The organism is Sulfitobacter sp. PM12, assembly GCF_045586035.1.
Taxonomy (GTDB): Bacteria; Pseudomonadota; Alphaproteobacteria; order Rhodobacterales; family Rhodobacteraceae; genus Sulfitobacter; species Sulfitobacter pontiacus.
In genome coordinates, this window is sequence record NZ_CP151529.1 from 2698112 (window position 1) to 2752526 (window position 54415).

The 54415-nt window shown below is 59.9% G+C and carries 59 protein-coding genes (2 of these 59 cut by a window edge); 26 read left to right on the forward strand and 33 right to left on the reverse strand.

The window, feature by feature from the left end:
• The 3 genes from pgeF to AADW22_RS13195 form a co-directional block, all read left to right on the forward strand.
• Nucleotides 1-421: the 3' portion of a peptidoglycan editing factor PgeF gene (gene pgeF, locus AADW22_RS13185; protein ID WP_342579871.1), read on the forward strand. 335 nt of this gene lie to the left of the window's left edge; only the last 421 of its 756 coding nucleotides appear in the window; its start codon lies beyond the left edge, outside the window; its stop codon occupies nucleotides 419-421.
• 267 nt (nucleotides 422-688) lie between these two features.
• Nucleotides 689-832: a hypothetical protein gene (locus AADW22_RS13190; RefSeq protein ID WP_005849514.1), complete on the forward strand. Its 144-nt coding sequence runs from the start codon at nucleotides 689-691 to the stop codon at nucleotides 830-832.
• A 200-nt stretch (nucleotides 833-1032) separates the two neighbouring features.
• A complete protein-coding gene (locus AADW22_RS13195; RefSeq protein ID WP_407473881.1) occupies nucleotides 1033-1815 on the forward strand; it encodes a Hint domain-containing protein in 783 nt (260 codons plus the stop codon).
• Nucleotides 1816-1818: 3 nt separating this feature from the next.
• Here the strand turns inward: AADW22_RS13195 and AADW22_RS13200 are convergent, their stop codons facing one another.
• A complete protein-coding gene (locus tag AADW22_RS13200; RefSeq protein WP_005849518.1) occupies nucleotides 1819-2319 on the reverse strand; it encodes an Lrp/AsnC family transcriptional regulator in 501 nt (166 codons plus the stop codon).
• Nucleotides 2320-2538: 219 nt separating this feature from the next.
• Here AADW22_RS13200 and trxB point away from each other — a divergent pair, with 219 nt between their 5' ends.
• Both trxB and AADW22_RS13210 read left to right on the forward strand, forming a co-directional pair.
• On the forward strand, nucleotides 2539-3543 hold the full coding sequence (trxB, locus tag AADW22_RS13205) for a thioredoxin-disulfide reductase (RefSeq protein ID WP_407473882.1): 1005 nt from the start codon (nucleotides 2539-2541) through the stop codon (nucleotides 3541-3543).
• Nucleotides 3544-3710: 167 nt separating this feature from the next.
• Nucleotides 3711-5423, forward strand: coding sequence for a bifunctional sulfate adenylyltransferase/adenylylsulfate kinase (locus AADW22_RS13210; RefSeq protein WP_064217127.1), 1713 nt, complete (start codon nucleotides 3711-3713; stop codon nucleotides 5421-5423).
• A 132-nt stretch (nucleotides 5424-5555) separates the two neighbouring features.
• Here the strand turns inward: AADW22_RS13210 and AADW22_RS13215 are convergent, their stop codons facing one another.
• Nucleotides 5556-5774, reverse strand: coding sequence for a DUF1150 family protein (locus AADW22_RS13215; RefSeq protein WP_009825186.1), 219 nt, complete (start codon nucleotides 5772-5774; stop codon nucleotides 5556-5558).
• A gap of 1 nt (nucleotide 5775) precedes the next feature.
• Nucleotides 5776-6192, reverse strand: coding sequence for an Hsp20 family protein (locus AADW22_RS13220; protein ID WP_005849527.1), 417 nt, complete (start codon nucleotides 6190-6192; stop codon nucleotides 5776-5778).
• 161 nt (nucleotides 6193-6353) lie between these two features.
• On the opposite strand from AADW22_RS13220, the gene AADW22_RS13225 reads away from it, so the two are divergent.
• The 3 genes from AADW22_RS13225 to AADW22_RS13235 all read left to right on the forward strand — a co-directional run bounded on the left by AADW22_RS13225 (nucleotide 6354) and on the right by AADW22_RS13235 (nucleotide 8215).
• Nucleotides 6354-6578, forward strand: coding sequence for a YdcH family protein (locus AADW22_RS13225; RefSeq protein ID WP_005849528.1), 225 nt, complete (start codon nucleotides 6354-6356; stop codon nucleotides 6576-6578).
• Between the two features lie 82 nt (nucleotides 6579-6660).
• Nucleotides 6661-7149, forward strand: coding sequence for a 5-(carboxyamino)imidazole ribonucleotide mutase (gene purE, locus AADW22_RS13230; protein ID WP_180828016.1), 489 nt, complete (start codon nucleotides 6661-6663; stop codon nucleotides 7147-7149).
• Nucleotides 7142-8215: a 5-(carboxyamino)imidazole ribonucleotide synthase gene (locus tag AADW22_RS13235; protein WP_074634698.1), complete on the forward strand. Its 1074-nt coding sequence runs from the start codon at nucleotides 7142-7144 to the stop codon at nucleotides 8213-8215. The genes purE and AADW22_RS13235 overlap by 8 nt, the downstream gene beginning before the upstream one ends.
• An 18-nt stretch (nucleotides 8216-8233) precedes the next feature.
• Here AADW22_RS13235 and AADW22_RS13240 read toward each other — a convergent pair whose 3' ends face one another.
• Nucleotides 8234-9376, reverse strand: a complete 1143-nt coding sequence (locus AADW22_RS13240) for an alpha-D-ribose 1-methylphosphonate 5-triphosphate diphosphatase (RefSeq protein WP_407473883.1) — start codon at nucleotides 9374-9376, stop codon at nucleotides 8234-8236.
• A complete protein-coding gene (locus AADW22_RS13245) occupies nucleotides 9363-10172 on the reverse strand; it encodes an esterase/lipase family protein (protein ID WP_407473884.1) in 810 nt (269 codons plus the stop codon). The genes AADW22_RS13240 and AADW22_RS13245 overlap by 14 nt, the downstream gene beginning before the upstream one ends.
• 49 nt (nucleotides 10173-10221) lie before the next feature.
• Here AADW22_RS13245 and AADW22_RS13250 point away from each other — a divergent pair, with 49 nt between their 5' ends.
• The gene (locus tag AADW22_RS13250) at nucleotides 10222-10698 is read left to right on the forward strand and encodes an NUDIX domain-containing protein (protein WP_005849537.1); all 477 of its coding nucleotides are present in this window, start codon (nucleotides 10222-10224) and stop codon (nucleotides 10696-10698) included.
• Here the strand turns inward: AADW22_RS13250 and AADW22_RS13255 are convergent.
• The 4 genes from AADW22_RS13255 to AADW22_RS13270 form a co-directional block, all read right to left on the reverse strand.
• Nucleotides 10664-11512, reverse strand: a complete 849-nt coding sequence (locus AADW22_RS13255) for an EamA family transporter (RefSeq protein WP_340237809.1) — start codon at nucleotides 11510-11512, stop codon at nucleotides 10664-10666. The two genes, AADW22_RS13250 and AADW22_RS13255, sit on opposite strands and share 35 nt — an antisense overlap.
• Before the next feature lie 110 nt (nucleotides 11513-11622).
• Nucleotides 11623-13272, reverse strand: a complete 1650-nt coding sequence (gene groL / locus AADW22_RS13260) for a chaperonin GroEL (protein WP_005849541.1) — start codon at nucleotides 13270-13272, stop codon at nucleotides 11623-11625.
• Between the two features lie 73 nt (nucleotides 13273-13345).
• Complete coding sequence (locus AADW22_RS13265) at nucleotides 13346-13633, reverse strand: co-chaperone GroES (RefSeq protein WP_005849542.1); 288 nt, start codon at nucleotides 13631-13633, stop codon at nucleotides 13346-13348.
• Between the two features lie 178 nt (nucleotides 13634-13811).
• On the reverse strand, nucleotides 13812-14492 hold the full coding sequence (locus AADW22_RS13270) for a DUF2161 domain-containing phosphodiesterase (RefSeq protein WP_037944755.1): 681 nt from the start codon (nucleotides 14490-14492) through the stop codon (nucleotides 13812-13814).
• A gap of 132 nt (nucleotides 14493-14624) precedes the next feature.
• On the opposite strand from AADW22_RS13270, the gene AADW22_RS13275 reads away from it, so the two are divergent.
• Entirely contained in the window at nucleotides 14625-15545 is a 921-nt protein-coding gene (locus tag AADW22_RS13275) for a manganese-dependent inorganic pyrophosphatase (protein WP_407473885.1), read from the forward strand.
• A 104-nt stretch (nucleotides 15546-15649) separates the two neighbouring features.
• On the opposite strand, the gene AADW22_RS13280 is transcribed toward AADW22_RS13275, so the two are convergent.
• Complete coding sequence (locus tag AADW22_RS13280) at nucleotides 15650-16216, reverse strand: carboxymuconolactone decarboxylase family protein (protein WP_005849548.1); 567 nt, start codon at nucleotides 16214-16216, stop codon at nucleotides 15650-15652.
• A 99-nt stretch (nucleotides 16217-16315) separates the two neighbouring features.
• Between AADW22_RS13280 and AADW22_RS13285 the strand changes: the two genes are divergently transcribed.
• The 6 genes from AADW22_RS13285 (at nucleotide 16316) to AADW22_RS13310 (ending at nucleotide 20935) form a co-directional block, all read left to right on the forward strand.
• The gene (locus AADW22_RS13285; protein WP_064217134.1) at nucleotides 16316-16888 is read left to right on the forward strand and encodes a TetR/AcrR family transcriptional regulator; all 573 of its coding nucleotides are present in this window, start codon (nucleotides 16316-16318) and stop codon (nucleotides 16886-16888) included.
• 98 nt (nucleotides 16889-16986) lie between these two features.
• On the forward strand, nucleotides 16987-17859 hold the full coding sequence (locus AADW22_RS13290) for a TIGR01459 family HAD-type hydrolase (RefSeq protein ID WP_407473886.1): 873 nt from the start codon (nucleotides 16987-16989) through the stop codon (nucleotides 17857-17859).
• 90 nt (nucleotides 17860-17949) lie between these two features.
• Nucleotides 17950-18393: a MaoC family dehydratase gene (locus AADW22_RS13295; protein WP_005849555.1), complete on the forward strand. Its 444-nt coding sequence runs from the start codon at nucleotides 17950-17952 to the stop codon at nucleotides 18391-18393.
• 105 nt (nucleotides 18394-18498) lie between these two features.
• Nucleotides 18499-19431 carry a bifunctional riboflavin kinase/FAD synthetase gene (locus AADW22_RS13300; protein WP_407473887.1) on the forward strand — a complete coding sequence of 311 codons (933 nt, stop codon included), beginning with the start codon at nucleotides 18499-18501 and terminating at the stop codon, nucleotides 19429-19431.
• Nucleotides 19428-19898 (forward strand): YcgN family cysteine cluster protein, encoded by a 471-nt coding sequence (locus tag AADW22_RS13305; protein ID WP_037944761.1) that lies wholly within the window; start codon nucleotides 19428-19430, stop codon nucleotides 19896-19898. Before AADW22_RS13300 ends, AADW22_RS13305 begins: the two co-directional genes overlap by 4 nt.
• Complete coding sequence (locus AADW22_RS13310; protein WP_407473888.1) at nucleotides 19898-20935, forward strand: threonine aldolase family protein; 1038 nt, start codon at nucleotides 19898-19900, stop codon at nucleotides 20933-20935. Before AADW22_RS13305 ends, AADW22_RS13310 begins: the two co-directional genes overlap by 1 nt.
• A gap of 3 nt (nucleotides 20936-20938) precedes the next feature.
• On the opposite strand, the gene AADW22_RS13315 is transcribed toward AADW22_RS13310, so the two are convergent.
• A complete protein-coding gene (locus AADW22_RS13315; RefSeq protein WP_243250635.1) occupies nucleotides 20939-21727 on the reverse strand; it encodes an alpha/beta fold hydrolase in 789 nt (262 codons plus the stop codon).
• Entirely contained in the window at nucleotides 21724-22320 is a 597-nt protein-coding gene (locus tag AADW22_RS13320; protein ID WP_407473889.1) for a 2-hydroxychromene-2-carboxylate isomerase, read from the reverse strand. The genes AADW22_RS13315 and AADW22_RS13320 overlap by 4 nt, the downstream gene beginning before the upstream one ends.
• 108 nt (nucleotides 22321-22428) lie before the next feature.
• Here AADW22_RS13320 and AADW22_RS13325 point away from each other — a divergent pair, with 108 nt between their 5' ends.
• The gene (locus AADW22_RS13325; protein WP_005849565.1) at nucleotides 22429-23448 is read left to right on the forward strand and encodes a ribose-phosphate pyrophosphokinase; all 1020 of its coding nucleotides are present in this window, start codon (nucleotides 22429-22431) and stop codon (nucleotides 23446-23448) included.
• Between the two features lie 31 nt (nucleotides 23449-23479).
• Here the strand turns inward: AADW22_RS13325 and AADW22_RS13330 are convergent, their stop codons facing one another.
• The 7 genes from AADW22_RS13330 to AADW22_RS13360 form a co-directional block, all read right to left on the reverse strand.
• Nucleotides 23480-23818, reverse strand: coding sequence for an H-type lectin domain-containing protein (locus AADW22_RS13330; RefSeq protein ID WP_005849567.1), 339 nt, complete (start codon nucleotides 23816-23818; stop codon nucleotides 23480-23482).
• Between the two features lie 127 nt (nucleotides 23819-23945).
• The gene (locus tag AADW22_RS13335; protein ID WP_005849569.1) at nucleotides 23946-24383 is read right to left on the reverse strand and encodes a F0F1 ATP synthase subunit epsilon; all 438 of its coding nucleotides are present in this window, start codon (nucleotides 24381-24383) and stop codon (nucleotides 23946-23948) included.
• Nucleotides 24384-24395: 12 nt separating this feature from the next.
• Entirely contained in the window at nucleotides 24396-25820 is a 1425-nt protein-coding gene (atpD, locus tag AADW22_RS13340) for a F0F1 ATP synthase subunit beta (RefSeq protein ID WP_005849570.1), read from the reverse strand.
• Nucleotides 25821-25839: 19 nt separating this feature from the next.
• Nucleotides 25840-26718: a F0F1 ATP synthase subunit gamma gene (locus AADW22_RS13345; RefSeq protein ID WP_005849572.1), complete on the reverse strand. Its 879-nt coding sequence runs from the start codon at nucleotides 26716-26718 to the stop codon at nucleotides 25840-25842.
• 14 nt (nucleotides 26719-26732) lie between these two features.
• Entirely contained in the window at nucleotides 26733-28271 is a 1539-nt protein-coding gene (gene atpA, locus AADW22_RS13350) for a F0F1 ATP synthase subunit alpha (RefSeq protein ID WP_064217142.1), read from the reverse strand.
• Entirely contained in the window at nucleotides 28272-28832 is a 561-nt protein-coding gene (locus AADW22_RS13355; protein WP_174226613.1) for a F0F1 ATP synthase subunit delta, read from the reverse strand. It abuts the gene before it with no gap.
• Nucleotides 28833-29110: 278 nt separating this feature from the next.
• Entirely contained in the window at nucleotides 29111-29881 is a 771-nt protein-coding gene (locus AADW22_RS13360; protein ID WP_005849577.1) for a methyltransferase domain-containing protein, read from the reverse strand.
• 151 nt (nucleotides 29882-30032) lie between these two features.
• Here AADW22_RS13360 and gloB point away from each other — a divergent pair, with 151 nt between their 5' ends.
• The 3 genes from gloB to AADW22_RS13375 all read left to right on the forward strand — a co-directional run bounded on the left by gloB (nucleotide 30033) and on the right by AADW22_RS13375 (nucleotide 34262).
• A complete protein-coding gene (gene gloB, locus AADW22_RS13365) occupies nucleotides 30033-30800 on the forward strand; it encodes a hydroxyacylglutathione hydrolase (RefSeq protein ID WP_407473890.1) in 768 nt (255 codons plus the stop codon).
• Nucleotides 30801-30975: 175 nt separating this feature from the next.
• Nucleotides 30976-33297, forward strand: a complete 2322-nt coding sequence (gene clpA, locus AADW22_RS13370; protein WP_005849580.1) for an ATP-dependent Clp protease ATP-binding subunit ClpA — start codon at nucleotides 30976-30978, stop codon at nucleotides 33295-33297.
• A complete protein-coding gene (locus AADW22_RS13375) occupies nucleotides 33294-34262 on the forward strand; it encodes a M23 family metallopeptidase (protein ID WP_407473891.1) in 969 nt (322 codons plus the stop codon). The genes clpA and AADW22_RS13375 overlap by 4 nt, the downstream gene beginning before the upstream one ends.
• Before the next feature lie 2 nt (nucleotides 34263-34264).
• Here AADW22_RS13375 and AADW22_RS13380 read toward each other — a convergent pair whose 3' ends face one another.
• The 3 genes from AADW22_RS13380 to AADW22_RS13390 form a co-directional block, all read right to left on the reverse strand.
• The gene (locus tag AADW22_RS13380; RefSeq protein WP_407473892.1) at nucleotides 34265-36013 is read right to left on the reverse strand and encodes a peptidoglycan -binding protein; all 1749 of its coding nucleotides are present in this window, start codon (nucleotides 36011-36013) and stop codon (nucleotides 34265-34267) included.
• A gap of 2 nt (nucleotides 36014-36015) precedes the next feature.
• Nucleotides 36016-37218, reverse strand: coding sequence for a hypothetical protein (locus AADW22_RS13385; RefSeq protein WP_005849585.1), 1203 nt, complete (start codon nucleotides 37216-37218; stop codon nucleotides 36016-36018).
• A gap of 74 nt (nucleotides 37219-37292) precedes the next feature.
• Nucleotides 37293-37823, reverse strand: coding sequence for a gamma-glutamylcyclotransferase (locus AADW22_RS13390; RefSeq protein WP_407473893.1), 531 nt, complete (start codon nucleotides 37821-37823; stop codon nucleotides 37293-37295).
• A gap of 70 nt (nucleotides 37824-37893) precedes the next feature.
• On the opposite strand from AADW22_RS13390, the gene AADW22_RS13395 reads away from it, so the two are divergent.
• Entirely contained in the window at nucleotides 37894-38916 is a 1023-nt protein-coding gene (locus tag AADW22_RS13395; RefSeq protein ID WP_289081735.1) for a DUF2125 domain-containing protein, read from the forward strand.
• 11 nt (nucleotides 38917-38927) lie between these two features.
• Here AADW22_RS13395 and AADW22_RS13400 read toward each other — a convergent pair whose 3' ends face one another.
• From AADW22_RS13400 to rpsD, 4 genes are all read right to left on the reverse strand, one after another.
• Nucleotides 38928-39701 (reverse strand): extensin family protein, encoded by a 774-nt coding sequence (locus tag AADW22_RS13400; RefSeq protein WP_407473894.1) that lies wholly within the window; start codon nucleotides 39699-39701, stop codon nucleotides 38928-38930.
• On the reverse strand, nucleotides 39698-40618 hold the full coding sequence (locus AADW22_RS13405) for a prephenate/arogenate dehydrogenase family protein (RefSeq protein ID WP_005849593.1): 921 nt from the start codon (nucleotides 40616-40618) through the stop codon (nucleotides 39698-39700). The genes AADW22_RS13400 and AADW22_RS13405 overlap by 4 nt, the downstream gene beginning before the upstream one ends.
• A gap of 1 nt (nucleotide 40619) precedes the next feature.
• Nucleotides 40620-41702, reverse strand: a complete 1083-nt coding sequence (hisC, locus tag AADW22_RS13410; protein ID WP_407473895.1) for a histidinol-phosphate transaminase — start codon at nucleotides 41700-41702, stop codon at nucleotides 40620-40622.
• Nucleotides 41703-41869: 167 nt separating this feature from the next.
• On the reverse strand, nucleotides 41870-42490 hold the full coding sequence (rpsD, locus tag AADW22_RS13415; protein ID WP_005849596.1) for a 30S ribosomal protein S4: 621 nt from the start codon (nucleotides 42488-42490) through the stop codon (nucleotides 41870-41872).
• 486 nt (nucleotides 42491-42976) lie between these two features.
• On the opposite strand from rpsD, the gene AADW22_RS13420 reads away from it, so the two are divergent.
• Nucleotides 42977-43900 (forward strand): PleD family two-component system response regulator, encoded by a 924-nt coding sequence (locus tag AADW22_RS13420; RefSeq protein ID WP_407473896.1) that lies wholly within the window; start codon nucleotides 42977-42979, stop codon nucleotides 43898-43900.
• A gap of 15 nt (nucleotides 43901-43915) precedes the next feature.
• Here AADW22_RS13420 and AADW22_RS13425 read toward each other — a convergent pair whose 3' ends face one another.
• Complete coding sequence (locus AADW22_RS13425) at nucleotides 43916-44503, reverse strand: DNA-3-methyladenine glycosylase I (RefSeq protein ID WP_289083938.1); 588 nt, start codon at nucleotides 44501-44503, stop codon at nucleotides 43916-43918.
• Nucleotides 44504-44629: 126 nt separating this feature from the next.
• Between AADW22_RS13425 and AADW22_RS13430 the strand changes: the two genes are divergently transcribed.
• The 3 genes from AADW22_RS13430 to phbB all read left to right on the forward strand — a co-directional run bounded on the left by AADW22_RS13430 (nucleotide 44630) and on the right by phbB (nucleotide 47675).
• Nucleotides 44630-45472 carry an EAL domain-containing protein gene (locus AADW22_RS13430; protein WP_037966077.1) on the forward strand — a complete coding sequence of 281 codons (843 nt, stop codon included), beginning with the start codon at nucleotides 44630-44632 and terminating at the stop codon, nucleotides 45470-45472.
• A 121-nt stretch (nucleotides 45473-45593) separates the two neighbouring features.
• Nucleotides 45594-46769 carry an acetyl-CoA C-acetyltransferase gene (locus AADW22_RS13435; protein ID WP_005849602.1) on the forward strand — a complete coding sequence of 392 codons (1176 nt, stop codon included), beginning with the start codon at nucleotides 45594-45596 and terminating at the stop codon, nucleotides 46767-46769.
• 183 nt (nucleotides 46770-46952) lie between these two features.
• Nucleotides 46953-47675, forward strand: a complete 723-nt coding sequence (phbB, locus tag AADW22_RS13440) for an acetoacetyl-CoA reductase (protein ID WP_407473897.1) — start codon at nucleotides 46953-46955, stop codon at nucleotides 47673-47675.
• 92 nt (nucleotides 47676-47767) lie between these two features.
• On the opposite strand, the gene AADW22_RS13445 is transcribed toward phbB, so the two are convergent.
• The 3 genes from AADW22_RS13445 to AADW22_RS13455 form a co-directional block, all read right to left on the reverse strand.
• Entirely contained in the window at nucleotides 47768-47932 is a 165-nt protein-coding gene (locus tag AADW22_RS13445) for a YdcH family protein (RefSeq protein ID WP_005849604.1), read from the reverse strand.
• A gap of 112 nt (nucleotides 47933-48044) precedes the next feature.
• On the reverse strand, nucleotides 48045-48794 hold the full coding sequence (locus AADW22_RS13450; protein WP_407473898.1) for a tRNA1(Val) (adenine(37)-N6)-methyltransferase: 750 nt from the start codon (nucleotides 48792-48794) through the stop codon (nucleotides 48045-48047).
• Between the two features lie 5 nt (nucleotides 48795-48799).
• Nucleotides 48800-49021, reverse strand: coding sequence for a DUF2007 domain-containing protein (locus tag AADW22_RS13455; protein WP_009825221.1), 222 nt, complete (start codon nucleotides 49019-49021; stop codon nucleotides 48800-48802).
• A 59-nt stretch (nucleotides 49022-49080) separates the two neighbouring features.
• Here AADW22_RS13455 and AADW22_RS13460 point away from each other — a divergent pair, with 59 nt between their 5' ends.
• Nucleotides 49081-50079, forward strand: a complete 999-nt coding sequence (locus AADW22_RS13460; RefSeq protein WP_407473899.1) for a polyprenyl synthetase family protein — start codon at nucleotides 49081-49083, stop codon at nucleotides 50077-50079.
• Nucleotides 50080-50105: 26 nt separating this feature from the next.
• On the opposite strand, the gene AADW22_RS13465 is transcribed toward AADW22_RS13460, so the two are convergent.
• From AADW22_RS13465 to AADW22_RS13475, 3 genes are all read right to left on the reverse strand, one after another.
• Nucleotides 50106-50963 carry a 4-(cytidine 5'-diphospho)-2-C-methyl-D-erythritol kinase gene (locus tag AADW22_RS13465; protein ID WP_407473900.1) on the reverse strand — a complete coding sequence of 286 codons (858 nt, stop codon included), beginning with the start codon at nucleotides 50961-50963 and terminating at the stop codon, nucleotides 50106-50108.
• Complete coding sequence (locus AADW22_RS13470; RefSeq protein ID WP_407473901.1) at nucleotides 50960-52678, reverse strand: tetratricopeptide repeat protein; 1719 nt, start codon at nucleotides 52676-52678, stop codon at nucleotides 50960-50962. The genes AADW22_RS13465 and AADW22_RS13470 overlap by 4 nt, the downstream gene beginning before the upstream one ends.
• Before the next feature lie 243 nt (nucleotides 52679-52921).
• Nucleotides 52922-54415: the 3' portion of an electron transfer flavoprotein-ubiquinone oxidoreductase gene (locus tag AADW22_RS13475; protein WP_005849615.1), read on the reverse strand. 156 nt of this gene lie beyond the right edge of the window; 1494 of the gene's 1650 nt are visible here — the last part of the coding sequence; its start codon lies off the right edge, out of view; it ends in the stop codon at nucleotides 52922-52924.

Consider the following 54415-nt stretch of genomic DNA (forward strand, 5'->3'; position numbering starts at 1 on the left):
CCACGACGCCGAAGCCGGCGTGATCGGGGCGGCGCATGCCGGTTGGCGCGGCGCGCTCGACGGGGTGCTGACCGCCACAGTCGAGGCGATGGAAGACCTTGGGGCCACACGCGATAATATCACAGCAGTGATCGGCCCCTGCATCAGCCAGCGCGCCTATGAGGTCGGGCCAGAGTTCATCGATGCGTTCCTAGCAGAAGATCCGACATTCGCCCGCTATTTCGCAAATGGCACCGATGACCGGATGCAGTTCGACCTTGCGGGCTTTGGCCTGAACCGCCTGCGCGCGGCGGGTGTGGGCCATGCGGAATGGACGCGCCACTGCACATATAGCGATGCGGATCGTTTCTATAGCTACCGTCGCAGCACCCACGCGAAAGAGGCTGACTATGGCCGGCTGATCGCTGCGATTGTGCTATAGAAGCGTGAATTTAGGCAGCAATGCGACAGGCACCTGCCCAAATTTCGCCCCATAGCCGGCCAGCAGCCTGTTTGAATGGCGGCGCATTTTCTACCACAGGTCATAAATTCAAGGGTGTTTCGCGCTTTTGAGCGCGTGCCACAAACCGCGCCCAGGTCTGCTCGAATTATCTGTATTTTTTCGTGAAATGCCCAATCGGTGCCCGAAAGCATTTGCATAGTGATCCTCGACGAAAGGGCATTGCCCATAGACAATAGGATACAGAGCATGAAAACCAACGCACGCTTCATCAAATCGGTTATCGACGCTTCCAACAAGGAAGGCGTGAACCTGCCTTGGTCCCGTGGCACACGCCGCGCCGCGTTTATCGCGAAACGCGCTGCCCTGACGTCCCAGCAAAAAGCCGCCTGAACAGGGTCGGCTTATGGCCCGGGGGTTCTCGGGCCAGCCGGTGACCCTGCGCGCGACGGGCGGGTGCCTGTCCGAACAGATGGTTTGAGACCGATCACAAACATTCTATGCGCGCGGGCCTCTCTCGCGCGGATTAATCCGGATCGCAGGTGTTTCAGCGGGGGCTAGGCACGTGCGATCGACCATATAAAGGTCACATTATGACATTGCATACTGCCCCTGATTTTCCCCCCTCCCCTACACATACGACGCAATCAGCAGCCTCCCGTTCGGTTCTGCGGGAAGCGCGTGCCAGATCTACCGGACGCACCCGCGCGTATGAGATTGCGGTGCTGCGTCAGGACGGCTCCGTCTTTGTGACCGAAGGCTACGCCCCTGCCACACCGTTGTTCGAAGAACCGTTTTCCGCTTTCGCCCATGGCACGTTGATCCGCACGACCCAAGGGGAAATCCCGGTCGAAGACCTTTGCCCCGGTGACCGGATCGTACAGGCCGACGGGCTGCACACTCCGCTTCTTTGGGTTGGATCAAGCAAGTTCGTCCCTGCGGATATCGGCCATCGCACGCCGCTTGTACGGGTCATGGCGGACAGTCTGGGGCTGGCGCGCCCCTCTGGTTTCCTGACCTTCGGCCCCGCTGCGCGCATCCTGCATACGCCACAAAGTCTTCGCGGCGCAGAGCAGACGCGCAAGGTCTTTACCCTGATGCGCGATCTGGTGGACGGGGTAAATATCATCGAAATTCAGCCTCCGACGCCGGTACGGCTGTATCACTTGGGTCTTGCCCGTCATGCCGCGATCAGCGTCAGCGGTCTAGAGATGGAAACATTTCACCCCGGCCCGTCGACAATCGCAGCCCTGCCGCTGCATCAACGTGACGCGTTTTTATCAATGTTTCCGCATATCAGTAGTGCCAAGGATTTTGGCCCGCTGTGTCACCCCCGCGCGTCAGAACGGTCAGACCCGATCTACGCTGCGCAATAGCCTTTAGGGTTCGCTTTTCAGACGGCTTTCCAGCACATCAAAAGGTACGCCAGGTTCGTCTTTGGCCGGGCGGATCACAAGGCTGGTTTTGACGCTTTCCACATTGGGCGTCGTCAGCAATTGTCCGGTCAGAAAGCTCTGGAAGCTCGACAGATCGGGGGCGACGCATTTCAGCAGGAAATCCACCTCGCCGTTGAGCATGTGACATTCGCGGACCAGCGGCCAGTTGCGGCACTTCTCTTCAAAGGCGGTGAGGTCGGATTCAGCCTGGCTGGCCAGACCGACCATCGCAAAGACCTGTACCTCGAACCCCAGCTCGCGCGCGTTAACATTCGCGTGGTAGCCGCGGATATATCCGCTTTCCTCAAGGGTCCGGACCCGGCGCAGGCACGGCGGCGCAGAGATGCCTACACGTTTGGCCAACTCAACGTTGGTCATGCGCCCGTCCGCCTGCAATTCGGCTAAAATTTTCCGATCAATCGGATCAAGCCGCGTCCCTGCCATAATACCCCCATAGGATTTTCAATTGTTATAGCACCAACATCGTTGGACGCAATAATCTTTCGCCGGTGCGCAATGTTCTGAATTCAAGCAAAAATCAACCGCATTTTCGATGACGGCGATCTTTGCAGGGCGGATATGCAAACTTGGGGTTTAAGGCAACCCGAGGGGCGTCTATATCGGTTGGAACGCAACAAATTATACATTCTGGGGTTCTTTATCATGGCCGAAACTCGCGAAACCAAGCTTTTGATCATCGGCTCCGGCCCTGCCGGATATACTGCCGGTGTCTATGCCAGCCGCGCGATGCTGAACCCGATCCTTGTACAAGGCATCGAACCGGGCGGGCAGTTGACCACCACGACCGAGGTTGAAAACTGGCCCGGCGACAGCGAGGTCCAGGGCCCCGATCTGATGATCCGCATGCAGGACCACGCCAAGGCGATGGGGACCGAGATCATCGGCGACATCATCACCGATCTGGACCTGTCCAGCCGCCCCTTCCACGCCAAGGGCGACAGCGGCACGACCTATGTGGCCGACGCCGTGATCCTTGCAACAGGCGCACGGGCAAAATGGCTGGGGCTTGAGACCGAAGAGAAGTTCAAAGGCTTCGGCGTTTCGGCCTGTGCCACCTGCGATGGCTTCTTCTATCGCAATCAGGAAATCGTGGTCATCGGGGGTGGCAACACCGCCGTGGAAGAAGCGCTGTTCCTGACCAACTTCGCCTCCAAGGTCACCTTGATCCACCGCCGGGACGAGCTGCGCGCCGAGAAGATCCTGATCGACCGGCTGATGAAAAATCCAAAGATCGAACCGCTGTGGTTCCATCAACTGGATGAAGTCTATGGGACCGATGCGCCGCTTGGTGTCGAAGGGGTCAAGGTCAAGCACGTCGAATCCGGCGAGATCACCGATATTCCGTGCAAAGGTGTTTTCGTCGCCATCGGTCACGCGCCCGCGAATGAATTGGTCAAGGATACGCTGGAAACGCATATGGGCGGCTATGTCGTCACCAAGCCGGACAGCACCGAAACCTCTGTCCCCGGTGTATTCGCGGCGGGCGACCTGACCGACCACAAATACCGTCAGGCCGTGACCAGCGCCGGCATGGGCTGTATGGCCGCGCTAGAGGCTGAACGATTCCTTGCGGAAGTTGGCGATGACGAAGGCAAAGACACATCGCTGCCGCTTGGCTATGGAGCCGAGGTAAAAGACGACGCATAACGTTCGCCTAGGATGGCATTTGCTGGGATAAGATTGCCTTTTCCCAGCAAAAAACACGTCGCTGTCCGTAATTCGCCGCAAAGCGGCTACAAAGGTTGCCTAGCCCAATCGGTGCGGTCTATCAGCCCGAATATTCGAATTTGAACCTAAAAAATTGCGAGACGCCCATGCAAACGCCCAACCTTGCTCCGATCCCTGAACTCTATGTCTCTTACGACTCGGCGCAGAAGCTGAAGGTGGAAGCTGGCGATCTGGTCAGCCATGACCTGACGCCGCGCCAGATCTGCGATCTAGAGCTGCTGATGAACGGTGGCTTCAACCCTCTTAAGGGTTTCTTGACCGAAGAAGACTATGACGGTGTTGTCGAAAACATGCGTCTGGCGGATGGGTCGCTGTGGCCGATGCCGATCAACCTCGATGTGTCGGAAAAGTTTGCCGAAGGGCTCGAGATCGGGCAGGACATTGCGCTGCGCGATCAGGAAGGCGTGATTTTGGCGGTGATGACCGTCACCGACCGCTGGGTTCCAAACAAGGCTCGCGAGGCCGAGAAAGTCTTTGGCGCGGACGACAGCGCGCATCCGGCGGTGAACTATCTGCACAACACCGCGGGCAACGTCTATTTGGGCGGCCCTGTGACCGGCATCCAGCAGCCCGTCCACTATGATTTCAAGGCGCGTCGCGACACGCCGAACGAGCTGCGTGCCTATTTCCGCAAGATGGGCTGGCGCAAGGTTGTGGCCTTCCAGACCCGCAACCCCCTGCACCGCGCGCACCAGGAACTGACCTTCCGCGCCGCGCGTGAAGCGCAGGCGAACCTGCTGATCCACCCCGTTGTCGGCCTGACCAAGCCCGGCGATGTGGACCACTTTACCCGCGTGCGCTGCTACGAGGCCGTGCTGAACAAATACCCCGCCGCCACCACCGCAATGAGCCTGCTGAACCTCGCCATGCGCATGGCCGGCCCCCGCGAGGCCGTGTGGCACGGTCTGATCCGCAAGAACCACGGCTGCACCCATTTCATCGTGGGCCGCGACCATGCGGGCCCCGGCAAGAACTCTGCCGGTGATGATTTCTATGGCCCCTATGACGCGCAGGATCTGTTCCGCGCCCATGAGGAAGAAATGGGCATCGAAATGGTCGACTTCAAACATATGGTTTGGGTCGCCGAGCGCGCGCAATACGAGGCGATTGACGAGATCGAAGACAAGGATGACATCACCATCCTCAACATCTCGGGCACCGAGTTGCGTCGCCGTCTGCAGGAAGGGCTGGAAATTCCTGAATGGTTCTCCTTCCCCGAGGTGGTTGAAGAGCTGCGCCGCACCAAGCCGCCGCGCAACAAGCAGGGCTTTACCGTCTTCTTCACCGGTTTCTCCGGCTCGGGGAAATCGACAATTGCCAATGCTTTGATGGTCAAACTGATGGAGATGGGCGGCCGTCCCGTCACGCTGCTGGATGGCGATATCGTTCGCAAGAACCTGTCGTCGGAATTGGGCTTTAGCAAAGAGCACCGCGATCTGAACATCCGCCGCATCGGCTATGTCGCGTCCGAGATCACCAAGAACGGCGGCATCGCCATCTGCGCGCCCATTGCGCCTTACGCCACCACCCGCCGCGCCGTGCGCGAAGACGTGGAAAGCTTTGGTGCCTTCGTCGAGGTGCATGTCGCCACCTCCATTGAGGAATGCGAACGCCGCGACCGCAAGGGGCTGTACAAGCTGGCCCGTGAAGGCAAGATCAAGGAGTTCACAGGGATCTCAGACCCCTATGACGTTCCCGAAACTCCCGAACTGCGCGTCGAGACAGAGAACGTCGACGTCGACAACTGCGCGCATCAGGTGCTGCTCAAGCTGGAAAGCATGGGGCTGATTAAGGGGTAACCCTTTCGACAAGTCGACTACAGAAAGGCCAGCCTTCATAGGCTGGCCTTTTTCATGCGTGTTGTTGGACGTCGTGCAAAAAAAAGGGCCGCAAATCAGCGACCCTTTTTGTTTAATTTTAGATGTTAGGACTTAATGCACCATCACTGGCGCATAGTCATGATCGCGCGCGAGGCTAAAGGCGAGCTTGCGGTCACCGACCAGCGCCAGCTGCTGCCCTTCGGCGTCATGCACGGCGTATAGCTGTTTTAACCCTTCCGCCTGCTCGCGCACTTCGAGGGGAAGGTCGGACACGGCAATCATCTTGACGTAGACGGTACGGTCCTGAACATGCGTTTCTTCGTTATGCATTTTATTCCCCTTTTCTGATCTTGATGGTCTGAACGACTTTTTCGGGCTTCGCGCGGGTGAGATCGACGTGTAACAGGCCGTTTTCAATCAGCGCTTCGCCAACGTCTACACCGTCGGCCAGTACGAAGGATCGTTGGAACTGGCGTGCGGCGATCCCGCGGTGCAAAAAGATTCGGTCTTCTTGCGTGTCGACCTGACGGCCACGGATCACAAGCTGTCTATCCTCAACGGTTATAGAGAGATCTTGTTCCGCAAAACCTGCAACCGCAAGCGTAATGCGGTAGCTATAGTCCGACGTTTGTTCAATGTTGAACGGTGGATAGCCTTCGTTTCCGGCCTTCGCCGTACGTTCCATCACCCGTTCCAACTGCTCGAAACCCAGCATATGCGGGTAGGAAGCCAGCGTTAATTTCGTCATAAGACACGTCCTTTAAGATAAGCGACAGTCAGTCATCCGGCCCCGTATTCGGCGACCTGCATCAAATATGGGGGCCATGGGGGCAGGACGCAAGGGCTATGCCTTTGAATTGCAACCGCCTATATTCGCAGGCCTAGATATAGCAAGAATCAGCCAAACCTATGAATCCTCCCTCCGACCTGTCGATGAAGAATGACGATGTCCTGCGTGTCGAGCTTGAGGTGTTTCGCCGCGAGCATCGCGATCTGGACGATGCCATTCAGGCGCTGGTCGACAAGGGGACGGGCGATCAACTGACGCTGCAGCGGCTGAAAAAACGCAAGCTGCGCCTGAAAGACCTGATTGCCCAGATCGAAGACCGGCTGACCCCCGATATTACCGCCTGACAGCGCCCGCCAGCGGATTGCCACGCGGGCGATCATGGCTATAGTGCGCGCTTCTTATACGCTCTAGCAAAGGCCCTTTTTCATGGAAAATCCACCTGTCGGCATCATCATGGGCTCGCAGTCCGATTGGGCCACGATGCGCGAGGCAGCGACGCTGCTGGATGAACTTGGTATCGCTTACGAGGCCAAGATCGTATCGGCACACCGCACTCCCGACCGGTTGTGGAGCTATGGGAAAACCGCCGCCGACCGTGGCCTGCAGGTGATCATCGCCGGTGCGGGCGGTGCTGCGCATTTGCCCGGCATGATGGCGTCCAAGACCCGCGTGCCGGTGATCGGCGTGCCAGTGCAAACCAAGGCGCTGTCGGGTGTGGATTCGCTTTATTCTATCGTGCAGATGCCCCGCGGCTTTCCGGTCGCGACGATGGCGATCGGTGCAGCAGGTGCCGCGAATGCCGCGTTGATGGCGGCGGGCATTCTGGCCCTCCAAGACCCTGCCCTTGCCGCCCGTCTTGACGCTTGGCGCGATGCGCTCAGCGCCTCCATCCCAGAGGAGCCTTCGGATGACTGAAGCATTGAAGACAGGGGCCACCATCGGGATTTTGGGCGGCGGGCAATTGGGGCGCATGCTGTCCGTTGCCGCCGCACGTCTGGGGTTTCGCACGCATATCTTTGAACCCGGTGCCAACCCGCCTGCAGGTGATGTCGCCCATGCGCTGACCACCGCTGGCTATGATGACGTCGACGCGCTGACCGCCTTTGCCAAATCGGTTGATATCGTCACCTTCGAGTTTGAAAACATCCCGACAGATGCGCTGGATGTGATCGAAAACATCACCCCCATCCGTCCCAACCGCGAGGCGCTGCGCACCAGTCAGGACCGTCTGGTGGAGAAACAGTTCCTCGAAGGTTTGGGCCTGACTGTCGCCCCTTTTGCCGATATCGCCAATGCCGCCGATCTGGAGGCCGCAATGACGACCATCGGCGCGCCGTCGATCCTGAAAACCCGTCGCTTCGGCTATGACGGAAAGGGGCAGTCGCGCCTGCGCAGCGCGGATGATGCGGCGGGGGCCTTGGCAGATATGGCTGGCAATCCTGCGGTGCTGGAAGGCTTTGTGAACTTCACCGCCGAAGTGTCCGTGATCGCCGCGCGCAGCCCCTCGGGCGAGGTTGCCTGTTTCGATCCCGGTGAGAATGTGCACCGCGACGGCATCCTGCACACCACCACCGTCCCTGCCCGGCTAAGCGCCGCACAGCGCATGGATGCGGTACTGCTGGCCGCCAAGATCCTGAATGCACTGGATTATGTCGGCGTTCTGGGGGTCGAGCTTTTCGTCACACCGCAAGGATTCATCGTGAACGAGATCGCGCCACGGGTGCATAACTCGGGCCATTGGACGCAGAACGGCTGTGCGGTGGACCAGTTCGAACAGCACATCCGTGCCGTGGCGGGATGGCCCTTGGGCGACGGCAGCCGCTATGCAGATGTGGTGATGGAGAACTTGATCGGCGACGATATGGACCGTGTGCCCGAGCTGGCGAAACAGCGCGACACAGCGCTGCATCTGTACGGCAAGGCCGACGTCAAACCGGGCCGTAAGATGGGCCATGTGAACATCGTCAAACGGCCCAGCTAGGGCGCTATCCGCGCGGGCCTAGCGAAGGAACCGCGCGGCAATATCGCCGGACATATAGCTGACGCGCCCGCCCGACATCGTCAGGGCTACACGGCGCGTCTGCGCGTCGAGCACCAGTAGATCAGCCCGCTTTCCGGTGGCGATCACGCCCCGATCCGACAGCCCCAGCACCGTCGCGGGCCCTGCCGACACCAAGTGCCACGCCTGCGCCAAGGGCAATACGCCACTATCCGCCAGCATGAAGGCCGCGCGTCGTGGCGACGGGTAATGGTAGTCAGAGGCAAGCGCCCCGCCGATCCCCATCGAAATCAGGTCAAGCGCGGAAACATTGCCGTTGTGCGACCCGCCGCGCACCACATTGGGCGACCCCAGCACCACATGATCCCCCGCCGCCGCTGCGGCTTCGGCTGCCTCCTGCGTCTCGGGGAACTCGGCGACGCGCACGCCACGCTTGCGCCATAGGGCGCGCCCTTCGGCGGTGGTGTCATCATGGCTGCCCATCTGGATACCCCGCGCCGCCAGCACCTTGCACAGCCAGTCCAGCGCGCCGGGGACATCCGCGCTTTGGGCGTGCAGGTCTTCCATCATCCGCAGATGGTCGTCCGGGTTGCGCCCTGCCTTCAGCGCTTGCCCTACCATGCGTTTGGGCACCTGCCCCTTCGCCAGCCGATCGTGCGGCAGATGGTCGTTGAACACGACATAGGACAGCCCCCAGTCCTGCATGCGCTGCGGCAGATCGGCGTAGAGGTCCAGCAGATGCGTCTCGAGCCGGAGCTGTCCGCGCAGGTCCGTAACGAACGTATCCGACACCTGCTGGATCGCGCCAAAGACCTGTTCGGCAAATTCATAGCCGCGCAAGCCGCCTTCCCAGCTGATGAACTGCGCCAGCACGGCGGTGGTGATGCCATTGGCGGCCAGCTCTGCCTCGGCGGCGACCAGACCCTCTTGCATGGTTTTCATCGCACCGCGGCGGGGGGCGAGGTGCCGTTCGAACCCATCCCCATGCACATCGACGATCCCCGGCACAATCATGTAACCATCAAGATCAACGCGCGTGGTTTGCGCCACATCGGTAATCAACCCCTGCGCAACCGCCAGCGGGCGGGGCTCAAGCGCATCCGCGCCCAGGACGTGCGCCCCCGTAAATTCAACGTTCAGCATCGTTAGCCTTTTGTCCCGGCAAGCAGGCCCCATCGGGGCAGCCGATTGAATCAAGCACCGCGTCCACGAACCCCAGCGACCGGTCGAATTTCCCTGTGTCCAGATAGGTCATCGTCTGCGCAATCACCGTCGGGTTCATCATCATGAACGTATGCGTCACCGGCAGCATCAAAAAATCGCTCATCCCGTCGACCCGCGCGGATTGGACGGACACTTTGCCATCATCGCGCCCCGGCAGCAGCGACGAGAAATAGGGGTTCAGCGATTGCGTGCCCGCGATCACGCCCAGATCAAAGGTAACCGGAGGCAACCGCAGCGGGAGGGAGTTTTCACCCGTCCCCATCTGCGCCCCTGCGGGACCGTTCATCCAGTCAAAGGCGGCAAGATCACCCAGCGTGTCCACGACCTCGCTGCCGTGATTGGGCGGGGCCAGCATGACGACGCGGCCAATACGCGCATCGCCTGTTTCGGCAACCCATTGCCGCAGAAGGATACCGCCCATGGAATGGGTCACAAAATCAACCTTATCCGTCCCGCAGGCCGCGACTGCGTCGGGCAAGGTGCGGCGGGTCAGCTCTTCGACGGGGGCGGTGGTTGACGGGTAGCCGGGGCGCACCACGGTGTAGCCCTCGGTCTCGAGCGCGGCCTCCATCACGGCAAAGGAGGTCTCTGTCCGGGCGAGCCCGTGCAACAGCACCACGCAGCGCCCCTCTCCGGCTATGGAAAGTGGCGCTTGCGCCTGTGCTACACCCGACAGCACGCCAAGCGAGAAAGTGATTGTGACCAGTGTTTTCATAGCTAGGGTCAAATAGACTGAAAACGCCGCATGTGAAATGCTTTGACGCATGCGCCGCGAGATTGAGGGTAAGATGGCGGAAAATAGCCCGCGTTTGGCGGTTCGTGCCGTGTTGGTCCATGAAGGCCGCTTGCTGCTGGTCAACGCATATCCCGATGGCAAAAGTGACCTGATGTGCGCGCCCGGTGGCGGGGTAGAACGCGGCAGCGCCCTGCCCGACAATCTGATCCGCGAGGTGTTTGAGGAAACCGGCCTGCAGATCGCCGTAGGGGTGCCCTGCTTGGTGAATGAATTCCACGACCCCGAGGGGGATTTCCATCAGGTGGATATCTACTTTCGCTGCACGGTGACCGGCTCTGCCGATGTGGACCCCGCGTGGCAGGACGCCGAAAGGATCGTGACCGACCGCCGCTGGGTCACCCCCGACGAGATGCGCGGCCTGCGGGTCAAGCCGGATAGTCTGGCGCAGGTCGCCTTTGGCAACGACCCGATCAGCTACGACCCGCTGGAGCCGATCGTGCGCTGACCGCCAGCCCGATCCCGCCAAGCACCAGCGCGGTGGCAATGACCACCTTTGCGCCCAAAGGCTCTGCCAGCAAAAGCGCACCGGCAAGGATCGCGATGACCGGCACCGACAGTTGCACCACCGCCGCCGTCGCCTGCGCCAGCCTTGGCAGCACCGCATACCACAGCGCGTATCCGAGGCCCGAGGTGACGGCCCCGCAGACCACGCCAAGAGCAATGCCCGCGGGGGTGTAGAATGTCGGCTGCACCAGCAGCAGGATAGCGACCAAGGGCGTGCAGATCACAAAGTTCCCCGCGCTGCCTGCCAGCGGGTCAGACGCACCGCGGCCAATGATCGTATAGGCGGCCCAGCCGAGCCCTGCGGCGATCATCAACATGGCGCCCAATGGGTCAACCGCCACGCCTTGCGACGGCCAGAGCACCAGCACCAATCCGGCAAAGGCCACCCCCGCCCCTAACAGCTTGCGCGGTGTCGGTGTCACGCCGAACAGCGCACCATGGGCGAACATGGCGATCTGGACCACACCGAACAGGATCAACGCGCCCAACCCTGCATCCAGCGTGAGATAGGCGAGCGAGAAACCGATGATATAGATGGCCAACGTGACCGCCCCCAGCCCCTGTTGACGTCGCAGCAAGGGCACCCGCCCGCCGCGCAGCACGACCAGCAGCGCCAACAGCACCGCCCCTGACAACACCCGCACCACGGCAAATCCGGTTGGATCAATATGCCCGCCCGCGATGGCAAAGCGGGTCAGGACAGAGTTGGCCGCGAAGGCGACCATCACAAGGGCGGTGAGCAAGAAAATACGCATGGCGACTGCTTAGGCTACCGACGCGCGACGTACCACGAAAAAGGGGCGCATCTGGTGATGCGCCCCTTCATTCTGTCAGCACAAGGGCGTGATCGCCCCCGCGGCGTGATTTACATCATGCCGCCCATGCCGCCCATGCCACCCATGTCGGGCATGCCGCCGGCTGCGCCGCCGTCTTTCGACGGTTTGTCGGCAACCATGGCTTCGGTTGTGATCAGCAGACCAGCAACGGATGCCGCGTCTTGCAGCGCTGTACGCACAACTTTGGCAGGGTCGATAACACCGAATTTGAACATGTCGCCATATTCTTCGGTCTGAGCGTTGAAGCCGAACTTCAGGTCGTCGCTTTCGCGGATTTTGCCGGCCACTACGGAACCGTCAACACCAGCGTTTTCAGCGATCTGACGCAGAGGCGCTTCGAGCGCTTTGCGGACGATGCCGATACCAACGTTCTGGTCTGCGTTGTCGCCTGTCAGCCCTTCGAGCTTTTTGCCCGCTTGAACCAGTGCAACACCACCACCAACAACGATACCTTCTTGAACAGCGGCACGTGTCGCGTTCAGGGCATCATCAACGCGGTCTTTGCGCTCTTTAACTTCAACTTCAGACATGCCGCCAACGCGGATCACGGCAACACCGCCTGCCAGTTTGGCAACGCGTTCTTGCAGCTTCTCTTTGTCGTAGTCGGATGTGGTTTCTTCGATCTGGTTACGGATCTGAGCAACACGTGCTTCGATCTCTGCCTTCTCGCCAGCGCCGTCAACGATTGTTGTTTCGTCTTTGGTGATGGTGACTTTCTTGGCCGAACCCAGCATGTCCATGGTCACGGACTCGAGCTTCATGCCCAGATCTTCGGAGATCACTTGACCACCTGTCAGGATTGCAAGGTCTTGCAGCATGGCTTTGCGGCGATCGCCGAAACCAGGTGCTTTGACCGCTGCGATTTTCAGGCCGCCGCGCAGTTTGTTGACAACCAGAGTTGCCAGCGCTTCGCCTTCAACATCTTCGGAGATGATCAGCAGTGGTTTTTGCGACTGGATCACTTGCTCAAGCAGGGGAACCATTGGCTGCAGCGAGGACAGTTTTTTCTCGTGCAGCAGGATGATCGCGTCTTCCAGCTCGACAGTCATCTTGTCGGAGTTGGTGACGAAGTAAGGGGACAGGTAACCGCGGTCGAACTGCATGCCTTCAACAACATCGGTCTCTGTTTCTAGACCTTTGTTCTCTTCGACGGTGATCACACCTTCGTTGCCGACTTTCTGCATCGCGTCCGCGATCTGACGGCCGATTTCTTTCTCGCCGTTTGCAGAGATGGTGCCGACTTGGGCAACTTCGTCGCTGTCGTTGACAGGGCGCGCTGCTGCTTTGATCGCTTCGACGACAGTGGTGGTCGCCATGTCGATGCCGCGCTTCAGGTCCATCGGGTTCATGCCAGCGGCAACCGATTTCATGCCTTCTTTAACGATGGCTTGGGCCAGAACGGTTGCGGTTGTTGTACCGTCACCCGCTTCGTCGTTGGTCCGGGAAGCAACTTCCTTGACCATCTGTGCGCCCATGTTTTCGAACTTGTCTTCCAGTTCGATTTCTTTCGCTACGGATACACCGTCTTTGGTGATGCGAGGCGCGCCAAAGGATTTGTCCAGCACAACGTTACGGCCTTTGGGGCCCAGTGTGACTTTGACGGCATCGGCAAGGATGTTCACACCCTTAAGCATCTTGTTACGGGCGTCGGTCCCGAATTTTACGTCCTTAGCAGACATAGTGTCTCTCCTAAAATCTTGGGTTGATGTCAGCGTATCTTGGGTGAGGCGCTAGGCCCCGGTCTGCCTGAGCTCAGGACAGGATCCCCATGATGTCGCTTTCTTTCATCATCAGCAGTTCTTCGCCGTCCAGGGTGACTTCTGTGCCGGACCATTTGCCGAACAGAACCTTGTCGCCGGCTTTTACAGCCATTGCGATCAGCTCACCGCTGTCCTTGCGCGCGCCTTCGCCACAAGAAACAACTTCACCCTCGGAGGGTTTTTCTTTTGCGGAATCAGGGATGATCAAGCCACCCTTGGTTTTTTCTTCGCTTTCGGTGCGGCGCACCAGCACACGGTCATGCAGCGGTTTAAATGCCATCTTTCAGCTCCTTAAGGCTCAAAGTTATTCTCCCAAGCCGCCCCTCCGGTCGAGGGGTGCAGCCATTAGCACTCAGCCCTGCCGAGTGCTAACGAGGGATAGCTAAGGATGTGCACGGCCCTAGTCAACCACGGTAATTTGAAAAATTTTAGCCAACTTGCACCGTGGCCCGCGCAGGCTAGTCCGACCCAAGCACCCGCCCCGCGGCGGAAACGGCTTCGGCACCTGTCGGGGTCAGGCCGTATATGCCTGTCTCGATCTTTTCAAACCATCCGTAGTGATTGTCGCGCATCATGGCGGTGGCCCGCTGAACCTGGGTTTCGCGCGCGACATGGGCACCTTTGCTGGCCCCTGCCTCGAATAGATACATCGCGAGCTTCAGCGCATCCTGCCGATAGGCGGTGACCAGCCCTGCCCGCGTCTGCCCGCCGTCATTCGGGTCGCCCTGACGCCGTGCGAATTCGCGCAGCAGCCGCGCCTGCCGCTTCGCGCTTTTGCGCGGCGCATAGGGGCCCGGATCGCAATGCACCTCGACCAGACCATCCTTCAGCCGCACGGTGATCAACCCCAACCCCAAACGCCGCGCCAGCGCTGTGTTGTCCTTGACCGCCTTGGCAAAACGTTTGCCCGGCTGACGGGCGACCGCCAGATAGACATCATCGCTGACCGACAGACGCGCGATACATTGATGGAACAGCGCGAGGCTAAAGCCCAGCTTCAGCTCGACCACCACCGGCGGCTCTGCCCCGCGAACAGCCACGACATCGGCAGCCCCCACCTCTGACTTCACGACATAGCCCTGATCCTCGAGAAAGGATTTGATCGGCGGGTAAAGGTCGGTTTCGCGCGGGTTTGTCATGGGTGCAGTGCTACCAGCTTTGCCCCGCTGCTGAGAACCCCAAAGCCGCGGCTATCAGGCAGGTGGTGACAACTGCGCCAACCAACCATATAAGGCGCGCAAATCAACACTCTCCCACTGCAGGACATTCCTATGACAACGCTTGTTTTTGGCCATAAATCCCCCGACACAGACAGCACCGGCAGCCCGATCATCTGGGCATGGTACCTGAATGAAATCAAAGGCGTCGACGCCGCCCCCGCCCTGCTGGGCGAGCCCAACACCGAAGCGCTGTTCATGCTGGACCACTGGAAGCTGGACAAGCCGCAGATCATCGACGACGTGCAAGCCGACCAGCCCGTTGTGATCGTTGACACCAACAACCCTGCCGAGCTGCCCGCCAGCATCAATGACGCGGACATCACCGCCATCATCGACCACCACCGTCTGGTGGGCGGGCTTGAAACCAAAGGCCCCGTCAACATCGTGATGGAGACGCTCGCCTGCACCGCGACGATCATGTACAAGATGATCGGTGATGACATGGCGCAGATGCCCGCCAATATCAAAGGCGCGATGCTGACCTGCATCCTGTCCGACACGCTGGAATTCCGCAGCCCGACCACAACGCAAGAAGACACCGCCATCGCCCACGCGCTGGCCAAGGATCTGGGTGTCGACATCGCTGAATACGCGGCGCAGATGTTTGCGGCGAAGTCCGACGTCTCGTCCTTCTCCGAGGCAGAGCTGCTGCGCATGGATTCGAAAGAATACGAAGTCGACGGCAAGAAATTCCGCGTCTCCGTTCTGGAAACAACATCGCCTGCAGCCGTGCTGAGCCGCAAAGACGCACTAATGGCCGCAATGCCCGGCGTTGCCACAGAAGACGGGGCCGATCAGGTATTGCTTTTCGTAGTCGACATCCTGAACGAAGAAGCCACCATGCTGATCCCCAACGACTTTACCAAGTCTGTGGCAGAGAAAAGCTTTGGCGCGACCGTCACCGGTGACAGCGTTGTCCTGCCCGGTGTGATGAGCCGTAAAAAGCAGATCATCCCGAACATCAAAGTCTAAACGGACCTATCTGGCTCCCTGCTTGGCGGGGGCACAAACGCAAAAGCCCCCCTGAGATCAGGGGGGCTTTTTTCATTTCAATGCCGCGCCGAAGCGCGAGGGGCTTATACCTTCAAAGGGGTATCGCCGCGTTCCCATGCCAGCGGCTTGAACACGTCGTCGACGGGCGTCTGCGCGACGTGGTTCACGTAGTTGGAGATGGTTTTCTGCGCCATCCCAAGGATCACATCCAGCACCGCACGGTGGCCATAGCCCGCGTCGAAGAACGCTTTCATCTGATCGTCAGACACGTTGCCACGCTGGCGGAACATCTGGACGGTAAAGGTGCGCAGCGCTTCCAGCTTGGGTGTCGGCAGCGCGGTTTCGTTGCGTAGCGCGTCGGAGATTTCGTCCGATACCTTCATCATCTTGGCGATACCTGTGTGCGCGGGGACGCAGTAGTGGCATTCGTTCTCGACGTTGATCGCCTGCCAGACCACAGTTAGCTCTTCCGCATCAAAATCGGTTTCGGTGAACAGCTTGTGCAGCACCTGATAGCCTTCGTAAGCCTGTGGGCTTTCGGCCAGAACCTTGTGCAAACCGGGCAGACGGCCAAAGGCCTTTTGCGACTGCTCAAGCAGCGGCTTGGAGGCTTCGGGTGCGGTATCAAGATCGTGGGATGGGAAGGACATGGAAAAGCTCCTGTAAATGTTTCGCTAAAGTACATTTAGGGTTTATTGAGCGATCACTCAAGTATATAATTGAGCAATCATTCAAGAAAAGGTGATCCCATGCCCCGCAAACCCAGCTATGACCGTGAAGATCTGATCGAACGCGCCCGCGATCTGTTCTGGCAACGCGGTTGGGCGGGTACGTCGCTGAAGGACCTGGAGGCGAGCCTCAAGATGAAGCCGGGCAGCTTTTATGCAGCTTTCGGGTCAAAGGATGCGCTGTTCGAACTGGCGCTGGATCGCTACGCCGCTGACGGGTCAGAGCGGATGAAGACGCTTGCCCGTAACGAAGGCCCCCTGCCCGCGCTACAAAAATTTCCCCGCATGGTGATTTCGAATGACACCGCACCGGCCAAAGCCTGCATGCTCTCGAAAACCCTGCTTGAACTGCAAGCCCACCGTCATCCGCTGGCGCAAAAGGCAAACGCCCATCTGCTGAAGATGGAGCAGATGTTCGCAGAGCTGTTTTCCCAAGCCCAAGCCGCCGGTGACATCAGCACCGAACACGATCCGCGCAGTCTGGCGCGGCGCTACCAGTCCGATGTGCTGGGGCTGCGCGTATCTGCGGAACGTGAGGGGGTGGATGCCGCCGCCATCGCGGGCGAAATCGCGGACGGCTTGGCGCGGCTCTGACGCACATCAGGGCGCGGGCCTGTTGCGCTGCCCAGTTGCCCCGCGGGGGGATGTGTGCTTTCTGCGGTGCAAAGCTCTTGCAGATTGGAAAGCGGCCCATGACCCAGATTATCAATAACCTTTTCGAAATCTCTGACCGCTATGACGCCTTGTTCGTCGACCTTTGGGGCTGCGTCCACGACGGGGTCAAGGCGCTGCCGGATGCGGTCACCGCGCTGCAAGCCTATCGCAACGGCGGCGGCAAGGTGGTGCTTGTCACAAACTCCCCCCGCCCCCGCGAAGGCGTGATCAAACAACTGGCGCATTTCGGCGTACCGGATGATGCGTGGGACGATATCGCCACCTCGGGCGATTCTGCGCGCACGGCGATGTATCGCGGCATGGTGGGCACGCAGGTCTGGCACCTTGGCCCGCCCACGGACAAGCACTTCTTTGATCCCAGCGACGTGCTTGATGATCCTGTCGATATCCAGCGCGTTGATCTGGAAGACGCCGAAGGCATCGTTTGCACCGGCCCTTTCGATCCGTCCGAAGACCCCTCCGTGCTGCGCCCGCAACTGCTTTATGCCAAGCAAAAGGGGCTCAAGCTGCTTTGCGCGAACCCTGATATCGTGGTGGACCGTGGCGATGTGCGCGAATGGTGCGCCGGTGCTGTCGCGGCGCTTTATACCGAGATGGGCGGGGAAAGCCTGTATTTCGGCAAGCCGCACCCGCCGATTTATGACCTGGCCCGCCGCAAGCTCTACGCATTGGACAAGGACATCACCGACAATGGCATTCTCGCCATCGGTGACGGCATCCATACCGATGTCAAAGGGGCCATGGGCGAGGATATCGATTCGCTTTTCATCTCTGGCGGTCTGGCCGCGCGGGAAACCGAAACGCAGACCCAGCCCGATCCCGAGGCGCTAATCCGTTATTTGGAAAAGGAAACATCGGCTCCGACCTACACAATTGGGCACCTACGCTGACCTACTTTTTCCTTGCGTTTCTGCGCCTGCAAAGTAATTAAGTTTCACACTAGATAAAACTGGCGTCACTTTATTACTGAAAGGGCTGGCATGTTGGACAATCTGCCCCGTGGAACGATCTGTATTGAAGATATCGAAATCGGCATGACGCGCTATCTGCGCAAGGTCATCACCGACGAAGACATCGAGATGTTCGCGCAAGTGTCCACTGATCGCAATCCGGTACATCTGGACGACGCCTATGCACAGGACACGATCTTTGAGGGACGGATCGCCCACGGCATGCTGACTGCGGGCCTGATCTCTGCCGTGATCGGAGAGCAGTTGCCGGGGCATGGCACAGTCTACATGGCGCAGTCGCTCAAGTTTCTGGCCCCTGTGCGCCCCGGCGATCTGGTCTATGCCGAGGTGAAGGTCACCAATATCGAATTCGACAAGCGCCGTGTGAAACTGGATTGCCACTGTGCGATTGACGGCAAAAAGGTCCTGATTGGCGAAGCAACCGTTCTGGCCCCGTCGCGCAAGTTCGACTGACGATAGCCCTCCCGCCAGCGCCCGTCCCACGACGCTGCGGTTTTTCGGTACCGTGACCCGCCCCGCTGCTTGTCAGCACCGGCAGAGGGGGCTACCACCAAGCGCATGGAAATCATTCGCGACTATCAATTTGTAACCGCTTCCGATCAGGGGGCGACCGCCGCTATTGGCAATTTCGACGGGGTGCATCTGGGGCATCGGTCGGTCATCGACATGGCCCGCGCCGCCCTGCCCGACGCGCCCTTGGGCGTGGTCACATTCGAGCCACACCCCCGCGAATATTTCGCCCCCGACGCCCCGCCCTTCCGCCTGATGGGCGCAGAGGCGCGCGCGCACCAGTTGCAAAAGATCGGCGTCGACAAGCTGTATGAGCTGGGGTTCGATGCAGCCCTATCCGGCCTCAGCCCCCGCGCCTTTGCGCAAGAGGTGATCGTTGATGGGCTGGGCCTGCGCCATGTGGTCGTGGGTGCGGACTTCCGCTTTGGCAAGGCGCGCGCGGGCACCGCTGAACAGCTGCAGGCCTTCGGTGCCGAGATGGGGTTCGGCGTGACCATCGCGCCGCTGATGGCGAAGGGCCCTGATACCGTGTCTTCGACCGCGATCCGCAACGCGCTGACAGAGGCACGCCCCCGCGACGCCGCCGCGATGCTGGGCCATTGGCACCGCGTTGAAGGCCCGATCCTGCACGGTGAAAAGCGTGGCCGTGAACTGGGCTACCCGACGGCGAATATGTCGATCGACGGGCTGCATCCGCCGGCCTTTGGTGTCTATGCGGTGCTTGTCGATGTGCTTGAAGGGCCGCAGGCAGGGCGCTACCACGGCGTTGCCAGCCTTGGCGTGCGCCCGATGTTCGGCGAGAACAAGGCCAACCTCGAGACATTCATCTTCGACTTCAAAGGCGATCTCTACGGCAAGCATGTATCGGTTGCGCTGGTCGACCACCTGCGTGGCGAGGAAAAATTCGACAGTCTTGACGCCCTGATCACCCAGATGGACGCCGACAGCGCACAGGCCCGCAGCATTCTGGCCGCGCTATGACCGATCCGATTGCCGCCAAAGGTCTTGCCAAACGGTTCTGGGAAAAGAAGCCGCTGACCAAGATGTCGCAAGACGAATGGGAAGCGCTGTGTGACGGCTGCGGGAAATGCTGCCTGAACAAGCTTGAAGACGAAGACACCGAAGAAGTCGCCCTGACCCGTGTGGCCTGCCGCCTGCTGGATGATGCGACCTGCCGGTGCAGCCACTACGAGAACCGGCACCAATTCGTGCCCGATTGCATCGTTCTGAAGCCCGACAATCTGGATACCCACGCCTATTGGATGCCGCTGACCTGCGCCTATCGGCTGCTGTGGCAGGGCAAGCCGCTGTATGACTGGCACCCGCTGATCAGCGGTGACCCTGATAGCGTGCATCGCGCGGGGATCTCGGTGCAGCATAATACCGTCTCGGAATTCGACACCCCGTTCGAGGAATGGGAAGACCACATCATCGAGGAGCCAACCTGATGTTTTTTGCCTCTGACAACGCGGGCCCTGTTCACCCCCAGATCATGAACCGTCTTGCTCAGGCAAACACCGGACACGCGATGCCCTATGGCAACGATCCCATCATGGATGAAGTCCGCGACGCGATCCGCACCGCGTTCGAGGCACCCGAGGCCGCGGTCTATCTGGTCGCAACCGGCACCGCGGCCAATGCACTCGCGCTGGCGTGCTACACCCAGCCGTGGCAGACGATCTTTTGCTCCGTCACCTCGCATATCCACGAAGACGAATGTAATGCGCCCGAGTTCTATGCCGGTGCCGCCAAGCTGACTGTGGTTGAAACCGACGACAAGATGACGCCCGAAGCGCTGACAAAGGCGGTCGAGAAACACCCCGAGGGCAATGTACATGGCGCGCAGCGCGGGCCGGTGTCGATCACGCAGGTGACCGAACGGGGCTCGGTTCACTCGCTGGAAGAGCTGAACGCCCTTACCGCTGTTGCCAAAAGCTACGACCTGCCGGTGCATCTGGACGGGGCGCGCTTTGCCAATGCGCTGGTTGCCCTGGGCTGCACCCCGGCAGAGATGACGTGGAAAGCGGGTGTCGATGTCGTCAGCTTTGGCGGCACCAAGAACGGTTGCATGGGTGTCGAGGCGGTGATCTTCTTCGACCCCGCCAAGGCTTGGGAGTTCGAGCTGCGGCGCAAACGCGGGGCGCATCTGTTTTCCAAACACCGGTTCCTGTCTGCGCAGATGGCGGGCTATATGCAGGATGATTTGTGGAAGACGACCGCCGCCCGGGCCAATGCCAACGCGCGCCATCTGGCCGAGGGTTTGCGCACCGCAGGGGCAACGCTGCTGCATAAACCCGACGCCAATATGATCTTTGCCAAGTGGCCCCGCCGCATCCATCAGAAGCTGCATGATGCGGGGGCGAAATACTATGTCATGGATGGCCCGTTAGAGGGCGACGACCCGAATGAGCCCTTATCGGCGCGGCTGGTCTGTGACTGGTCGATCGGCACAGAGGCAATCGACCAGTTCCTATCGCATTTCTGACGGCTATACCGTTTCTAGAAAGCTGCGGATTTCAGCGGCGACGGCCTGCGGGTGCGTGATCGGAGCCATGTGCCCCGCCCCCTCGATCGCCTTGCGTGTCACGTTCGGCAAACGGCGGGCGATGGACGTGCTGATCGCATCTACCATATCCGCCGATGTGCCCCCGTCCATCAACAGCACCGGCATCGCGGCGCGGGCAAACTTGCCCGGTTCTAGCAATCCGGCATTGTCGTCCCGCAAAAACGGCTGGCTGGCGGGCACATAATGGATACGGTCAGCCATATACTGGCGCAGCTTTTCCGGCGTCTGTTCCCATCCGCTGCCATCGCCCCAGCCGGTGTTGAAGATGCGCGCGGCCTCCATCCGGTCGCCCGCGTCAAAAGCCGCATCGAACCCGCCGGAGTTGCGATCCGCGGCCGCCACCCGTGCCGGATCGTCAGCCAGAGCCGCCGCGAAATAGACCGGTTCGATCATCGTCAGGCTACGCACCAGTTCGGGGTTCTCGATGGCAATCCGCAAGCCGATCGTCGCGCCAAAAGAATGGCCGATAATATCAATCGGTTCGGTCACCAGTTCCCGCACCAGATCGGTCGCCCGGGCATGGATATCCCCCTGCCCGTCCCAATCGGCGGATTTCCCGTGGGAGGGCAGATCGGGGCACAGCAGCGTCAGCTCATCCGCCAACGCCTCGCCCACGCCGCGCCACGCGCCGGAATGGGCAAGCGTGCAGTGAACAGCCAGCGCGTGCCGCGGACCATGCCCGAATTGCCGAGTGTATAAACCTGAACTCACAGTTTACCTGCCATCACGAGGTCAAGATCTTCAAGCCGATCCTGGCCCCAGAACTTGTGGCTGTCGTCCAGAATATAGAATGGCGCGCCAAAGACGCCCTTTTCGACCGCCTCTTCTAGATTGCGCGCGTAGGTATCAGCCCCCTGCAGCAAGCCTTTGTCGGCCAGCGCGGGGTCAAAACCCGCTTTTTCAAGACAGTCGCGCACGACCGCATCTTCGGCAATATCGCGTTCCTCGGCCCAGACGGCGGTCATGATCAGCTGGCACAGCTTGCCTACGTCGCCGCCTTCGTTCTGCGCTGCGATGATCGCATAGGATGAAGGCGCACCGTTGGTGGGCCAATGCGCGGGTTTGAGGTTGAACGGCATCCCCACCTTCTTAGCCTGACGCGGCAGTTCAATCGCGCGATACTCTTGCCGCGACGGATGCCGATCTTTCGGAGGCTGCCCGCCCGTGCGCCCGAAAGCGGTAATCAGATCGAAAGGTTTATAGGTGATCGTCGCCCCGTGTTTGGCGGCGATTTCCTCCAGCCGGTTTCCCGCCAGATAGGCATATGGTGAAAGTGTCGCAAAAAAATAGTCGATATGGGGCATTTGGGTCTCCGATCAGGGCTGTGCAGCTTTGCCAGACCGTAAGGCCATGCTAAGCGGTGTCAACGTCACGATTCTGTCACATGTTCTGCATCCAGGGACCCTTTGCACATGGCTCAAACCACCGAACCCAAACTGATCTCAGGTAACGCGAACATGCCGTTGGCCAAAGCCATCGCACGGCGGATGTCGCTGCATCGGGGGGTCAACGTAGGGCTGGTCGACGCACGGGTCGAACGGTTCAATGACGGCGAAATCTTTGTGGAGGTTTACGAGAACGTCCGCGGCGAGGATATGTTCATCATCCAACCAACGTCGAACCCCGCCAATGACAACCTGATGGAACTGCTGGTCATGGCCGACGCGCTGCGCCGGTCCTCTGCGGCGCGTGTCACGGCTGTTCTGCCCTATTTCGGGTATGCCCGTCAGGACCGCCGCACCAAGGCACGCACGCCAATCACCGCCAAGATGGTCGCGAATATGATGGTCGGCAGCGGCATTGAGCGTATCCTGACGATGGACCTGCACGCCGCACAGATCCAGGGTTTCTTCGATATCCCTGTCGACAACCTCTATGCCTCCCCCGTTTTTGCGCTGGACATCCAGAACGAATTCAAGGGCCGCATGGACGAGCTGATGGTCATCTCTCCGGATGTGGGCGGCGTGGCCCGCGCACGCGAACTGGCCAAGCGCATCAACTCCCCCCTCGCCATCGTGGACAAGCGCCGCGAAAAGCCCGGCGAGATTGCAGAGATGACCGTGATCGGCGATGTGACCGACAAAGTCTGCCTGATCGTGGACGACATCTGTGACACCGCCGGCACCCTGTGCAAAGCGGCCGAAGTGCTGATGGAAAACGGCGCGAAGGAAGTCCACTCCTACATCAGCCACGGCGTTATGTCCGGCCCTGCGGTCGAACGCGTTAGCAATTCGGTGATGAAATCGCTGGTCATCACGGACAGCATCGCGCCGACGCCCGCCGTCAAGCAAGCTACAAACATCCGGATCGTGCCCACAGCGCCGATCTTTGCGCAGGCGATCCTGAACATCTGGAACGGCACCTCGGTCTCGTCCCTGTTCGACGCCGACACGCTAGAGCCGATCTACGACGGCATGTACAAACCCGGCTAAGCGCCCCTGAAACAACGGCTGGGGGCGCTGCTTAAAGCTCCCAGTCGTCTTGCTGCGGCAACGGCCCGATGGCCATCCAAGACGCCCTGACGCGCGCGATACGCGTATCGCCCCAGGTGCGGAACACCAGTTCAAAACCTTCCTTCGTCACATTCTCCGATCGCAGATCCGCGCGCATGACCGTGGCGTTATCCACGTCCCACAGCGCAAGCGAGGCGTGTACCGTGGGGATATCGCGGTACGGCGTGGAGAAGGTAATATGGTTGCGCCGCTCGCGCTGGCCCTGCCCCGTCCACATCTCGCCACCATCCTGAAAATCGGAGAACAACACCGTTTCTCCGCTATCGATACCAACGCTGTTTGCGTTCATTCTTTTCATGGTGATGGCCTGCCCCAACTCGTCCTACCCCTACAATCTGACAACCATAAGTTAAGGTTATCAAATAGAAAAGGCCCCGCGGATGCAGGGCCTTTTCATCAAAACGGGCAAGGAAACGTCAGAGGCTGGGTTGCTTGCTCGACAAGCCGATTTCGTCCCCCATGGCAACCATGTCGGACAGCAGCTTGGCTGCGTCGTCTACGGGGCCAGGTTCATTCACGAAACCCTCTTTTGCCGTTGTGTACATGGCTTTGGCTTCGGCGATCATTTCGTCCAGATGCTCTTGGGTCATATCACCCTTGGACACCGCGCGTTCGGCCAGAACCGATACGCCTTCGGAAGAAATCTCGGCAAAGCCGCCGGTTACCACATACTCAGCAGTGCCTTCCGGGCCTTCAACACGCAGCACACCGGGGCGCAGCGTGGTGATGGTGGGGGCATGATCAGGCATTGCTGTCATGTCCCCGTCCGCACCCGGAATCTGAACGGCCGTCACCTGCATCGAGGCCAGCCGCCGCTCGGGCGAAACGAGGTCGAATTGCATTGTGTCTGCCATTTTCAGCGCTCCTTAAGCGGCGTCTGCCGCCATTTTTTCAGCTTTCGCTTTCACTTCTTCGATGCCGCCAACCATGTAGAAGGCACCTTCGGGCAGGTGATCGTATTCACCGGCAACAACCGCCTTGAAGGAGGTGATTGTCTCTTCCAGTGGAACCTGCTTACCGTCGGAGCCGGTGAACACTTTCGCAACGTCGAAAGGCTGGCTCAGGAAGCGTTCGATCTTACGCGCACGGGCAACGGTCAGTTTGTCGTCTTCCGACAGTTCGTCCATGCCGAGAATCGCGATGATGTCCTGCAGCGACTTGTAGCGTTGCAGGATACCCTGAACGTCACGTGCCACGTTGTAGTGCTCTTCGCCAACGATGGATGGGTCCATCAGACGCGATGTGGAGCCGAGCGGATCAACAGCAGGGTAGATACCCTTTTCCGAGATCGAACGGTCCAGAACGGTTGTCGCGTCAAGGTGCGCAAAGGATGTCGCGGGCGCAGGGTCGGTAAGGTCATCCGCAGGAACGTAAACGGCCTGAACCGATGTAATCGAACCGGATTTGGTCGATGTAATACGTTCTTGCATCGCACCCATGTCGGTCGCCAGTGTTGGCTGGTAGCCCACGGCCGAAGGAATACGACCCAGCAGAGCCGAAACCTCGGAACCGGCTTGGGTAAAGCGGAAGATGTTGTCGACGAAGAACAGAACGTCGGTACCGGATTGGTCGCGGAACTGTTCGGCCAGTGTCAGACCGGTCAGAGCAACACGCATACGCGCTCCGGGAGGCTCGTTCATCTGGCCGTACACCAGCGCAACCTGCGATTTTTCCAGATCATCAGGGTTGATAACGTTGGATTCGATCATCTCGTGGTACAGGTCGTTCCCTTCACGGGTACGTTCACCAACGCCCGCGAAAACCGAATAACCGGAGTGCACTTTGGCGATGTTGTTGATCAGTTCCATGATCAGAACGGTTTTACCAACACCGGCACCACCGAACAGACCAATTTTACCACCCTTGGCGTAAGGCGCCAGAAGGTCGATAACCTTGATGCCTGTTTCCAGTACTTCGGATGTGGTCGACTGTTCCGCGAATTCGGGCGCGTCCGCGTGGATCGAGCGACGCTCGGCCGACTGGATGTCGCCTTTTTCGTCGATGGCTTCGCCAACAACGTTCATGATGCGGCCCAATGTGGCGTTACCCACTGGGATCGAGATTGGCGCGCCTGTGTCTTCGACGCGCTGGCCGCGAACCAGACCTTCGGTCGCGTCCATCGCGATGGTACGCACGGTGTTTTCGCCAAGGTGCTGAGCCACTTCGAGGATCAGTTTCTTGCCGTGGTTTTCAGTTACAACAGCGTTGAGGATCTCTGGCAGGTGATCCTCGAACTGCACATCGACGACGGCGCCGATGACTTGTGTGATTTTGCCGACTGCATTTGCCATGTCGTTTCTCCGATTTGTTCTACAGCGCTTCCGCGCCGGAAATGATTTCGATCAGCTCGTTGGTGATGACGGCCTGACGCGAACGGTTATACTCGATGGTCAGATCTTCGATCATGTCACCGGCGTTCCGTGTAGCGTTGTCCATTGCCGACATCCGGGCACCCTGTTCAGAGGCCGCGTTTTCCAGCAGAGCCGAGAAGATCGCCGTTGCAACGCCGCGCGGCAGCAGGTCGGCCAGGATGGCCTCTTCGCTGGGCTCGTAGTCGAACAGTGTCGTCGCCTCGTCCGCGCCTTCGGTCTCTTCGAAGGTCGCCGGGATGATCTGCTGTGCCGTCGGGATCTGGCTGACGACGTTCACGAACTTCGCATAGAAGATCGTGGCGATGTCATATTCACCCGCGTCAAAACGGCCAAGTACGTCCTTGGCGATCCCCTGCGCATCGGCATAGCCAAGGCGCTTGACGTCGCTGAGGTCAACGTGACCGACCAAAAGGTCGCCAAAGTCACGACGGATGCTGTCGCGGCCTTTCTTGCCAACGGTCAAAATTTTGACCTCCTTACCCTTGGCGATAAGGCCACGAGCATGGGCTTTGGCAAGCTTGGCGATGTTGGCGTTAAAGCCACCGCACAGGCCACGTTCAGCGGTCATGACAACCAACAGGTGAACCTGATCCGACCCTGTGCCGCTCAGCAGCTTGGGGGCGGTGTCAGACCCACCTACCGATGCAGCCAACCGCGACATCACAGCGTTAAAACGCTCTGTGTAGGGGCGGGACTGCTCGGCAGCTTCCTGCGCGCGGCGAAGCTTCGCCGCGGCAACCATTTGCATGGCTTTCGTGATCTTGCGGGTCGATTTGACCGACGCGATCCGGTTTTTTAGGTCCTTGAGGTTTGGCATGTGCCCTCCCTCCCTTAAGCGAAGTCAGCGGCGAAAGAATCGATGGCAGCTTTGATCTTGTCTTCCAGCTCACCCTTCACCTTGCGGTCGTTGTTGGTGATGTCAGCCATCAGGTCGGCGTGCTTGCTGCGCAGGTGCGCCAGCAGGCCCGCTTCAAAGCGGCCAACTTCATTGACGTCGATCTTGTCGAGGTAGCCGTTTGTACCCGCATAGATCACGCAGACGATTTCCGCGTTGGTCAGGGGGGAGTACTGAGGCTGCTTCATCAGCTCTGTCAGGCGCGCACCACGGTTCAGCAGCTGCTGAGTGGAGGCATCAAGGTCGGAACCGAACTGAGCAAAGGCCGCCATTTCGCGGTACTGAGCCAAGGACAGCTTAACCGGACCAGCAACAGAGGACATCGCTTTGGTCTGAGCCGAGGACCCAACGCGCGAAACCGACAGACCGGTGTTCACAGCAGGACGGATACCTTGGTAGAACAATTCGGTTTCCAGGAAGATCTGACCGTCGGTGATCGAGATCACGTTGGTTGGAATAAACGCGGAAACGTCACCACCCTGGGTTTCGATGATCGGCAGAGCTGTCAAAGAGCCGTTGCCTGCGTCATCGCCCAGCTTCGCCGAACGCTCGAGCAGACGGGAGTGGAGATAGAAAACGTCACCTGGGTAAGCTTCACGCCCGGGCGGACGACGCAGCAGCAGGGACATCTGGCGGTAGGACACGGCTTGCTTGGAAAGGTCATCGTAGATGATCAGCGCGTGACGGCCGTTGTCGCGGAAGAATTCCGCCATAGCTGTTGCGGAGTATGGTGCGAGGTACTGCATTGGTGCAGGCTCGGACGCGGTGGCGGCAACAACGATGGAATAGTCAATCGCGCCTGTTTCCTCGAGCTTTTTAACCAGCTGGGCAACAGTCGAACGCTTTTGGCCGATCGCAACGTACACGCAGTACATTTTCTTGCTCTCGTCGTCGCCTGCGGCGTCGTTGATCTGCTGTTGGTTCAGGATCGCGTCCAGAGCAACGGCAGTTTTACCGGTCTGACGGTCACCAATGATCAGCTCACGCTGGCCACGACCAACGGGGATCATCGCGTCAACGGATTTCAGGCCAGTCGCCATTGGCTCGTGCACCGATTTCCGTGGGATAATGCCGGGGGCTTTAACGTCCGCGAGGCCACGCTCGGTGGATTCGATGGGGCCTTTGCCGTCGATGGGGTTACCCAGACCGTCAACAACACGACCCAGCAGACCGTTGCCGATTGGCACGTCCACGATGGAGTTGGTGCGCTTGACGGTGTCGCCTTCTTTGATGTCGCGGTCGGAACCGAAGATAACAACACCGACGTTGTCTGTCTCGAGGTTCAGGGCCATGCCCATGATGCCGCCGGGGAATTCGACCATCTCGCCAGCCTGGACGTTGTCCAGACCATACACGCGAGCGATACCATCACCAACGGACAGAACGCGGCCAACTTCGGCAACTTCTGCTTCTTGACCAAAGTTCTTGATCTGGTCCTTCAGGATCGCAGAAATCTCTGCAGCTTGGATACCCATTTATCCGACCTCTTTCATTACATTCTGGAGGGAATTGAGCTTTGCGCGGATCGACGTGTCGATCATCTTAGAGCCCACTTTTACGATAAGACCGCCAATGAGGGAGTCATCAACGGTCGCATTCAACGTTACTTTTTTGCCTGTGGTCGCGGCGAGCGACTTGGACAGTTTTTCGGACTGCGCTTTGGTCAGCGCCTTGGCCGAAATCACATCAGCAGTCACTTCGCCTTTTTCAACGGCGATGATGTCACGCAGGTTCTGGACCAGCTGCGGCAGGACGAACAGACGGCGCTTGTTGGCCATCAGTTCCAGCGTGCTGGCGAGCGTCTGGGACAGGTCCATCTTTTTGGCGATGGCACTGATCGACGCGGCTTGCTGTTCGCGCGTGTAGATCGGCGAATTGATCAGATCGCGGAAATCTTCGCTTTCGGCCAGTGCGGCTTGCAGCGCATCAAGATCTTTCTCGATCTGGGGAAGGGCTTTGGCCTCTTGGGCCAGCTCGTACACGGCGGTCGCATAGCGTTGTGCGATACCTGTAGAGATTGATGCTGTTTCGGACACGTCCATCCTCTCATACGTCAGGGCCGGATAAGCGAATACATCGCGTCACCGGGGTGTTGGCGCGACTTGAAATTACCCAAGACGTCTAAATCAGGGCGGATGTAGCAGACGGACCCGCATCCCGCAACACAGTATAGTGAGGTTGCCACAGGAAAGCGCCCCTTATTCTTAACGCAATGCACCCCTGCGACGCTTTGACCTGATCAACCTGCCTAAAAATCAATAGACATCCGGCAATTTCGGGTGTGGCAGCGATTCTTGCCGCCGTGGCGCGGGGGTCACATAGGCTGCGGCAGTACCGCCTGAACTGCCGAAGGTGTCACCGCGCCGACCCCTTCCAAAACGCGGATCGACCGGCGCGCTGGTGTGCGTGCAACCTTGCCTTTGGGCGGGTACACCAGCTTGGTCACCTCGACCATAAACGCCCCGCCCGCCATGATCGTCGGCATGTGCCGCCCGACCTTTTCAAACAGCGGCCCCGCGCGCCGGAACGTCCGTCTGGTCGAGGGCATCAGATACAGCGCACCCAACTGGCGCTCGGGCAGGAACTGGTGTTTGCGCAGTTGCGTTTCGAGCTGCCCCAGCGAATAGGGCCGCCCGTATCCGAAGGGCGTGATATCGCTACGCGCCCAGAACCCTGCACGGTTGGGCACGATGAACAGCGCCCTGCCCCCCGGCCCCAACACGCGCCAGCATTCCTCTAGCAGGTCGCCCTGCCGGTCAGACGTTTCAAGCCCGTGCATCAGAACCAGCCGGTCGACATGTCCGGTTTCGATCGGCCAGAGCGTTTCTTCGGTCAGCACAGAGGTATTGGGCATGCCCGCGGGCCAAGGCATGACCCCCTGCGGCCCCGGCATCAGCGTCATCACCCGCCGCGCATCGGCCAGATAGGGGCGCAGCAAGGGGGCCGCGAAACCAAAGCCCACAACGGTCTGCCCCTTGGCCTCGGGCCAAAGCTCAAGCATGCGGGTACGCAGGGAATGCTGCGCCGCGCGGCCAAGGGCACTGCGATAGTAAAAGTTGCGCAGGTCTTGGACATCAAGGTGCATGGGCAAAGGGCCTTGTTGGGTGGATCGCCCCGACCCTAGACCAAAGCCACGCGCCGCAAAAGAGCGGACTGCGCGAAACCCGTTTGCAGCACCGCCCCGCCCGCGCTAGCGTGGTGATCCGCACCCCGAAACCTCGACCGGAGCCGCTGCCATGTCCTTTGATCTTGTGACCATCCCCTGCCTGTCCGACAACTACGCCTTCCTGCTACGCGACCTGACCAGCGGCAAGGTCGCCTTGATCGACGTGCCCGAGGCCGCGCCGATCACTGCCAAGCTGGACGAGTTGGGCTGGACGCTGACAGAAATCTGGCTGACCCATCACCACCCCGACCACATTCAGGGCGTGCCCGCGCTGATTGCCGACCACCCTGCCCGCGTGATCGGTGCCAAGGCTGATGCCGAACGCCTGCCCCCGCTGGACGCGGCCTATGACGACGGACAATCCTTCACCTTCGGCGCGCATACGGTCGATGTGATCGATGTGTCGGGCCATACCGTCGGGCATATCGCCTTTCACGTCCCCGCGGCCAAATGCGTCTTTACCGCCGACAGCCTGATGGCGCTTGGCTGTGGTCGTTTGTTCGAAGGCACGCCCGCGCAGATGTGGGACAGCCTGCAAAAGCTGATGCGCCTGCCCGCCGATACCACCGTATGTTCGGGTCACGAATACACGCAGTCGAACGCAAAATTCGCCCTGACGGTTGATCCGGAAAACACGGCACTTATATCTCGTGCAAGAGAGATCGATCAGGCCCGTGCTGATGGCGAGCCGACAGTTCCCTCGACGCTTTCAACGGAACTTGAAACCAACCCCTTTCTGCGCCCGTCCGATCCGGGCATCCGTGCGCAACTGGGGATGGTCAACGCCACCGACACCGATGTGTTTGCCGAAATTCGCGCGCGCAAAGACCGTTTCTGACCGCCGCAATCATGGTCTAAAATCGACGTTCACGATAAATGTGACAGCGATATTGCAGAAAAACCTTGAAGCTGCGCCGTGATCAACCAAACTCTAATACTATGAGGCCATGCTCGGTTGCGGCGCGTCCTGTTTCTGACGCCCCCTCCGACACAGATCGAAAAGGAGCACGCCTGTGCCTTCATTCTCGTCTACCCTAGAACAAGCCATTCACGCGGCGCTGGCGCTTGCCAATGCGCGCAAACATGAATTCGCTACGCTTGAACATCTTCTTTTGGCCCTGATCGACGAACCCGACGCCGTGCAGGTGATGAAAGCCTGTTCTGTCGATATGACCGAACTGCGCGAAACGCTGGTCGAATTTGTCGATGAAGACCTGAACAATCTGGTCACCGATGTTGACGGCTCCGAAGCGGTGCCAACGGCAGCGTTCCAGCGGGTGATCCAGCGTGCGGCGATCCATGTGCAATCCTCTGGCCGGACCGAAGTGACCGGCGCGAACGTGCTGGTCGCGATCTTTGCGGAACGCGAAAGCAACGCCGCCTACTTCCTGCAGGAACAGGATATGACGCGCTATGATGCGGTCAATTACATCGCGCATGGCGTCGCCAAAGATCCGGCTTTCGGTGAACCACGCCCCGTGTCCGGTGCGCCGGATCACGAGGAAGAAGCTCAAGGTGTCACCGATGGCGACAAGAAAGAATCCGCGCTGGCGAAATACACCGTTGATCTGAACGCGAAATCCCGCGAAGGCGACGTTGATCCGCTGATCGGCCGGTCGGACGAGGTGGAACGCTGCATTCAGGTGCTGTGCCGCCGCCGCAAGAACAACCCGCTGCTGGTGGGTGACCCCGGCGTCGGGAAAACCGCCATCGCCGAAGGGCTGGCGCGCAAGATCGTTGCCGGTGAAACGCCGGAGGTCTTGGCCGAAACCACGATCTACTCGCTCGACATGGGCGCGTTGCTGGCCGGCACCCGCTACCGCGGTGATTTCGAAGAACGTCTGAAAGCCGTCGTGACCGAGCTGGAAGAACATGACAACGCCGTCCTGTTCATTGACGAGATCCACACCGTTATCGGTGCCGGTGCCACATCCGGCGGCGCGATGGATGCCTCCAACCTGCTGAAACCCGCGCTTGCGGGCGGAAAGCTGCGCACCATGGGGTCGACCACCTACAAGGAATTCCGCCAGCATTTCGAAAAAGACCGTGCCCTTGCGCGTCGTTTCCAAAAGATCGATGTGAACGAGCCTTCGGTCGAGGATGCGGTGAAAATCCTGCGGGGCATCAAACCCTATTTCGAGGATCACCACTCGGTCAAATATACCTCTGACGCGATCCGGACCTCGGTTGAACTGGCGCACCGCTATATCAACGACCGCAAACTACCTGACTCCGCCATCGATGTGATCGACGAAGCGGGCGCGGCGCAGCATCTGCTGGCCGCCTCGAAACGGCGCAAGACCATCGGCACCAAAGAAGTCGAAGCCGTGGTGGCCAAGATCGCGCGCATCCCGCCCAAGAACGTGTCCAAGGATGATGTGATTGTGCTCAAGGATCTTGAGGCATCGCTGAAACGCGTCGTCTTCGGTCAGGACAAGGCGATCGAAGCCCTGTCTTCCGCGATCAAACTGGCCCGTGCCGGCCTGCGCGAGCCCGAAAAACCCATCGGCAACTACCTGTTCGCAGGGCCGACAGGTGTGGGTAAGACCGAGGTGGCGAAACAGCTGGCCGACACGCTTGGTGTGGAACTGCTGCGTTTCGACATGTCTGAATACATGGAGAAACACGCCGTTTCCCGCCTGATCGGTGCCCCTCCCGGCTATGTCGGGTTTGATCAGGGCGGCATGTTGACCGATGGCGTTGACCAGCACCCGCACTGCGTTCTGCTGCTCGACGAGATGGAGAAAGCCCACCCGGACGTCTACAACATCCTGTTGCAGGTGATGGATCACGGCAAGCTGACGGACCATAACGGCCGGACAGTGGATTTCCGCAATGTCGTGCTGATCATGACGTCGAACGCAGGCGCGTCCGAGCAGGCGAAGGAAGCGATCGGCTTTGGCCGTGACCGTCGCACCGGCGAGGATACCGCCGCGATCGAACGGACCTTCACGCCCGAATTCCGCAACCGTCTGGACGCGGTGATCAGCTTTGCGCCGCTTCCGAAAGACGTGATCTTGCGGGTGGTCGAGAAGTTCGTGCTGCAGCTTGAAGCTCAGCTGATGGACCGCAACGTGACGATTGAACTGTCCACCAAAGCCGCCGAATGGCTGGGCGACAAAGGCTATGATGCACGAATGGGTGCGCGCCCCCTTGGACGCGTCATCCAAGAGCACATCAAAAAGCCCCTCGCCGAAGAGCTGCTGTTCGGCAAGCTGGCGAAAGGTGGTGTGGTCAAGGTCAACGTCAAGAAGGGCGAGCTGGACCTGACGATCCTCGGGTCGGAAAACCCCAAGCTGACAGGCAACAAGCCACCGTTGCTGACAGCTGAATGATACCACGCAGCGCCGTATTTGCGCTTGCCCTGCCCTTTGCCAGCCCCGTGCTGGCAGAGGGTTTTCTTATCTCCCCGCCCCTTGACTGCGACCTTGGCACAGATTGCTTCATCCAGCAGTATGTCGATAGCGACCCGTCGTCTGATGCGATGGATTTCACCTGTGCCGCGTTAAGCTATGACGGGCACAAAGGCACGGATTTCGCACTGCCCAGCCGGGCCCGTATCGCCGACAACATCCCCGTCCTTGCCAGCGCCGCAGGCCGTGTCACCGGTATGCGCGACGGTATGGCTGACAGCGGTTATACCAGCGAAAACGCCGCCGATATCGACGGTAAGGAATGTGGCAACGGCGTCGTGCTTGACCACGGGAACGGTTGGGAAACCCAGTACTGCCACCTCAAACAAGGCTCCGTCAGCGTTACCACGGGGCAAGAGGTCGCCTTGGGCGACACCATCGGCTTTGTCGGGCAGTCGGGAAAGGCCGCCTTCCCCCATGTGCATCTGTCGGTGCGCAAAGACGGGGACGTCGTTGATCCCTTCGATCCCGATGGGACCACCAGCTGCGACGCGCCCGGTGATAGCAATCTTTGGGCTGAACGGCCCGACTACCGCGCCGGTGGGCTGATCAGCATTGGTTTTGCCGATGCGGTCCCCGCCTATGACGCCATCAAACAAGGCGAGGCAGCGGCGGCGTCCCTGCCCGTGGACGCGGATGCGCTGGTTGTCTGGGGCTATATGTTTGGCACGCGGGCAGATGACATCGTGAACCTGTCCATCACCGGCCCTGACGGCATGGTGATCGCGGATGATGTGACGCTGACCAAAACCCAGGCACAAGCCTTTCGCGCCATCGGCAAACGTGGCCGCGTGGACTGGCCGGCGGGCATCTATACCGGCACGGTGACGATGATCCGCGGCCTGCAGATCATCAGCCAACGCAGCACGGAAATCGAGGTCAAATAACGCTACCTCTCGGTCAGCTTCAGCTCGATACGGCGGTTTTGCGCGCGCGCGGCTTCGGTATTCCCACTGGCAACGGGTTGATATTGACCAAAGCCGTTCGCGGCCAGCCGTTCCGGTGCGATCCCGAGGAAGTTGATCATATATTTGACCACCGAAAGGGCGCGCGCCTGACTAAGCTCCCAGTTATCCGCAAATTCGCCCAACCCCGACAGCGGCTGGTTGTCGGTATGCCCGTCTACGCGAATGACCCAGTCGATTTCAGGCGGGATATCGGCCGCGATGTTGCGTAGGATACCGGCGACCTTGGCGATCTCTCCACGACCATCGGCGGACAGCGTGGCGGCCCCCGGGGGGAACAACACCTCGGAAGAGAAGACGAAACGGTCCCCCTCGATGCGCACACCCTCCTGATTGCCCAAAAGCGCGCGCAGACGGCCAAAGAACTCGGACCGGTATTGTTCGAGGTTCTTTGTCTCGGCCTCAAGCCGCGCACGTTCAGCCGCTTCAAGCTCGGCGCGGCGGCGTTCTTCGGCGGCGACCCGTGCGAGGGCGGTGTTCAGATCTGACCCCAACGATTGCAACTGCACCTCTTTCGCGGCATCGCGTGCGACGGCATCATCCAGCAGGGATTGCAGCTCCCCCAACTGGCCGCGCAGGGCGGCGACCTGCTGGTTCAATAGTTCTGTCTGGCGTTGTGCAGCGGCAGTCGCCGCTTCTTCCTGCGCCAGCTCGGACCGGGCGGCCTCCAGCAAAGCGGCCTGTTTCTCTGCATCCGACAGCTCTGCCTCGGCGCGGCTCTCAGCGGCAAGCTTTGCAGCAAGCGCATCCGCCAGTTTGGCGCGCAGCTCTGCCCGATCGGCCTGAGTTGCTTCAAGAGTTTCGGTTTCCGCCAGCGCAGCGGCAAGTTCTGCATCCAGCGTTTCCTTGGCAGCGCGGGCGGCGGCCAGCAGGGTCAGCGTATCCTCGGCCTCTTTGCGCTGCGTCTCTAGCGCCAGCGTCATTGCGGTCAGCTCTGCATCGGCGTTTTCCAGCTTTTCACGCAAGCGTTCGGCGGCAGCGGCTTCGGCCAGACGGGCGGCTTCGGCCTCTGACAGCGCCGCGGCATTCTGCGCGGCGGCGGTTTCCAAAGCGGCCTGCGCATCCTGATTTTGCGCCCGCAGATCATCCACCAGCGCCGTCAGCGCATCACGGCGGGCGGCGGCAAGGCGGGCGGCTTCGGCCTGGGCGTCCGTCTCTGACCGCGCCTGCGCCAAGGCAAGGTTCAACGCCTCTTGCGCGCTCAGCAGTTCTTCTTGTCGTGTTTCAAGCGCTTCTCCACGGGCGACCGCCGCATCCCGCTGGGACAACAGGCTTGCCACCTGCGCCTCGAAACCGGAGATCTTGGCCTCTGCCGCGTCAAGCTGTGCGGCCTGCGCATCGCGTGTCGCGGTCAAGGAGGCGATCATCTCCGCCTGCTCTGCCGCCTGATCGCGTGCAGCGGTGAGGGATGTGTTCAGCGTCCCCAATTCTGCCTCAAGCTCGGCCGTGGTTTGCCGTTCCATCCCAAGCGCTTGAGCCAGCGCCGCGACTTCACCCGACAGCGAATTCAGCTCGTTCTCTTGCCCGTTGATCCGCTGGGTCTGTACGGCTTGCAGCACCATAAAGATGGTCAACACGAACATCAGCACCAGCAAAAGACCCGTCATCGCATCCACGAATCCCGGCCAGATCGAGCCCTGAAACCGTGCCCCAGTGCGTCGGGAAAGCGCCATGATCAGCTGCCCTCGGTGTCGGTACGGTCAGGGGTGCGCAAGCGGCGCGGCTCAGCGCCACGCGGGGCCGACAGCGCCTTGGCCAGCAAGGATATATCCTTGCGCAACTCGGCCATCGTCTCCTGCCGTCCGGCTGAAATCTCTTCGAGAATACGCAGCATTTGCACGTCGATCGACCGCAGGCGCATCCGGCTTTCCGCATCCGCGCGTTCGTGTTCACCCTGCCCTTCAAGCACGGCCACCATACGCTCCTGCCCTTTGGCGATCCGGTCAAGGCTTTCGGCCGGCGTATCGGTCTGTGCGGCCCGCGCCGACAGTTCCTCCATCGTGGCGGCCAGCGCACCGATCTTGCTGTTCAGCGCGGTCTGGCTTTCCGCCGATTGTCCGATCAGCTGACGCAGGCTGTCCATCTGTTCGGCCATGTGATCCAGTACACCTGCCACCGCGTTTTGATCCGACGCCCCGTCCTCGCCCGAGGAAAAACCAACGCGGGTGATCGAGCTGAGCCAATCTTCAAGCTCTTGATAAAAGCGGTTCTGCCCGTGACCAGCAAAGAGTTCAAGCAAGCCAACCACCAGCGATCCCGCCAGCCCCAAAAGGGACGACCCGAACGCCACCCCCATACCGCCAAGCTGCGATTCCAGCCCTGTCATCAGGCGCGCGAACATATCGGTGCTGCCGTCCCCTTCTTGCGGGGCGAGGCTGCGGATGGTTTCAACCACCGCCGGTACAGTCGTCGCCAAGCCGTAGAACGTGCCCAGAAGCCCGAGGAAGATCAGCATGTTGACGATATATCGCGTGATCTCGCGCGCTTCGTCGATGCGGGTGGCGACGGAATCCAGGATAGATCGGGTAGAGGTCGCGTTCACCTGCATCCGCGCGCCGCGTGTGCGCAGCAGCGATGCCAGCGGTGCCAGCAGTTGCGGGGCGACGGCATCGGCATTGGGCGCGTCAGAGGCGAAATTCTCGATCCAGCGCACAGAGCCGATCAGCTGCACCACCTGATAAAAGCAGGCGATCACACCGATGAAGAAGACGACAATAATGACCCCGTTCAAATAGGGGTTCGCCGCAAAAATAGGCAAAACGCTTGGCAGCGCTAGAAAAGCCCCGATGCAGGTCAGCCCGAGGGCGATCAGCATCAGCGTGATCTGCCGCACCGGCTGGGAAAACTGTGGTTTGGATTCGCGATCTGACTGCGCCATGCCTCGTGGCTCCTGACACTTTTGTGCTTCTGTTGCCGCAGCCTACACTTAATCCCGACGGTTATGCCACGGGTTTATGCGCATAAACTCTTTACGCGGTCGTGCAGCCACGCCAGCGACGGATCATGCAGCCCGATCTGCGTCAGATGCGCTGCGGTGTTGAACAGATATTCGGTATTCGGCCCCATGCCGCCAACCGCGCCCGAGATGATCTGCGCCTGCTCTTCCAGCGGCAAGCCGCCGCAGTATTGGTCATGTTCCGCGTCAATCACATAGACCAAAGCCGCAACCGTGCGCCCGTCCTCTAGCTGCACATCCAGGGTTTTCTCTACATAAGCCGACGACACAAGCTCGCGTTCGCGCAAATAGGCCAGCGTCGCCTCTTCGGTGCCCGGTGCCACCCGCAGCGCCATGCCATCACAGGCCGTGCCGGTATCCGCATCCAGCGCCAGCACAAGTCCCGGACGTTCGACCGAGCCACGGTGGTGGATGGAGCGCATGCAGAAAGACCGCGCATACCCGGGCAACCGCCCGATCACGCTTTCCGCGACGTCAAACCCCGGTTTCCACAATAAGCTGCCGTAACCGAACACCCACATTGCCATGTCTCTGGTCCTTTATCATTGGCTTGTTTAAAGCTGCGCTATCGCAGGCGTTAATAAGGTGTTGGGTAAAATGGGCAAGGTCGTGTTGGTTATTGTCGTTCTGGCGGCGGTTTGGTGCGGATGGTGGGTCGCTGCCTCGTCCGGATTGCAGCGGGGCATCGCGAAACTGATCGAAACGCGCCGCGCAGCCGGATGGCAGGCAGACGTGGGCGAAATGAAAAAGCAGGGCTTCCCCACGCGGTTGCAAACCCGTCTGACCGATGTGACCCTGACCCCGCCGGCCCAAAGTGCCGGGCGCGGGATCGCCAGTGCCGTCGCGGCAAAGCGCATCGACATCTCTACCCCCGCATACTGGCCCGGATATGTCACCGTTGCCTCGCCCTATATCGAACTTGGCCTGTCCGGCCCCAACTTGCGCGCCATGTTGTCGGCCGAGGACGTGACAACCGATCTGCGCCTACGCCCCAGCGTTTCCGGCCAGCTGGACCGGTTGACGCTGGACGGCGGTGCCTGGGTGCTTGACCTACCCGTCACCGGCCCTGTCGAGGGGCGCGGGTTGAACGTCAGCGCTGTGCAACAGACCGTCGGCCAGCCGATCTATGAACTGGCGCTGGACGCGCAGAACGTCACCCCCAGTGCTGCACTGCGCGGCCTGTTCGGCCTGCCCGACGATTGGGCAGAGGCGTTTGACACCGTCACCGCCAAAGCGACCATCACCTTTGACCGGCTGTGGGACCGTAAGGCCCTTGGCCGGACCCGCCCCCAGCCCCGCGTGATCGACCTGCGTCATGCCGAGCTTGCCTGGGGCGACATTGCCCTGTCCCTGAGCGGCACAATTGCGGTCGCCGAAGATGGTCTGGCAACAGGGACATTGTCGGTCGCGGCACAAGACTGGCCGACGATGCTGACCATGGTTGAGAGCGCGGGATACATCCCCCCCAACTTCCGCCCCCAAGCGGAACAAATGCTGAAGGGGTTGGCGCAAATGTCGGGAAACACCGATGCGCTGGATCTGGACATCACCGTGAAGGACGGAAAGATGTCTATGGGTTTCATTCCCTTGGGCCGAGCACCCAAGATTATCTTGCGCTGAATTGCGTTAAATCAACGGCAATAGGTCCCCTTGCGATACCGCGCCGTGTCGAAATGAAAGTGATCCAGATGGAAGCGGTTCGCTTTCGGGCCAAGCACGGTGCCAAACGGCCCGCAGGCCCCCTTGTGCACCCGACGCATGGCCTTACGGCTGGCGGGGGCATTCCAGCCCTTCAACACACTGACCTCGGCTCCGCTGTGCATCTGGAAACCCGAGATATCGATCGCCCGCCCGCGCCCGTGTTCTGATATCTTGCCACCCGGCTGGTTGTTGCGCGTCCGGCAGGCGTAATGGGCGGCGACACGTAGCCCTCGCAGGCCACCCTGACCGGCAAAAGCGGGCTTTGCCGATTGATCAATCCATGTTTTCAATGCTTTGGCAGTCTTGCAATCCATCACCGCCGCTTGGCTCAACCGCACGCCCGACACCGACTGGATCTGCACCGCATCGCTGACGCCGCAGCCCTTGAGCTTGGGTTTCACCCGTCCGATCGCCTTGCCCTGAATGGAAATATCCCCGCATACAGCGCCCTTGGCCAGCAGGCGGCGCTTGGCCTTGGCCGCTTGCTCTGCCTTACGGCTGCGCAGGCTGGGCCGTAGCGAGTAGGCGATCCCGCCCGTGGCCGCTATCGCGCGTTTGGCCCCCGCATTGCGCGGCGGCGTGGCAATCGACCCTTGGGGTGTCAGCGCAGCACCCCCGGCCACTGCCGGCGGGCGCAAAGAGGTATCGGGGCCGGCCAGTGCGGCACCGGAAAGCAGCGCGTATATCAGCGCCGCCCGGATCATTTATTGCCGGGTTGGCGACCAAAGTTCGGCGCGTCCGTGTCCTGCCCCGCTTCGATAATCCCGCGACGGATCGCGCGGGTACGGGTGAAGTAATCATGCAGATGATCGCCATCCCCCATACGGATCGCGCGCTGCAAGGCGAAAAGCTCTTCGGTAAAGCGGCCCAGAATCTCGAGCGTGGCCTCCTTGTTGGTCAGGAAAACATCGCGCCACATGGTCGGATCGCTTGCCGCGATGCGGGTAAAGTCGCGAAAACCCGCGGCGGAATATTTGATCACTTCGCTATCGGTCACACGGCGCAGATCATCGGCCACGCCCACCATCGTATACGCGATCAAGTGCGGCGCATGGCTGGTCACCGCAAGCACCAGATCGTGATGCTCCGCATCCATTTCCTCGACATTGGCACCCATACCATCCCAGAGGTTCCGCAACCGCGAGATCGCATTGGCGTTGGTGTCGGGCACAGGCACCAGCAGGCACCAGCGGTTGTCAAAAAGCTCTGCAAAGCCGCTGCGTGGACCGGAGTGTTCGGTCCCCGCCAAAGGGTGTGCGGGGATGAAATGCACCCCGTCGGGCAGCAGTGGGCCCACTTGCGCGATCACATCCGCCTTGACCGACCCCACATCCGTCACCGTGCAGCCGGGTTTGAGATGCCCGGCCATCTCGGCCGCGACCGACCCCATGACGCCGACGGGCACACAAAGCACCACCAGATCCGCGTCTTTCACCGTCTTGGCAATGGAATCGCAGACCTCGTCGCACAGGCCAATCTCGCGGGCGGTGTCGCGGGTTTCGGCGCTGCGTGCAAAGCCCGACACATGGCCCGCAAGCCCGCCGCGCTTCATCGCCCAGAACATCGAAGAGGCGATCAGCCCCAAGCCGATCAGCGCGACTTTCTCATAAATTACGGGCATATCAGTCGCCTTTAAACTGTCGGATCGCATGCACCACGCGGCGGCATGCGCTTTCATCGCCCACGGTGATCCGCAAGCAGGTCGGCAGCTGGTAGCCCGCCACGCGCCGCACGATCAATCCTTGGGTCTTGAGGTATTCATCACAGGCCTCGGCCTCGTCCTGCGACTTGAACCGTGCGAGGATGAAGTTCGCGCAAGACACATCAGACGGCACGCCGATCTCTGCCAGCGCATCAGCCATCCAACTGCGCCATTTGGCGTTCTCGCTCCGGCAATGGGCGGCGTAGCCGGTATCCTTGATCGCCGCCGTCGCGGCATTCAGCGCGGCCTGCGACAGGTTGAACGGCCCGCGCACACGATTCAGCACGTCGATAATATGCGCCGGAGCATAGCCCCAACCGATCCGCAGCCCGCCCAGACCGTACAGCTTGGAGAACGTCCGCGTCATCACGATATTATCGTGGCTATCGACCAAAGCCGCGCCGCCGTCATAGCCTTCGACATATTCGGCATAGGCCCCGTCGAGCACCAGAATTGCCTGTTTGGGGATACCGGCGGCCAGACGTTCAATGTCGCTCAGCCCGATCATGGTGCCGGTGGGGTTGTTCGGGTTCGCAATGAACACCAGCCGCGTTTTGTCGGTGCAGCCCGCGAGCAGCGCATCCACATCCGTGACCCGTTCGTTTTCGGGCACCTCGACCGGGGTCGCCCCGTTGGCCAGCGCGGAGATCCGGTACATGCCAAAGCCGTGCACCGTGTGCAGCACCTCTGTCCCCTCGCCCGAGAACGCTTGGCACAAAAAGGCGATGATCTCGTCCGAGCCGGCCCCGCAAATAATGCGGTCAGCGTCCAGCCCGTGCACCTGCGCGATCGCCTGACGCAGCGCGGTATGATCAGAGGACGGATAGCGATGCAGATCATAGGACGCATCGCGGAACGCTTTGACGGCCGCGTCGGACGGGCCAAGCGGGTTCTCGTTCGAGCTGAGCTTGATCACATTATCAAGCCCCGCCACATGGGACGCCCCGCCTTGATACAGCGCGATGTCCATAATGCCGGGTTGCGGGCGAATAGCGGTTGTCATCTGTCATGTCTCCTGTCGGGCGGACCATAAACGCGCGCCGTCGCCAGCGCCACTACGATCTTGTCCCAGCGTCATATGGCCCCGCGCTAAAGGCGCGTCACCAAACGCAAAAAGGGCCACGCCGGTCTTTCCAGCGTGGCCCCTTCGGCATTGATATGCGAGGAACCTTAGTTCTTGGCGTAGAATTCGACCACGAGGTTCGGTTCCATCATGACAGGGTATGGCACGTCGCCCAAAGCGGGGGTGCGCACGAATGTCGCTGTCATCTTGGAGTGATCCGCCTCGATGTAGTCAGGCACGTCACGCTCTGCCAGTTGCGTCGCTTCGAGCAGGGCAACCATTTGCTTGGAACGGTCACGCACTTCGATCACGTCGCCTTCTTTGACGCGGTAGGAAGGAATGTTAACCTTCTTGCCGTTCACTTTGACGTGGCCGTGGTTCACGAACTGGCGCGCAGCGAAAACGGTCGCGACGAATTTGGCGCGGTATACAACGGCGTCCAGGCGACGCTCCAGCAGACCGATCAGGTTTTCACCTGTGTCACCTTTTACACGCTCGGCTTCGCCGTAGATGCGGCGAAATTGCTTTTCGGTCAGATCGCCGTAGTAGCCTTTCAGCTTCTGCTTGGCGCGCAGCTGAATGCCGAAGTCGGACATTTTGCCCTTGCGGCGCTGACCGTGCTGGCCGGGGCCGTATTCACGACGGTTCACTGGGGACTTAGGACGGCCCCAGATGTTTTCGCCCATACGGCGGTCAATTTTGTGCTTGGCAGCTGTACGCTTAGTCACGGCTGTTCTCCTTTTTGAGGCCCCCGCAGGATTGCGACGGGCGGTAAAGGGCGTTGTCCTCTGGCCGAAGCCTGACAGGGTTCCCCTTGCGGGGTCCACCAACACCAATCAAGCGGCGCTTATACGGTGCTGCGGGTTGGAGTCAATGCACGAACTTGGCCCAATTAGCCTCAAATCGTAGCTTATTAGGCAGCAGCGGCCGGGAAGTCCGTGAAAATGCGCATTTCGATGAACGCTCCGCCGCCCTACGTCATGTGACCCGCTGAACGTTGCCTTAAAATCGCCAAAATCGTTAACAAAAGGTTAAAGCGAGCACTATTAAGTTGAAAAGTTAACGATTGTCACGCAGCATCAAGGTGTTGAACGGTTTGAGGGGGCTAGTGTGACGCATAACATGGGCTATCGCGGCGGATACCGTTGGCATCCAATGCACTTCATCGGAACTCGTAATGCAGTTGTGGTGCATAGCGTCGAAAGACCACGCGCATGAGAATCTTGGCCGTCGAGGACAATCAAGATCTGCGCAATTTGCTAGAAGAATATCTTCGGACGCAAGATCACGAATATGTCCGCACGGCCGCCTCCGGCAAGGAAGCGCTTGAAATCATCCATAGCGCGCCTGTTGTTTTCGACTGCCTCCTGCTCGACATCCAGATGCCGGAAATGTCCGGCGTAGAGCTGATCCCCCACATCCGACAAATCGACGGGTACGAATTTGTGCCCATCATCATGCTCACCGGCGTGAAGAACAGCGAAAGCATCGCGAAATCCTTTGTGGCGGGCGCGTGGGACTATATCATCAAACCGTTCGAGTTCTTCGACCTTGAGGCACGCATTCATGGTGCAGAAATGCGCAACGCCGAATTTGTCCGGCACCTGAAACGCCCGCATGAATCCCCCAACCAAGAGAATTTCGACGTTCTGAAAGAGCTCGCGCTCGACCGTCCGATGTCGCCCTCCGAGCTTTCCGAGAGCGGCCTTGTCCCGCAGGACGCCTTTGAAAACTGCATTATGCGCATGCAATCCGAGTTTGGTGGCGGCATGCAGATCGCTGTGATCGTGCTGCAGAACTTTGCGGATGTGCTTGCGCAGGTTCCGCAAGACCAGCGCGTCGAGTTTTCTGTCGGATTGGCACGCAGGTTGACCGATGCGCTCAGCAGCCTGAACCTTATCGTGACATATCGATCAAACGGCACCTTCGCCGCGCTCTCGCCCGCGCTTAAAACGCAATCCACGCTCAACATCGCTGACGTGGTAAAGAACGCGGTCCAGACCTCGCCAGAGGCAGCATGTCATCGCGATATCGTGGTCAACGTCGACTACTGCCGCACCAAGGCATTCTCGACCAGCGGCGACACGATTGTGATGCTTGACCAACTCGCAAAGCGCCTAAGTTCCGTTACCGCCTAACATGGTCAAAGTGACCTAGCCAGCGTCCCAGTCATGTTTGGGCCTTTGCGCCACAGCCTGATGACGGGGACAGCACGTCAAATGGTCATTCACCATGCCCACAGCCTCCATGAACGCATAGACGATTGTCGGGCCGCAGAACTTAAACCCCCGTTTTTTCAAGTCAGCCGATATCTGCTTTGAAAGCGGCGTCCATGCGGGAACATCCGACTGACGCTCAAACCGGTTTTGCAGTGGCTCGAACCCCACGTATTTCCATAAATACCGATCAAATCCCTCCTTCTTTTCAATCTCTTGCCAAACGCGTGCATTTGTAATCGCCGCCTCGATCTTTCCGCGGTGGCGGATAATGCCGGGGTTGGCGAGCAAGCGTTCAACCTCGGCGTCACCCCATGTGGCGATGACATTAGGGTCAAAACCGGCAAAAGCCTCGCGGAAATTCTCTCGCTTTTTAAGTATCGTGATCCAACTCAGCCCTGCCTGAAAGCCATCAAGGATCAGTTTTTCCCAAAGCGCGCGGCTGTCATACTCCGGCACACCCCAGTCAGTGTCATGATAATCCAGATAAATTTGCTCTGGCCCAGCCCAGTCACACCGCTGCATCCACATCCCCTTCTCCGACGGATCTAGCCGGATGGCTAAAATTTGTACTGCATTGCCGCGTTAACCCGGCGTTACAAGTTTCCGCGCCAAGGTGACATGAGTACAGCGATAAATGGAAGCGCCACTTTGGAAGATATATCACCACACCCGCTTGCCGATCTGCCCGAGGGAACGAAAAACCCGCTCGACTACGCGCTGACCCAACGCGACGGCAGCACATTGGCCATGGTCAGGGCTGCTGTCGCGCATAATCAGACATTGATGGCATACCAGCCTGTCATGCGGGACGCGGACGACCCCAAAATCGCCTTTTACGAGGGGTTTATTCGCATTCTGGATCCCACCGGTCGCGTCATCCCCGCCCGCGAATTCATGCCCGTGGTCGAGAAGACCCAGCTTGGCCGCGAGATTGATGTGCTATCGCTCAATGCGGGGCTTGCCGCGCTGAGCGAAAACAAAGGGTTACGCCTTTCCATCAACATGTCTGCGCGCTCTATCGGGTATGCGGGATGGACGACCCTTTTGAACCGGTGGCTGTCGCGCGACGGTACCATTGGCGAACGTCTCATCCTGGAAATTAGCGAAAAATCGGCGATGCAAATGCCCGAACTTGTCGCCAGCTTTATGGACCAGCTCCAGACACGGGGCGTTTGCTTTGCATTGGATAACTTTGGCTCTGACTACATCGCCATCCGCTATTTGAAAGAGATGTTCTTTGACATTCTGAAGATCGACGGGCAGTTCGCCCGCGGCGTAAGCGACCACCCCGACAATCGTGCAATCGTGTCGATCATGGTGTCGATCGCGCGCAACTTCGACATGATAACCGTCGCCGAACAGGTGGAAAATCAAGACGATGCATCCCTGCTTCTCGCGCTTGGGGTCGATTGCCAACAGGGCTTTCTGTATGGCGCACCAACCACCCAACCCTACTGGCAGAGCACGCCGGAAGAGCGCAAAAATGCGTAAGCGAACATGGCGCGATTGCCGCATGTGCAGCAATGGGATATGTCCAAACTATAGAAGACGGGGGAACGGGGAAACGCCGTATTATATTACCCCACGTCAGTAGTTCAGGGGAAGAACACATATGACCAACGTTGTCATCGCATCCGCAGCGCGCACGCCTGTCGGCAGCTTCAGCGGATCCTTTGCAAATACACCCGCGCACGATCTGGGCGCCGCGGTACTGAAAGAGATCGTCGCACGTGCAGGCATCGACCCTTCCGAGGTCAATGAAACAATTCTGGGTCAGGTTCTGACCGCTGCTCAGGGGCAAAACCCTGCCCGTCAGGCACATGTGAATGCGGGTCTGCCCATCGAAAGTGCTGCATGGTCGATCAACCAGGTCTGCGGCTCTGGTCTACGCGCGGTCGCTTTGGCAGCGCAGCACATCCAATTGGGCGACGCCGATATTGTGGCAGCCGGCGGTCAGGAAAACATGTCGATGAGCCCCCACGCACAAAATCTGCGTCCGGGCCAGAAAATGGGCGACATGCAACTTATCGATACGATGATCCGCGACGGCCTGTGGGATGCGTTCCACGGTTACCATATGGGCCAAACAGCTGAAAACGTTGCCGCGAAATGGGACATCAGCCGCGACGCCCAAGACGCATTCGCGGTGGCCTCGCAGAACAAAGCCGAAGCCGCCCAGAAGGCCGGTAAATTCCAGGACGAAATCGTGCCTTTCACCGTCAAAACCCGCAAGGGCGAGGTGGTTGTCGATCAAGATGAATACATCCGCCACGGTGCCACGATGGAAGCGATGCAGAAACTGCGCCCCGCCTTCACCAAAGACGGTTCCGTCACAGCAGCCAATGCGTCCGGCCTGAACGACGGGGCCGCTGGCGCATTGCTGATGTCCGCGGACAACGCCGAAAAGCGCGGCATCACACCTTTGGCGCGCATCGCGTCCTATGCGACCGTTGGCCTGGACCCGACGATCATGGGTGCTGGCCCGATCTATGCATCGCGTAAAGCGCTTGAGAAAGCGGGTTGGAAGGCCGAGGATCTGGACCTTGTCGAAGCCAACGAAGCGTTCGCGGCGCAGGCCTGCGCGGTCAACAAGGACATGGGGTGGGATCCATCGATCGTGAACGTGAACGGCGGTGCCATCGCAATCGGCCACCCCATCGGTGCCTCCGGCGCGCGCATCCTGAACACGCTTTTGTTCGAGATGCAGCGACGCGGCGCGAAAAAAGGCCTCGCGACCCTGTGTATCGGCGGTGGTATGGGCGTGGCCATGTGTCTTGAGCGCCCATAACGCTGGATAATCGATCAAGCGTGGCGCGTGTTCGGCAAGAACGCGCGCCACGCGAAAAACATCTGCTTTTTCCCTGCGTAAACTGTTGCAATGAATTTCAAGCCTGACTACAAATTCCCCACGTAATTAAATTACGAAATTAACAAGGCAAACGAAACAACATTGCCTTAAGGGGAGAGATTTATGTCACGTGTTGCACTTGTAACAGGGGGAAGCCGCGGGATCGGGGCGGCTATTTCCACAGCTTTGAAAGACGCCGGATACACCGTCGCGGCAACATATGCCGGGAACGACGAGGCAGCCGCGCAGTTTGCAGAAACCACGGGCATCAAAACCTACAAGTGGAACGTCGCCGACTATGACGACTCCAAAGCCGGGATTGCCAAAGTCGAAGAAGATTTAGGCCCGATCGACGTGGTCGTAGCAAACGCAGGCATCACCCGCGACGCGCCTTTCCACAAGATGACGCCCGACCAGTGGAACGAAGTGGTTGGCACCAATTTGACGGGTGTTTTCAATACGATCCACCCGGTTTGGCCTGGCATGCGCGAACGAAAATTCGGTCGCATCGTCGTCATCAGCTCGATCAACGGGCAGAAAGGTCAGTTCGCCCAGGTGAATTATGCCGCGACCAAAGCAGGCGATCTGGGCATTGTGAAGTCACTCGCGCAGGAAGGCGCGCGTGCCAATATTACCGCGAATGCGATCTGCCCCGGCTATATCGCGACGGATATGGTGATGGCGGTGCCCGAGAAGGTGCGCGACTCTATCGTGGCGCAAATCCCGACCGGCCGCTTGGGCGAACCCGAAGAAATCGCCCGCGCGGTTGTATTCCTAGTCAGTGATGACGCGGGCTTTATCAACGGGTCCACGATCACCGCGAATGGTGCACAGCATCTGGTCTAAACGGCCTACCTGAACGCAAAAGGCCAGCGCATTTCGCGCTGGCCTTTTTGTCGGCGGCCCACCAATGGGCACGCCAACGGAATTGAAATCTATCAGGCGGAAAGCCGGGTAATTTCCTCTTTCAAGCGCAGCTTTTCCTTCTTCATATTCGCAACCTTTAGCCCGTCCATACTCGGCGATCGTTGGGCCTGTTCTACAGCGTCACTCATTGCCAAATGCTTCCGTTTCAGAGCATCCAGATGTGCGTCAAAAGCCATGTAACTCTCCTTAGGTTATGTTGCGTAGAATGATTGAAGCACGAAATATTCCACCTGTCACGCGGCAGCGCAGCAAAACTATCGACAAGTTGAGATATCGGCGAGAGGCTGCTTAGAATGGCAGCGCTGCGCCCTCGCGCAGGACCGCTCGTATTTCGGGCACATAGCTGTCGCCGTCGCTCAAATGTTGTGCGCCTTCGTGCATGATAAGGGGCGCGTTCAAGCGAAACGCCCCCCGCCCGCTTTTGCGCGCACGCAGGATGACCAGTTCAGCCATGCGACCAATGCGCGGTGCGATCGGCAGCACCTCTATGCTGCCCATATCATGGGGTAGCGCGCGGATCAGATCGGGCAGGCGTTGCGCCCGATGGATAAAATGCGCCTGTCCTTTCGGGGCAAGGCGTTTGGCCGCGATCTTGACCCAGGTTTCCAAAGGGGTCGCTTCACCCAGGGCGGTTTCACGACCGCTGTTGGTCGCCGCGACAGAGGCGTGGCGATCAAAATACGGCGGGTTGGCAAGAACGTGGTCAAATTGTCGCTGCCGCAGGGCCAGCGGCATAGCATCAATGTCGGCCTCGACCACTTCAAATGCTGGATTATTGCGCCGTGCAAGCGCGGCATAGGCAGGCTGGATCTCGACCCCCGTCAGCTGCAAGCCCGGCACCCGCGCGCCCAGACAAAGCGACGCCGCCCCTACCCCGCAGCCCAGCTCTAGCACGCGCTGACCGGCCTGCGCCGGAACCGTTGCAGCCAATAAAACAGGGTCGACGCCCGCACGGTAGCCTTTACGCGGCTGCCACAAATGCAGTTTGCCGCCCAGAAACGCATCCCGCGTGAGCGCGTCGGGGTCAAAGACGTCCACAGCGGTTATTTGGGCAACCCGGTGGGGATGTCGTTGTCGCGCAACACCCGCGTTGCGGCGGAGTGATCGTCGTCGTGCACCATCAAGCGGCGGGGGAAAATGCCGATCCCGCCTTCAAGCACGCTCATGTTTACGTCCAGCGGAAAGCAGTCTATATCCTCGCCCTGAAGAAGGGCGCTGGCAAAGGCGATTATTGTCGGATCGGTTGTGCGCAAAAGTTCCTTCATAACAGAGATGTAAGGGCAATCGACGTTGATTGTCGAGCCTTCCAATTAAGGTCGTGTAAATGACGAGCGAAAACACCCAGAAACCACATGACCGGATGGCGGCCTATCTCAACGCGGATATGACCGCGGTGAACGATCTGATCCGCGACCGCATGGCGTCAGAACATGCGCCGCGCATCCCCGAGGTCACGGCGCATCTGGTAGAGGCAGGCGGCAAGCGGCTGCGCCCGATGCTGACCCTCGCTGCGGCGCGTCTGTGCGGCTATGACGGCCCCTACCACGTGCACCTTGCCGCTACGGTGGAATTCATTCACACCGCGACCCTGCTGCACGACGATGTGGTCGATGAAAGCGCGCAGCGTCGCGGGCGGCCGACGGCCAACTTGCTGTGGGATAACAAATCTTCGGTGCTGGTGGGCGATTACCTTTTCGCGCGCAGCTTCCAGCTGATGACCGAGACGAATAACATGCGCGTACTGGCGATCCTTGCCAATGCCTCCGCCACGATTGCCGAGGGCGAGGTACTGCAACTGACCGCCGCGCAGAATCTGGCCACGGATGAAGGCATCTACCTACAGGTCGTGCGCGGGAAGACAGCGGCGCTGTTTTCGGCGGCGACGCAGGTGGGCGGGGTGATTGCCACGGCCCCTGACGCACAGGTTCAGGCCCTGTTTGACTATGGTGATGCCTTGGGGATCGCGTTCCAGATTGTCGACGATCTGCTTGACTACCAAGGCGACCCGAATGCCACCGGCAAGAACATCGGTGATGACTTCCGCGAGCGTAAGCTGACCCTGCCCGTGATCAAGGCGATCGCCAAAGGCGACGCGGCCGAACGTGCCTTCTGGACCCGCACCATCGAGAAGGGCAAGCAGGAGGACGGCGATCTTGAACACGCTGTGTCACTGCTGAATGCACATGGCACTCTGGATGAAACCAAGGCAGAGGCGCTGGCATGGGCGGAACAGGCCAAGACTGCGCTGAACACCCTGCCGGACCACGAGCTGACGCAGATGCTGCGCGATCTGGCCGACTACGTCGTTGCGCGTATTAGCTAATCGCCCCCCATTGGGGCGCGTCGAAGCTACCCCAGCATCGGTGCGGCGGTGACCCACCAACCGGGCTGTGCCGCAGCAATACGCGTGACGGCGCGCTGCGCCAGTGCCTCGGTCTCGTAAAGGCCAAAGCAGGTCGCACCAGAGCCCGACATACGCGCCAGCAGCGCGTCCTTTAGGCTGCCCAGACACTCTGCCACCTCTGGCACCACCTGGATCGCCGGTGCCTCCAGGTCGTTGCGCTGTGTGGCCAGCCAGGCGGCGAACGCAGGCGCGCTGGTGAATGCGGGCAGCTCTTTGGGCATGGGCGCGTTGGCGCGGGACTCGAGCCTTGAGAAGACCTCGGGCGTGGCGGCGGATCTATTCGGGTTGATCAGCACCAGCCAGCAGGGCGGCAGCTTGGGCGCGGGCGTCAATCGCTCGCCGATCCCCTCCATCCGCTGGGGGGTGTCATGCAGGCAAACCGGTACATCGGCTCCCAGTCGCGCCACATCCTCGGGCACCGGAAGCCCCCAATGCGCCGAGAGCAAGCGCAGCGCCGTGGCCGCATCCGCTGATCCTCCGCCGATCCCTGCCGCGGCGGGGAGGTTTTTCGTCAGATGCAACCGCGCCCCCCTGCCCGCGCCCGCGTCCAGCAGCCTTGCCGCACGCACCACGAGGTTGCGGTCATCATGGGGGGCGGCACCGCCATAGGGACCATCGATAAACAGCTCAAGCTGGTCAGAGGGAGACACCGCGATCCGGTCGCCCACGCCGGCGCGCACCACAAGACTATCCAGCAGATGGTAGCCATCGCTGCGCTGCCCAGTGACATGCAGGGTCAGGTTCACCTTGGCCCAGGCGAAACCCGCGTTGGCAACCCCGAGGGCAGCGGCTTGGGTCGTCATTTCTCGGCAGAGGCTTTGCTAAGCGGCTCGGCCCCTTCTTCGGCCAATACCGCGTCCAGCCCCACCTCGAGCTTGCGGCGCATGCGGTCGGGATCGGCCTCGCTGTCTTTGTCTTCTGGATCCACAAACGATAGCGCCCGACGCCATTGGAATTCAGCCTCGCGTTGACGGCCAACGGACCAGTAAACGTCACCCAGGTGATCGTTGACCACCGGATCGACGGCGACCAGTTCAACGGCCCTTTCCATCTGGTCGACGGCCTCTTCGTAGCGGCCCAAACGGTACAAGACCCAGCCCAGTGAATCGACGATATAGCCTGATTCAGGGCTCGCCGCGACGGCGCGTTCGATCATGTTCAACGCTTCGTCCAAATTGCGCCCCTGTTCCACCAGCGAATAGCCGAGGTAGTTCAGCACCTGAGGCTGATCCGGGTTGATCTTGAGAGCGGCGCGAAAATCACGTTCGGATGCCTCGCCATTGCCAGAGCGTTCTTCGGCAATGCCGCGGGCGTAATACAGCACCCAGCGTTGCGGATTGCTGTCGGGTGTCAGCTCTATCGCGCGGTCATAGGATTTGATTGCGGCCTTGAAGTTGTCCTGCGCCCGCAACGCATCGCCCAAGGCGGAATGGACCGACGGCAATGTGCCGTGGCTGCGGGTCAACTGTTGCAGAACCTCGATCGCCTGTTCCGGTTTGTTCGACCGTCGCAGCGCCGCCGCACGCCCGAGTTCGGCTGCGTGATAGGCGGGGTTGTCGGCGGGTACGTCCTGCAGTTCCTCGATCGCCAGCTCGTACTGGCCGATGTTTTCCAGCAGATCCGCGGTCAGCAACAGGTCGTCGATATGATCGGGGCGCAGGTAACGCGCGATGCGCGAATAAAGCAGCACATAGTAGTCACCGGCACTTTCATTGCGCAACACGGCAGCGAAGGTAAAGAAGACTTCGGCAATGCCAGCCTTGGCATCGGGGATCTGGGTAAAGGCGACCTGCCCCTCCCCCTGCAAGGCGGCGACCAAGCCGTCAAGTTCGGGGTCGCTGCTGGCCCCGAAACTATCGGTCAGCAGCGCAAGCGCCTGTTCATTTCGCCCGAGCTGGCCCAGGATTTCCGCCCGCGCGATCACACCGCGCCGTGTCTGCCCTGCCGATCCCGCCTGGTTCGAAGCAAAGATCGCCTCCGCCCCTTCGTAGTCGCCGACGGACGCCAGTGCCAAAGCCTTGTGATACAGCACGAACCCCTGCATGCTGGCTTCTTTGCTCAGATCGTCGAACTGGGTGATGGCGGCGGTCATGTCGCCCACGCCCACATGCGCCCAAGCCTTGACCAGACCGTCCACCCAAGGGCCGATCCCGCCCTCGTCGGCGGATTGTTCGATCAGACCCGCATAGTTTTCTTCCTGCGCCATGCCAGCGGTTGTCACCAGATAGGCGATCTGCCCGGGCTGGTCCGACGCGGCCATGATGCGCGCCAAAGGCAGGGCGCGGTCGATATCCCCCAGAGAGAGCAGCGCCAGAACCGTGCTTTCAAGGAATTCGGGGTTCTTGGGATCAAGCGCCAGCGCCTCGCCATAATACTTGGCAGATTCCGCAAAATCGCTGCGCACCGCAGCATGCCGACCGGCAAGATAGGCCCCCGCCGCCGATTGCGCCTGTAAGGGCATTGCAACGGCTCCGGTCAGCGCCAAAACGCTTGCGGTCAACAGAAGGTTACGGATCATACTGGCACGCCTCATTTGTATTTGGCGCAAGGCTAACAGGTTCACGACCAAGCGCAATGCCGCCTATCCAAAGGGACATCCCGCTTATCCTCTATCGGCGGAACCTTGCATGAAAAAAGGCGCGCCGCAGCACGCCTTTGATCGATTTCATCCAGTAAGTGATGCCTACACGTTAAGCCCGCAAGCGACGCTTACATATTAGGCCCGCAAGCGACGCTTACATGTTAGGCCCGTAAGCGACGCTTACATATTGGGATAGTTCGGGCCATCCCCACCCTGCGGCGTGGTCCAGACGATATTCTGCGTCGGATCCTTGATGTCGCAGGTCTTGCAGTGCACGCAGTTCTGGAAGTTGATGACAAAGCGCGGATCCTTGCCGTCTTCCTCGACGAATTCATACACGCCCGCAGGGCAATACCGCGCCGAGGGGCCAGCGTATTCCGGCAGGTTGATGTTCACCGGCACCGACGGGTCCTTCAGCGTCAAATGCGCGGGCTGGCTTTCGTCGTGGTTGGTGAATGAAAACGCCACGTTGGTCAGACGGTCAAAGCTGAGCTTGCCATCGGGCTTGGGGTAATCGATCTTCTTGTGCTTGTCGGCCTTTTCGGTCGCTTCAGCATCGGATTTACCATGCCCCAGAGTCCCCAGCAGCGAGAAGCCGAAAGTATTGGTCCACATGTCGAACCCACCCACGGCGAGCGAGGTCACAAGGCCGTACTTGCTCCACAACGGTTTGACGTTGCGCACTTTTTTCAGGTCTTTGCCGATCTCGCCGCTGCGGACATCTTCCTCGTAGGCGGTCAGCTCGTCACCGGCGCGGCCCGCTTGGATCGCGTCATAGGCCGCTTCAGCGGCAGCTTTGCCCGACAGCATCGCGTTGTGGTTGCCCTTGATGCGCGGCACGTTGACCATGCCCACCGAACAGCCCAGCAACGCCACACCGGGTGCGACCATCTTGGGCATCGACTGGTAGCCGCCTTCGGTGATGGCGCGTGCGCCGTAGGCCACGCGCTTGCCGCCTTTAAGCAGCTCGGCAACCATCGGGTGGTGCTTGAAGCGCTGGAATTCCATGTAGGGGAACACATGCGGGTTTTTGTAGCCAAGGTGGACAACGAAACCGACGTACACCTGGTTGTTTTCGATGTGATAGATGAACGACCCGCCACCCGCGTTGCTGTTCAAAGGCCAGCCCATCGTGTGGGTCACGGTGCCCTCTTTGTGCTTGGCGGGGTCGATCTCCCAGATTTCTTTCATGCCAAGGCCGTATTTCTGCGGCTCTTTTCCGGCGTCCAGATCGTATTTCGCAATCACCTGCTTGGACAGGCTGCCGCGCACGCCTTCGGACAGGAAGACGTATTTACCGTGCAGTTCCATACCGGGCTCATAGCCGTCGCCCTTGGTGCCATCGGCACTGATGCCGAATTCACCGGCCACAACGCCTTTGATCTCGCCATTGTCGCCATAGACAAGCTCTGAGCACGCCATACCTGGGAAAATCTCTACCCCAAGCTCTTCGGCCTGTTCTGCCATCCAGCGGCAGACATTGGCCATGGAAACGATGTAGTTCCCGTGGTTGTTCATCAGCGGCGGCATGGGGAAGTTCGGCACCCGGATTTTACCCGCCTCGCCCAGCATGTAAAAGTTGTCTTCCTCGACCTTGGTCTTGATCGGCGCGCCTTTTTCTTTCCAGTCGGGCATCAGGGCGTCCAGACCGATCGGGTCCAGAACCGCACCCGA

What these genes read in the sequence shown, in the direction of transcription:
- AADW22_RS13445 (WP_005849604.1), bottom strand. Translation starts at nt 47,932, where the DNA reads ATGGCTTTTGACGCACATCTGGATGCTCTGAAACGGAAGCATTTGGCA.
- AADW22_RS13295 (WP_005849555.1), top strand. Translation starts at nt 17,950, where the DNA reads ATGTTGGACAATCTGCCCCGTGGAACGATCTGTATTGAAGATATCGAA.
- atpD (WP_005849570.1), bottom strand. Translation starts at nt 25,820, where the DNA reads ATGGCAAATGCAGTCGGCAAAATCACACAAGTCATCGGCGCCGTCGTC.
- AADW22_RS13435 (WP_005849602.1), top strand. Translation starts at nt 45,594, where the DNA reads ATGACCAACGTTGTCATCGCATCCGCAGCGCGCACGCCTGTCGGCAGC.
- AADW22_RS13465 (WP_407473900.1), bottom strand. Translation starts at nt 50,963, where the DNA reads ATGACGACCCAAGCCGCTGCCCTCGGGGTTGCCAACGCGGGTTTCGCC.
- AADW22_RS13235 (WP_074634698.1), top strand. Translation starts at nt 7,142, where the DNA reads ATGACTGAAGCATTGAAGACAGGGGCCACCATCGGGATTTTGGGCGGC.
- AADW22_RS13375 (WP_407473891.1), top strand. Translation starts at nt 33,294, where the DNA reads ATGATACCACGCAGCGCCGTATTTGCGCTTGCCCTGCCCTTTGCCAGC.
- AADW22_RS13265 (WP_005849542.1), bottom strand. Translation starts at nt 13,633, where the DNA reads ATGGCATTTAAACCGCTGCATGACCGTGTGCTGGTGCGCCGCACCGAA.
- AADW22_RS13460 (WP_407473899.1), top strand. Translation starts at nt 49,081, where the DNA reads ATGACGAGCGAAAACACCCAGAAACCACATGACCGGATGGCGGCCTAT.
- AADW22_RS13250 (WP_005849537.1), top strand. Translation starts at nt 10,222, where the DNA reads ATGCGCCGCGAGATTGAGGGTAAGATGGCGGAAAATAGCCCGCGTTTG.
- AADW22_RS13360 (WP_005849577.1), bottom strand. Translation starts at nt 29,881, where the DNA reads ATGCACCTTGATGTCCAAGACCTGCGCAACTTTTACTATCGCAGTGCC.
- AADW22_RS13335 (WP_005849569.1), bottom strand. Translation starts at nt 24,383, where the DNA reads ATGGCAGACACAATGCAATTCGACCTCGTTTCGCCCGAGCGGCGGCTG.
- phbB (WP_407473897.1), top strand. Translation starts at nt 46,953, where the DNA reads ATGTCACGTGTTGCACTTGTAACAGGGGGAAGCCGCGGGATCGGGGCG.
- AADW22_RS13425 (WP_289083938.1), bottom strand. Translation starts at nt 44,503, where the DNA reads ATGCAGCGGTGTGACTGGGCTGGGCCAGAGCAAATTTATCTGGATTAT.
- AADW22_RS13400 (WP_407473894.1), bottom strand. Translation starts at nt 39,701, where the DNA reads ATGATCCGGGCGGCGCTGATATACGCGCTGCTTTCCGGTGCCGCACTG.
- trxB (WP_407473882.1), top strand. Translation starts at nt 2,539, where the DNA reads ATGGCCGAAACTCGCGAAACCAAGCTTTTGATCATCGGCTCCGGCCCT.
- AADW22_RS13420 (WP_407473896.1), top strand. Translation starts at nt 42,977, where the DNA reads ATGAGAATCTTGGCCGTCGAGGACAATCAAGATCTGCGCAATTTGCTA.
- hisC (WP_407473895.1), bottom strand. Translation starts at nt 41,702, where the DNA reads ATGACAACCGCTATTCGCCCGCAACCCGGCATTATGGACATCGCGCTG.
- AADW22_RS13455 (WP_009825221.1), bottom strand. Translation starts at nt 49,021, where the DNA reads ATGAAGGAACTTTTGCGCACAACCGATCCGACAATAATCGCCTTTGCC.
- AADW22_RS13200 (WP_005849518.1), bottom strand. Translation starts at nt 2,319, where the DNA reads ATGGCAGGGACGCGGCTTGATCCGATTGATCGGAAAATTTTAGCCGAA.
- AADW22_RS13310 (WP_407473888.1), top strand. Translation starts at nt 19,898, where the DNA reads ATGTTTTTTGCCTCTGACAACGCGGGCCCTGTTCACCCCCAGATCATG.
- AADW22_RS13325 (WP_005849565.1), top strand. Translation starts at nt 22,429, where the DNA reads ATGGCTCAAACCACCGAACCCAAACTGATCTCAGGTAACGCGAACATG.
- AADW22_RS13470 (WP_407473901.1), bottom strand. Translation starts at nt 52,678, where the DNA reads ATGATCCGTAACCTTCTGTTGACCGCAAGCGTTTTGGCGCTGACCGGA.
- AADW22_RS13380 (WP_407473892.1), bottom strand. Translation starts at nt 36,013, where the DNA reads ATGGCGCTTTCCCGACGCACTGGGGCACGGTTTCAGGGCTCGATCTGG.
- AADW22_RS13275 (WP_407473885.1), top strand. Translation starts at nt 14,625, where the DNA reads ATGACAACGCTTGTTTTTGGCCATAAATCCCCCGACACAGACAGCACC.
- AADW22_RS13225 (WP_005849528.1), top strand. Translation starts at nt 6,354, where the DNA reads ATGAATCCTCCCTCCGACCTGTCGATGAAGAATGACGATGTCCTGCGT.
- AADW22_RS13320 (WP_407473889.1), bottom strand. Translation starts at nt 22,320, where the DNA reads ATGCCCCATATCGACTATTTTTTTGCGACACTTTCACCATATGCCTAT.
- AADW22_RS13190 (WP_005849514.1), top strand. Translation starts at nt 689, where the DNA reads ATGAAAACCAACGCACGCTTCATCAAATCGGTTATCGACGCTTCCAAC.
- AADW22_RS13280 (WP_005849548.1), bottom strand. Translation starts at nt 16,216, where the DNA reads ATGTCCTTCCCATCCCACGATCTTGATACCGCACCCGAAGCCTCCAAG.
- AADW22_RS13245 (WP_407473884.1), bottom strand. Translation starts at nt 10,172, where the DNA reads ATGAAAACACTGGTCACAATCACTTTCTCGCTTGGCGTGCTGTCGGGT.
- AADW22_RS13390 (WP_407473893.1), bottom strand. Translation starts at nt 37,823, where the DNA reads ATGGCAATGTGGGTGTTCGGTTACGGCAGCTTATTGTGGAAACCGGGG.
- groL (WP_005849541.1), bottom strand. Translation starts at nt 13,272, where the DNA reads ATGTCTGCTAAGGACGTAAAATTCGGGACCGACGCCCGTAACAAGATG.
- purE (WP_180828016.1), top strand. Translation starts at nt 6,661, where the DNA reads ATGGAAAATCCACCTGTCGGCATCATCATGGGCTCGCAGTCCGATTGG.
- AADW22_RS13210 (WP_064217127.1), top strand. Translation starts at nt 3,711, where the DNA reads ATGCAAACGCCCAACCTTGCTCCGATCCCTGAACTCTATGTCTCTTAC.
- AADW22_RS13385 (WP_005849585.1), bottom strand. Translation starts at nt 37,218, where the DNA reads ATGGCGCAGTCAGATCGCGAATCCAAACCACAGTTTTCCCAGCCGGTG.
- AADW22_RS13220 (WP_005849527.1), bottom strand. Translation starts at nt 6,192, where the DNA reads ATGACGAAATTAACGCTGGCTTCCTACCCGCATATGCTGGGTTTCGAG.
- AADW22_RS13240 (WP_407473883.1), bottom strand. Translation starts at nt 9,376, where the DNA reads ATGCTGAACGTTGAATTTACGGGGGCGCACGTCCTGGGCGCGGATGCG.
- AADW22_RS13215 (WP_009825186.1), bottom strand. Translation starts at nt 5,774, where the DNA reads ATGCATAACGAAGAAACGCATGTTCAGGACCGTACCGTCTACGTCAAG.
- AADW22_RS13300 (WP_407473887.1), top strand. Translation starts at nt 18,499, where the DNA reads ATGGAAATCATTCGCGACTATCAATTTGTAACCGCTTCCGATCAGGGG.
- AADW22_RS13330 (WP_005849567.1), bottom strand. Translation starts at nt 23,818, where the DNA reads ATGAACGCAAACAGCGTTGGTATCGATAGCGGAGAAACGGTGTTGTTC.
- AADW22_RS13285 (WP_064217134.1), top strand. Translation starts at nt 16,316, where the DNA reads ATGCCCCGCAAACCCAGCTATGACCGTGAAGATCTGATCGAACGCGCC.
- atpA (WP_064217142.1), bottom strand. Translation starts at nt 28,271, where the DNA reads ATGGGTATCCAAGCTGCAGAGATTTCTGCGATCCTGAAGGACCAGATC.
- AADW22_RS13345 (WP_005849572.1), bottom strand. Translation starts at nt 26,718, where the DNA reads ATGCCAAACCTCAAGGACCTAAAAAACCGGATCGCGTCGGTCAAATCG.
- AADW22_RS13270 (WP_037944755.1), bottom strand. Translation starts at nt 14,492, where the DNA reads ATGACAAACCCGCGCGAAACCGACCTTTACCCGCCGATCAAATCCTTT.
- AADW22_RS13255 (WP_340237809.1), bottom strand. Translation starts at nt 11,512, where the DNA reads ATGCGTATTTTCTTGCTCACCGCCCTTGTGATGGTCGCCTTCGCGGCC.
- AADW22_RS13195 (WP_407473881.1), top strand. Translation starts at nt 1,033, where the DNA reads ATGACATTGCATACTGCCCCTGATTTTCCCCCCTCCCCTACACATACG.
- AADW22_RS13395 (WP_289081735.1), top strand. Translation starts at nt 37,894, where the DNA reads ATGGGCAAGGTCGTGTTGGTTATTGTCGTTCTGGCGGCGGTTTGGTGC.
- AADW22_RS13290 (WP_407473886.1), top strand. Translation starts at nt 16,987, where the DNA reads ATGACCCAGATTATCAATAACCTTTTCGAAATCTCTGACCGCTATGAC.
- AADW22_RS13405 (WP_005849593.1), bottom strand. Translation starts at nt 40,618, where the DNA reads ATGCCCGTAATTTATGAGAAAGTCGCGCTGATCGGCTTGGGGCTGATC.
- AADW22_RS13305 (WP_037944761.1), top strand. Translation starts at nt 19,428, where the DNA reads ATGACCGATCCGATTGCCGCCAAAGGTCTTGCCAAACGGTTCTGGGAA.
- gloB (WP_407473890.1), top strand. Translation starts at nt 30,033, where the DNA reads ATGTCCTTTGATCTTGTGACCATCCCCTGCCTGTCCGACAACTACGCC.